General features: G+C 51.4%; 44 protein-coding genes (1 of these 44 only partly in view). 19 read left to right on the forward strand and 25 right to left on the reverse strand.

Annotated features, from left to right (window positions below; genetic code table 11):
• The 7 genes from ACO0LI_RS01930 to ACO0LI_RS01960 all read right to left on the reverse strand — a co-directional run.
• A protein-coding gene (locus ACO0LI_RS01930; protein ID WP_423030425.1) for a patatin-like phospholipase family protein crosses the window boundary here: on the reverse strand, positions 1-430 show its start. It extends 593 nt beyond the left edge of the window; only the first 430 of its 1,023 coding nucleotides appear in the window; it begins with the start codon at positions 428-430; the stop codon falls past the left edge of the window.
• Between the two features lie 286 nt (positions 431-716).
• Positions 717-1,349: a methyltransferase domain-containing protein gene (locus tag ACO0LI_RS01935; protein ID WP_423030427.1), complete on the reverse strand. Its 633-nt coding sequence runs from the start codon at positions 1,347-1,349 to the stop codon at positions 717-719.
• A gap of 23 nt (positions 1,350-1,372) precedes the next feature.
• The gene (gene ubiB, locus ACO0LI_RS01940) at positions 1,373-2,938 is read right to left on the reverse strand and encodes a ubiquinone biosynthesis regulatory protein kinase UbiB (RefSeq protein WP_423030429.1); all 1,566 of its coding nucleotides are present in this window, start codon (positions 2,936-2,938) and stop codon (positions 1,373-1,375) included.
• Complete coding sequence (locus ACO0LI_RS01945) at positions 2,935-3,516, reverse strand: ubiquinone biosynthesis accessory factor UbiJ (RefSeq protein ID WP_423030431.1); 582 nt, start codon at positions 3,514-3,516, stop codon at positions 2,935-2,937. The genes ubiB and ACO0LI_RS01945 overlap by 4 nt, the downstream gene beginning before the upstream one ends.
• Before the next feature lie 253 nt (positions 3,517-3,769).
• Positions 3,770-4,678 carry a Tim44 domain-containing protein gene (locus tag ACO0LI_RS01950; protein ID WP_423030433.1) on the reverse strand — a complete coding sequence of 303 codons (909 nt, stop codon included), beginning with the start codon at positions 4,676-4,678 and terminating at the stop codon, positions 3,770-3,772.
• 61 nt (positions 4,679-4,739) lie between these two features.
• A complete protein-coding gene (gene ubiE / locus ACO0LI_RS01955) occupies positions 4,740-5,474 on the reverse strand; it encodes a bifunctional demethylmenaquinone methyltransferase/2-methoxy-6-polyprenyl-1,4-benzoquinol methylase UbiE (protein ID WP_423030435.1) in 735 nt (244 codons plus the stop codon).
• A 143-nt stretch (positions 5,475-5,617) separates the two neighbouring features.
• The gene (locus ACO0LI_RS01960) at positions 5,618-6,529 is read right to left on the reverse strand and encodes a LysR family transcriptional regulator (RefSeq protein WP_423030437.1); all 912 of its coding nucleotides are present in this window, start codon (positions 6,527-6,529) and stop codon (positions 5,618-5,620) included.
• A gap of 96 nt (positions 6,530-6,625) precedes the next feature.
• On the opposite strand from ACO0LI_RS01960, the gene ACO0LI_RS01965 reads away from it, so the two are divergent.
• The 3 genes from ACO0LI_RS01965 to ACO0LI_RS01975 all read left to right on the forward strand — a co-directional run bounded on the left by ACO0LI_RS01965 (position 6,626) and on the right by ACO0LI_RS01975 (position 8,756).
• Positions 6,626-7,693, forward strand: coding sequence for an NADP-dependent oxidoreductase (locus ACO0LI_RS01965; protein WP_423030439.1), 1,068 nt, complete (start codon positions 6,626-6,628; stop codon positions 7,691-7,693).
• 4 nt (positions 7,694-7,697) lie between these two features.
• Complete coding sequence (locus ACO0LI_RS01970) at positions 7,698-8,393, forward strand: hypothetical protein (protein ID WP_423030441.1); 696 nt, start codon at positions 7,698-7,700, stop codon at positions 8,391-8,393.
• A 126-nt stretch (positions 8,394-8,519) separates the two neighbouring features.
• Complete coding sequence (locus tag ACO0LI_RS01975) at positions 8,520-8,756, forward strand: hypothetical protein (protein WP_423030443.1); 237 nt, start codon at positions 8,520-8,522, stop codon at positions 8,754-8,756.
• A gap of 272 nt (positions 8,757-9,028) precedes the next feature.
• On the opposite strand, the gene ACO0LI_RS01980 is transcribed toward ACO0LI_RS01975, so the two are convergent.
• From ACO0LI_RS01980 to ACO0LI_RS02015, 8 genes are all read right to left on the reverse strand, one after another.
• Complete coding sequence (locus ACO0LI_RS01980) at positions 9,029-9,448, reverse strand: gamma-butyrobetaine hydroxylase-like domain-containing protein (RefSeq protein WP_423030445.1); 420 nt, start codon at positions 9,446-9,448, stop codon at positions 9,029-9,031.
• Entirely contained in the window at positions 9,445-9,870 is a 426-nt protein-coding gene (locus ACO0LI_RS01985) for an HIT family protein (protein ID WP_423030447.1), read from the reverse strand. The genes ACO0LI_RS01980 and ACO0LI_RS01985 overlap by 4 nt, the downstream gene beginning before the upstream one ends.
• On the reverse strand, positions 9,870-13,841 hold the full coding sequence (locus ACO0LI_RS01990) for a DUF3683 domain-containing protein (RefSeq protein WP_423030449.1): 3,972 nt from the start codon (positions 13,839-13,841) through the stop codon (positions 9,870-9,872). The genes ACO0LI_RS01985 and ACO0LI_RS01990 overlap by 1 nt, the downstream gene beginning before the upstream one ends.
• A 291-nt stretch (positions 13,842-14,132) precedes the next feature.
• Complete coding sequence (locus tag ACO0LI_RS01995; RefSeq protein ID WP_423030451.1) at positions 14,133-14,444, reverse strand: helix-turn-helix domain-containing protein; 312 nt, start codon at positions 14,442-14,444, stop codon at positions 14,133-14,135.
• Positions 14,431-14,817 (reverse strand): type II toxin-antitoxin system RelE/ParE family toxin, encoded by a 387-nt coding sequence (locus ACO0LI_RS02000; protein ID WP_423030453.1) that lies wholly within the window; start codon positions 14,815-14,817, stop codon positions 14,431-14,433. The genes ACO0LI_RS01995 and ACO0LI_RS02000 overlap by 14 nt, the downstream gene beginning before the upstream one ends.
• Positions 14,818-14,973: 156 nt before the next feature.
• The gene (locus tag ACO0LI_RS02005) at positions 14,974-16,275 is read right to left on the reverse strand and encodes an HAD family hydrolase (protein WP_423030455.1); all 1,302 of its coding nucleotides are present in this window, start codon (positions 16,273-16,275) and stop codon (positions 14,974-14,976) included.
• Between the two features lie 224 nt (positions 16,276-16,499).
• Positions 16,500-17,399 carry a metallophosphoesterase gene (locus ACO0LI_RS02010; protein WP_423030457.1) on the reverse strand — a complete coding sequence of 300 codons (900 nt, stop codon included), beginning with the start codon at positions 17,397-17,399 and terminating at the stop codon, positions 16,500-16,502.
• Positions 17,400-17,405: 6 nt separating this feature from the next.
• On the reverse strand, positions 17,406-17,897 hold the full coding sequence (locus ACO0LI_RS02015) for a YqaA family protein (protein WP_423030459.1): 492 nt from the start codon (positions 17,895-17,897) through the stop codon (positions 17,406-17,408).
• A 103-nt stretch (positions 17,898-18,000) separates the two neighbouring features.
• On the opposite strand from ACO0LI_RS02015, the gene ilvA reads away from it, so the two are divergent.
• From ilvA to ACO0LI_RS02060, 9 genes are all read left to right on the forward strand, one after another.
• Positions 18,001-19,590 carry a threonine ammonia-lyase, biosynthetic gene (ilvA, locus tag ACO0LI_RS02020; protein ID WP_423030494.1) on the forward strand — a complete coding sequence of 530 codons (1,590 nt, stop codon included), beginning with the start codon at positions 18,001-18,003 and terminating at the stop codon, positions 19,588-19,590.
• Between the two features lie 60 nt (positions 19,591-19,650).
• Positions 19,651-20,496, forward strand: a complete 846-nt coding sequence (gene queF / locus ACO0LI_RS02025) for an NADPH-dependent 7-cyano-7-deazaguanine reductase QueF (RefSeq protein WP_423030461.1) — start codon at positions 19,651-19,653, stop codon at positions 20,494-20,496.
• 66 nt (positions 20,497-20,562) lie between these two features.
• Positions 20,563-21,156: a hypothetical protein gene (locus tag ACO0LI_RS02030; RefSeq protein ID WP_422954112.1), complete on the forward strand. Its 594-nt coding sequence runs from the start codon at positions 20,563-20,565 to the stop codon at positions 21,154-21,156.
• 164 nt (positions 21,157-21,320) lie between these two features.
• Positions 21,321-23,999, forward strand: a complete 2,679-nt coding sequence (locus tag ACO0LI_RS02035) for an EAL domain-containing protein (protein WP_423030463.1) — start codon at positions 21,321-21,323, stop codon at positions 23,997-23,999.
• Positions 24,000-24,101: 102 nt separating this feature from the next.
• Positions 24,102-24,575, forward strand: coding sequence for a PTS sugar transporter subunit IIA (locus tag ACO0LI_RS02040; protein ID WP_423030465.1), 474 nt, complete (start codon positions 24,102-24,104; stop codon positions 24,573-24,575).
• Positions 24,576-24,715: 140 nt separating this feature from the next.
• The gene (gene hprK, locus ACO0LI_RS02045) at positions 24,716-25,657 is read left to right on the forward strand and encodes an HPr(Ser) kinase/phosphatase (RefSeq protein ID WP_422954109.1); all 942 of its coding nucleotides are present in this window, start codon (positions 24,716-24,718) and stop codon (positions 25,655-25,657) included.
• Positions 25,658-25,677: 20 nt separating this feature from the next.
• Positions 25,678-26,541, forward strand: a complete 864-nt coding sequence (gene rapZ / locus ACO0LI_RS02050; protein ID WP_423030467.1) for an RNase adapter RapZ — start codon at positions 25,678-25,680, stop codon at positions 26,539-26,541.
• A gap of 202 nt (positions 26,542-26,743) precedes the next feature.
• A complete protein-coding gene (locus ACO0LI_RS02055) occupies positions 26,744-27,895 on the forward strand; it encodes a hypothetical protein (protein WP_423030469.1) in 1,152 nt (383 codons plus the stop codon).
• A gap of 118 nt (positions 27,896-28,013) precedes the next feature.
• The gene (locus ACO0LI_RS02060; protein ID WP_423030471.1) at positions 28,014-28,982 is read left to right on the forward strand and encodes a phosphotransferase; all 969 of its coding nucleotides are present in this window, start codon (positions 28,014-28,016) and stop codon (positions 28,980-28,982) included.
• Positions 28,983-29,080: 98 nt separating this feature from the next.
• Here the strand turns inward: ACO0LI_RS02060 and ACO0LI_RS02065 are convergent, their stop codons facing one another.
• From ACO0LI_RS02065 to purM, 8 genes are all read right to left on the reverse strand, one after another.
• The gene (locus ACO0LI_RS02065) at positions 29,081-29,674 is read right to left on the reverse strand and encodes a hypothetical protein (RefSeq protein ID WP_423030473.1); all 594 of its coding nucleotides are present in this window, start codon (positions 29,672-29,674) and stop codon (positions 29,081-29,083) included.
• 23 nt (positions 29,675-29,697) lie between these two features.
• Positions 29,698-30,201 carry a tetratricopeptide repeat protein gene (locus tag ACO0LI_RS02070; RefSeq protein ID WP_422954103.1) on the reverse strand — a complete coding sequence of 168 codons (504 nt, stop codon included), beginning with the start codon at positions 30,199-30,201 and terminating at the stop codon, positions 29,698-29,700.
• Between the two features lie 361 nt (positions 30,202-30,562).
• Positions 30,563-30,832 carry a lysozyme inhibitor LprI family protein gene (locus ACO0LI_RS02075; protein WP_422954102.1) on the reverse strand — a complete coding sequence of 90 codons (270 nt, stop codon included), beginning with the start codon at positions 30,830-30,832 and terminating at the stop codon, positions 30,563-30,565.
• Positions 30,833-31,007: 175 nt separating this feature from the next.
• Positions 31,008-32,120 carry an HAF repeat-containing protein gene (locus ACO0LI_RS02080; RefSeq protein WP_422954101.1) on the reverse strand — a complete coding sequence of 371 codons (1,113 nt, stop codon included), beginning with the start codon at positions 32,118-32,120 and terminating at the stop codon, positions 31,008-31,010.
• A 468-nt stretch (positions 32,121-32,588) separates the two neighbouring features.
• Positions 32,589-32,849 (reverse strand): hypothetical protein, encoded by a 261-nt coding sequence (locus tag ACO0LI_RS02085; RefSeq protein WP_423030474.1) that lies wholly within the window; start codon positions 32,847-32,849, stop codon positions 32,589-32,591.
• Between the two features lie 317 nt (positions 32,850-33,166).
• The gene (locus tag ACO0LI_RS02090) at positions 33,167-33,424 is read right to left on the reverse strand and encodes a BrnA antitoxin family protein (protein ID WP_422954503.1); all 258 of its coding nucleotides are present in this window, start codon (positions 33,422-33,424) and stop codon (positions 33,167-33,169) included.
• A complete protein-coding gene (locus tag ACO0LI_RS02095) occupies positions 33,408-33,680 on the reverse strand; it encodes a BrnT family toxin (protein ID WP_422954504.1) in 273 nt (90 codons plus the stop codon). Before ACO0LI_RS02095 ends, ACO0LI_RS02090 begins: the two co-directional genes overlap by 17 nt.
• A gap of 162 nt (positions 33,681-33,842) precedes the next feature.
• Positions 33,843-34,886: a phosphoribosylformylglycinamidine cyclo-ligase gene (gene purM, locus ACO0LI_RS02100; protein ID WP_423030476.1), complete on the reverse strand. Its 1,044-nt coding sequence runs from the start codon at positions 34,884-34,886 to the stop codon at positions 33,843-33,845.
• A 166-nt stretch (positions 34,887-35,052) separates the two neighbouring features.
• Between purM and ACO0LI_RS02105 the strand changes: the two genes are divergently transcribed.
• From ACO0LI_RS02105 to panB, 7 genes are all read left to right on the forward strand, one after another.
• Complete coding sequence (locus ACO0LI_RS02105) at positions 35,053-36,138, forward strand: AI-2E family transporter (RefSeq protein WP_423030478.1); 1,086 nt, start codon at positions 35,053-35,055, stop codon at positions 36,136-36,138.
• Positions 36,135-36,830, forward strand: a complete 696-nt coding sequence (hda, locus tag ACO0LI_RS02110; RefSeq protein ID WP_422954507.1) for a DnaA regulatory inactivator Hda — start codon at positions 36,135-36,137, stop codon at positions 36,828-36,830. Before ACO0LI_RS02105 ends, hda begins: the two co-directional genes overlap by 4 nt.
• 1 nt (position 36,831) lies before the next feature.
• A complete protein-coding gene (locus tag ACO0LI_RS02115; protein WP_423030480.1) occupies positions 36,832-37,521 on the forward strand; it encodes an HAD family hydrolase in 690 nt (229 codons plus the stop codon).
• Entirely contained in the window at positions 37,518-38,873 is a 1,356-nt protein-coding gene (pcnB, locus tag ACO0LI_RS02120; protein ID WP_422954509.1) for a polynucleotide adenylyltransferase PcnB, read from the forward strand. Before ACO0LI_RS02115 ends, pcnB begins: the two co-directional genes overlap by 4 nt.
• Positions 38,870-39,367, forward strand: coding sequence for a 2-amino-4-hydroxy-6-hydroxymethyldihydropteridine diphosphokinase (gene folK / locus ACO0LI_RS02125; protein ID WP_422954510.1), 498 nt, complete (start codon positions 38,870-38,872; stop codon positions 39,365-39,367). Before pcnB ends, folK begins: the two co-directional genes overlap by 4 nt.
• A gap of 29 nt (positions 39,368-39,396) precedes the next feature.
• Positions 39,397-39,744, forward strand: coding sequence for a DMT family protein (locus ACO0LI_RS02130; protein WP_422954511.1), 348 nt, complete (start codon positions 39,397-39,399; stop codon positions 39,742-39,744).
• A 144-nt stretch (positions 39,745-39,888) separates the two neighbouring features.
• Entirely contained in the window at positions 39,889-40,701 is an 813-nt protein-coding gene (gene panB, locus ACO0LI_RS02135; RefSeq protein WP_423030482.1) for a 3-methyl-2-oxobutanoate hydroxymethyltransferase, read from the forward strand.
• A gap of 320 nt (positions 40,702-41,021) precedes the next feature.
• Here panB and ACO0LI_RS02140 read toward each other — a convergent pair whose 3' ends face one another.
• Together ACO0LI_RS02140 and ACO0LI_RS02145 are read right to left on the reverse strand one after the other, a co-directional pair.
• Positions 41,022-41,564: a hypothetical protein gene (locus ACO0LI_RS02140; protein WP_422954513.1), complete on the reverse strand. Its 543-nt coding sequence runs from the start codon at positions 41,562-41,564 to the stop codon at positions 41,022-41,024.
• A 25-nt stretch (positions 41,565-41,589) separates the two neighbouring features.
• Positions 41,590-41,757, reverse strand: coding sequence for a hypothetical protein (locus ACO0LI_RS02145; protein WP_423030484.1), 168 nt, complete (start codon positions 41,755-41,757; stop codon positions 41,590-41,592).
• Between the last annotated feature and the right edge of the window lie 344 nt (positions 41,758-42,101).

Here is a 42,101-nt window from a genome sequence, read left to right on the forward strand (position 1 = left end):
TGCCCGGTTGCTCGCGCAATCGCTGGAAATCGATCTGCGCCGCCAAAATGTCGCGCAAGGGGTTGATGTCAAAAGGATTGAGCTGGCTGGGTGAAAAGAACCGTGTCCAGGCAAACAGATGTTTCATGGCGGCTGGCAGTTCAGACTGCGCTGCGATATCTGCCGTCAGTGCATGTTCGTCCAGAGGCGTGCTGAACGGAGAACTGCTGGCGACGCTATCCCAGAATTTTTTCAGCGCCTGCCTGGCACCATCAGCCCCGCCATCAAGATAACCGTGCGCAAGTGCTACGGCATTCATGGCACCGGCACTGGCACCACTGATCGCCTCTATGCTGACACGTCCATCTTCGAGCAAGCGATCAAGCACGCCCCAGGTCAGTGCGCCATGCGAACCACCACCTTGCAATGCCAGTGTGACTGTTTTATTCATTGATTCCCTTTCAAGAGGCAGATGCCATGAGGGAGAGTGAAGCATAGAGGTGACCGGCTTATGACGTGGTCAGTGTGAGGGAATGGCAAGCAAGGGGTGTGCCTGTAAGTATTGAGCGCGTTAACTTCGTAGGTTGGGCCGGGCCTCGCTAGGCTACGGGGTATCAGCCCAACACTCGGCATTTAAATCACGTAAACATTTGCAAAGGCCGAGTGTTGGGCTAATGAAGCGTAGCCCAACCTACACCCTAGCCCAACCTACGATTAACCCAACCGCGATTACGATATTACAAGCGCCGCCAAACCTGCCACTTTTCCTTACCTGCAAACACGGGTATGGAATCACTGACAGCCCGCTCTTCGAGCAAGTCAAAATACGGCGACATCAATTCACGAAATGCAGCACTGTGTACGGTAAACGGCGGCCCTTTGATGGATGCATCTGGCGCATCATCAAAGAAAAAATACCCGGCCAGTAAAGCGCCTGTCGGTAACAGTGCCGCCCAGCGTTTGACGATATCTGCCCGCATCGCAGGAGGTAGGGCGCAAAAGAAGGCGCGCTCATAAATCAGGCCCAGCGGTTGCGTAGGTGTGTAGACAAAAAAATCTGCCTCGATGACATGCTTGCCCCACTCACCTATTGCAGCCTGCGCGCTACGCACTGCAGCAGGGGAAAAATCGATAGCCACAACTGGCCAGCCTGCCTGTGCCAGGAATGCTGCTTCATAGCCGTTGCCGCAACCGGGAATGAGGGTGTTCAGTGTTTGCTGTGTGACTTGCGATGTTATCTGCAATCTTGCCTGCATGAAAGCCTTTAATTCCGCCGGGACATTGCCCTTATCCCAGGGAGTGAAGTTTTTTTCAAAACGTTCATCCCAGAATTGCGGATTGCGTGGATCACGATTCAGGAAATCAGCCATGCTTGCGTGTCACATAGTGTGGTTCAGATTTTGAAATAAAAATGAAGCAGCAATTGTGCCACCACAACGCCAGAGAACAAGCCTGCACCAAAATACACGATGGTGCGTAACAGGCGGTTAGTGCGTCTTTGCTCTGACAACAGCGCCATCAACATGTCATCGCTATGTCTGGGTTCAGCTGCGCGTGTCAGCGCCTGGTGCGCAAGGCGTGGCAATTGCGGGAAGATGTGGCTATAGCGGGGTGCTTCGGCCTTGAGTTTTTCTATCAAACCGCGCCAGCCTACCTGCTCGCTCATCCAGCGTTCCAGATAAGGTTTGGCGGTTTTCCATAAATCGAGATCAGGGTCCAGCTGACGGCCCAGGCCTTCGATATTCAGCAAGGTTTTTTGCAGCAGCACCAGTTGCGGTTGCACTTCCACATTAAAGCGACGTGAAGTCTGGAACAGACGCAGCAAGACCTGGCCAAAAGAAATGTCTTTCAATGGCCGGTCAAAGATGGGTTCGCAACAGGCGCGCACTGCCGCCTCAAGTTCATCCACGCGTGTCTCTTTGGGTGCCCAGCCTGATTCTATATGCGCCTCTGCCACACGCTTGTAATCACGCTGGAAGAAAGCCAAAAAGTTTTGCGACAGATAATCCTTGTCGAAATCATTGAGCGTACCGACGATACCAAAGTCCAGCGCGATATAACGGCCTAGCGTCGCTGGTGCGGTCGATACCAGGATATTGCCGGGGTGCATATCGGCATGAAAAAAACCATCACGAAACACCTGGGTAAAGAAAATGGTCACGCCATCGCGCGACAGTTTTTGCAAATCGACACCGGCTTCACGCAATTTATCCAGCTGCGAAATCGGTATGCCCTGCATGCGTTCCATGACGATGACCGAGGACGAGCAATAATCCCAATACATCTCTGGCACAAGCAGCAAATCCGAATCTGCAAAATTGCGGCGCAACTGGCTACCGTTGGCAGCTTCGCGCATGAGATCGAGCTCATCATGCAGATACTTGTCAAATTCGGCCACGACTTCTTTGGCTTTGAGGCGTTTGCCATCTGCCCACAGGGCTTCCAGCCAGCCTGCTGCAATTTGCATGAGCGCCACGTCATCATCAATGGCTTCTTTCATGCCGGGACGCAGCACCTTGACAGCAACTTCCCGGCCATCTTTCAGAGTGGCGAAATGCACCTGCGCGATGGAGGCCGAAGCGACCGGCACGCGCTCAAAACTGGCAAACAACTGGTCCGGATGCGAACCCAGGGATTTCTTGATTTGCGCTATCGCCAGATCAGGATCGAATGAGGGCACGCGATCTTGCAGGTGTGCCAGCTCATCGGCAATGTCTGGCGGCATGAGGTCGCGCCGGGTTGATAATACCTGGCCAAATTTGACGAATATGGGGCCTAGTTCTTCCAGCGCCTTGCGCAGGCGCTCACCACGTGGTGCCGAGATATCACGCCAGAATATGACAGTATCAATCAGGCGCGCAGTGCGTGGCACGGACAGACCAGAAATCGCGATTTCATCAATGCCATATTTGATGGCGATACGTATGATTTTCGCCAGCCTGAGAAACTTCAATATCATCCGCGCATCCTTTCCAGTTTTTCGATGCGCTTGATAAGACGCTCGACATCATCCCGCGTCTTGTTGACTTCGGCACTAAAGCCCTGCACGGCCTGGGGCCTGACCAGCATGGGGTTTTCTTCTAAAAAATATTCAGCCAGGTTTTCCTGGATTTTTTGATGGGTTTCCAGCGCAGTCTTATGCAGGGATTTGGCAAAGCCAACCATACGCACTGCTGCCACATCGCCAAACAACTTGCTCAAATCTTCCTCCGCTTCCCAGCGCAGGTTCTGGCTAAGGTTGGAGATGGTATTAGCAAAATCTGCATCACCTTCTATTTTGACATAGGAAAAGGCACGGTCACGGTTTTGTGCGATCAGCGGCAAATCGCTAAGTTTGACATAGATGGTGACTTGCGCCAGCTCGTCAGCAGCGGCATTTTCCAACAAACCATCTGGCGCGACTTTGAGGCGCAACTGCATGGTTTGCAAGTCTATACAGGCAATTTTACCGGCATGTGGCAAGAGCTTGTTTTTAGCCCAGCTTTCTTGTGCCAGCAGATGATTGATAAAAGTTACAAAAGGTGCGGAGGGGATCATGTTCAAATCAGGGCTGTTGCAAAATACCTGGCTGGCTCAGAAATGGCAACCAGATCTATCGTGCAAATAAAAAAACCGCCCAGCAATTGCAGGGCGGTTCCAGTTTAACAGCTTATCGCAATGGACATACCTGCGACGTATCAAACTTTAAGGACTCTCGCAAAATTGTTCCAGCAATGTTACAGCGACGACGACAGTACTTCGTACGGCTAGGCACTGTAACGCCGCTGGGGCGTTTTGCGTGAGTCCTTGATTACATTTGTTGGATACCGGCCAATACCCAACCACCCTGGCCATTAACTGGCTTGGACAAGTTCCATACTTCATTGAAGGCTTCTGCAGGCGCATTGGCAGCTTCCTTGATCATGCCTGTGAACTTGATACTGGCCAGATAATCAGCACCCACGGTTTCCACGCCCAGCATATCTGCATTCAAGGTCACAACATCGGTGACATTGGAAGATGCACCACGTTCCTGGATTTGCAGTTTCAGTTCAGCATACATTTCTGCTGTCGTGAATTCACGCAAATCATTGATGTCAGCCTTGTCCCATGCCGCTTGCAGGCGGATGAAATAGCTTTTTGCATTACGCAGGAAGCCCGGCACATCAAAGTCAGCCGGAATAGTCCAGTTGGCATTGGTATCAGCATTGCTGCCTGATGAAGCCGGCGCATTGTTTTGGAAAGCCATAGGCTGAGGCGTCACTGGTGACAATGGTGTCGCTCCGGCAAACGCTGGCTGATTAAAACTATTTCCCGTGTTTTGACCATTCTTGTTACGGAACAGACGGATCACGAAGAAAATCGCAAAGCCGATCAAGGCAAAGGTCAACAAGCTACCCAGCATGCTGGCAGCTGCGCCACCCAGGCCAAAATGCGACAAGGCTGCACCCAGCAAGGCACCACCGATCAAACCACCGGCAATACCCTTCCAGGGGATACCTGGTTTAGGTGGTGCCACTGCAGGCGCACCGGCAGCAGGCGCAGGTGCCGCTGCTGGCTTGGCCGCATTGGCTGGTGACGGCGGTGTAGCCTGGCGCGTCACATTGTTAGACTGACGACCTATAGAGCCGCCACCACCAAGACGCTTGGCTTCTGCGTCAGACACTGTCATTGCCATCGTACTTGCTACGACCAGCATGGCGATCAGAAACTTTTTCATCATTCGACTCCTGTTTGTTTCAAGGTTTACTTCAAGCTTATTTACTTCAGTACTTAAGTTGTCAGTACTTAATACCGGTGTGTAAAGCGGCCACACCTGCCGTCAAATTAAAATATTGCACGCTGTCGAGCCCTGCTGTTTCCATCATCGTTTTCAGGGTTTCCTGATCAGGATGCATACGTATGGATTCAGCCAGATACTTATAACTGTCAGCATCGCCAGCTATTTTTTGTCCCATCCAGGGCAAAACCTTGAAAGAATACAGGTCATAAGGTTTTTGCAGGATTTCCGGCACTTTAGAAAATTCCAGCACCAGCAATTTGCCACCTGGTTTCAGTACACGCTGCATTTCTGCCAGTGCCTGATCCTTGTGCGTCATATTGCGCAAACCAAACGCCACAGTCACTCTGTCAAAGTAATTATCCTGGAAAGGTAATTTTTCTGCGTCACATAGTAAAGTGGGGGTGATCAAGCCCTTATTCAAGAGGCGGTCACGCCCTACCCTGAGCATGGACTCGTTAATATCGGTATGCCAGACTTCACCGGTCTTGCCCGCCTGGCGCGTGAATTCCTTGGTCAAATCACCCGTACCACCTGCAATATCGAGCACCTTGAAACCAGGGCGCACACCCGCCTGGGCAACAGTGAATATCTTCCAGACCCTGTGCAAACCAGCCGACATCATGTCATTCATGACATCATATTTGGCGGCGACAGAATGAAAAACCTCGGCGACCTTATGGACTTTCTGGTCTTCTTCTACAGTGGTGTAACCAAAATGGGTGGTATTGCTCATGTTATCTGCCCTGTTTTCTTCAAGAATCCTGAATTATCACGGTTTTCTGACGACTGTAGAAATTTCCGTTGGCCGACATTCATCTTGTTATGTAACGGATTGTATCTCAACCACCGTAAATTTCCGCACCCGGCTGAAAAAAATCACGCCCCCTCTGTCAACACCCTGCTCACAGCCTGCTGCCACTGCGCTGCATTCCGGGTATTCCAGACCAGATGAACTTCTTCCACACATTGAAAACCGCAGTCTGTCACCTCAAGGCGAACCAGGCCAGCATCGTCGAGGGCAAAATCAGGCAGGTAGGCCAGCGCCTTGCCCGACCTGACCATGGCCAGCAGCAATTGCAAATCATCTATCCAGTAGGCGATGCGACGCGGAAACTGGTCATCTCGCCAGCCATCAGAATGCTTGCCACGTTGCTTGCCGCAAAACAATGATCGCGCCGGGCTGACAAAATCATGGACCAGCACCTGTGCGCTGGTAAAACTCTGCTCTTGCTGACCGCCAGCATCAGCCAGCAAGGGATGTTGCCTGCCCGCCAGCAGTTGCAGCCTTAACATACCCAGCGAGATACTGGCCCAGTCCGCCGACCAGTGCGCAGTGCGGCCATGTAAGACTTCGCTGGTGACCAGGGCATGACTCGCCTCACCCCTGGCTAATGCTGCGAGGGCATCTTCTTCATACATGCTGAGCAAATGCATGTCTGCCGCCGGGTAAGCTGCCATGGCTTGCGCCAGTTGATCGGCATGCCGCCACAGCAGTATGGCAGGGCCTGCCACGCGGCAACTGATGCTGGCATCGTCACCCCGTACATCGGCCTTGGCCTGGTCAGCCATGGACAGCATATTGCGGGCAAAGTCCAGCATGCGCTGGCCGCTGGCATTCAGGCTGAGCTGCTTGGCAGAGCGGTCAAACAACACCGTATCCAGATCGCCCTCCAGCCTGCGCAAGGCCTTGGAAATGGCAGAAGGAGTCAGGTGCAGTTCCAGCGCGGCAGCTCCCAGCGATGGCTGTCTTGCCACACAGGCAAAGATTTTGAGGTCTATGAGGTTCATCTTGCTTATGTTCCTTTAGGTTTCTCGTTTAAATTTCCAATTTGGACATTAAAAGTGAATTTATATTGCTTTACGAGACATTTTAACAGACCTACTATGTCAGCATCTTTTACTCATCTTGATCCCGCCATGACCAGCACTGAAAACCAGATACACCAGCAATGGATATACAGCCGCCATCCCACAGGCGTCGTCAGCGATGAACACTATGAATTGCGCAGTCAGCCACTCGATACCTCGCTGGACCGCGACGAAGTATTGATCGCCGCCCGCTATATCAGCGTAGACCCCTACATGCGCATCAACCAGTCATCCAAACCTACCTATAACCCGGAGCCTCACCCGCTCAATACCGTGCAAGCTGCTGGCGTAGTCGGCCAGGTGCTGGCGTCGAATGCCGCGAGCCTCAAGGAAGGTGACTGGGTATTTGGCATGACTGGCTGGCAAAGCCATGCGCGTGTGCATGTCAGCGCGCTGACAAAAATCGACCCGGCGATTGCTTCCGTATCCACGGCACTGGGCGTACTCGGCATGCCCGGCCGCACGGCCTGGTTTGGCCTGACCGAAGCAGGCAAGCCACATGCGGGTGAAGTGGTCGTGGTATCTGGCGCAGCCGGCGCAGTTGGCTCACTGGTCGTGCAATTCGCCAAACGCCATGGCGCAAAAGTGTTGGGTATCGCTGGTGGCGCAGAAAAATGCGCATGGCTGAAAGACAAGCTGGGTGCTGACTGGGCGCTTGATTACAAGGCATACAGCAGTGACGAAACACTGAGCCAGGAAATACTCAAGCTCACAGGCGGTGTCGATGTGTATTTCGACAATGTCGGTGGCATGGTCACCGATGCCATCCTCCCCATCATCAAACGTCGCGCCCGCATCATCATCTGCGGCCAGATCAGCCAGTACAACGGCGGCCTGGACGTGGCAGAAATGGGCCCACGCCTGCTGCAACACATGCTCTACCAGCGCGCCACTATCCAGGGCATACTGGCCCGCGATTACCTGCACCGCATGGATGAAATGCTGGCCATCGTCTCACCCTGGGTCAAAGCGGGTGAGCTGGTGTTTGAAGAAACCATCATCGATGGTTTTGAACAGTTGCCAAGCGCCCTGAATTCTTTATTCACCGGCGAACATCGCGGCAAATTGCTGGTAAAGGTATAAGCAGATGAAACGCTTGCTCTCTTTCTTCGTGCTCAGCTTTTGCTGCATCTTCAACGCCCACGCCGAAAACAAACACGGCCCCACCTGGGGCGTGCACGGCATGCTTTTGTTCGGCAACAGCGAAGGCATGTATGTGTCCCACCTGCCGATGTTCCATGCACCGCATGATTACCAGGTCGTACTGCAGATACACTGCCTTGATCAAAAGCTGGATGCGGCTATCAAAGCCAGGCTGGAACAAAAACTGGTCTTGTGGACCATGGAACCAGAACAATTCGAGATCGCCAGACTGGCCGCAGACAGCAAGCTGCCACTGAAACAGTTCAAGACCAATATCGTGCTTGGGCATTTTGAACAGGGTGGCAAAACCGAATACAAGGATGTGGCTGTCGTTGTAGAAAAAACCCTGATCTTCCGCCAGTTATCGCCGCAAATGCGTAACAACAATCAGGCTGTTTATCATCAGATAGGTAATGGCACGCAACGCTTTCTGTTGAAGAAAATTGATAGCCGCCCTGACTTTGATCATGTGATCGCGATCAGTGTGCCAGCGACTGCGGCGATGGCGGATGTGGTGGTGAAGAAGACGGGGTTGCAGGCTGTGAGTGATGTGGAGTTTTTGCAGGTTTTGCAGGCTAAGGTGGATAAGCGGTCTGGTGTTAAGGGGACGATTTATCTTGATAAGGCGGATTTGGAGTAAGTGACCAATCGCATAGAAATTACAACTCCACAAAAACAGCAATCGTATTGGCTGCGCTTTTGAAGTTGGGGTTGTCCTTGAATTTTGCAGTTCCCATGTGTCGATGCCTTTGCTGCAAGGCAGAAAATGGAAAAAGAAAGGCCGATGTTTGAGCCGCAGGCGAGTTTTCGGACTTTCCCATTTTTTGACTTGCAGCAAAGGGAACCCCCTTTAGGGGGCAGCGACGCCTGGGTCGCCTTTTTGGCATACCTTTTTGGCGAAGCAAAAAGGTATGTAGCCGCCGGTCTACCACCGGCCTGCAATCTTAAATCACTTGTGCAGGTAGTTAAAAAACGAATTCAGAAATATCGTTTCGTTTTTTAGGAATACGTTGATCTGAGGCCGAGTGTTGGGCTGGTGAAGCGTAGCCCAACCTACGGACCGCGATCTTAATAAGATGTGAAACCGTTTTAAAATCGACTCACAAAATCACACGATTCTGACATTAATAAACTACACGGCATACTACGAACGCCACTAGATTCCTGCCTGCGCAGGAATGACGTTAATGTGTGTACGGCTTATCAAAAGATGGCAGTGCTGGTCTACACCTGAGACGTGAAATCTGAGAATTGATATCTGAGATAGATGCTGACTCAATGCTTAGTACCACAACTCCCCCCACCCTTCACCGGCATAGGCGCATCCCGCCCAGTATCCCCCGCAAACCCCGCCGCCTGCAATTTCTCCAGATATTCCTGCCAGACCTGTGCCTGGTTTTCTCCCAGCCAATACAGATAATCCCAGGTAAAAATCCCCGAGCTATGCTGATCAGAAAAAATAGGCTTGATCGCATAATTGCCGACTGGCTCTATGCCCACAATGCCAACATCGCGCTTGCCGGTTTGCAGGGTCTCTTGCCCCGGCCCATGGCCACGCACTTCGGCAGAGGGTGAAGACACGCGCAGTAATTCAAACGGCAAAGAAAACTCCTTGCCATCATCAAAGGCGACTTCAAGCACACGCGATTGGGTGCGGGCATTCAAGGAAGTGGGTTGTGGATTGCCTATGCTCATGATGCGAAATTCGAAATAATGGTTTGCCTTAATTGCGGCAACAAGTTGCGACGTGCGTCCAGTGCAGCTTGGTCAGCATTGCCATGCGCAGCCGCCCAGATGGGGTTGGGGAAATGCGCATCATCGGTATAACGCGGGATCAGATGCCAGTGCAGATGCGGCACCATATTGCCAAGGCTGGCGACATTCATCTTGTGCGGCTGCATGACAGCACGTATGGCTGCTTCCAGCTTCCAGACAGCTTGCATGAAAACAGCCCTGTCAGCCTCGGACAAATCCGTCATCTCTTTGACATGCGCATTCCAGATGACGCGGCAAAAGCCGGGGTAGTTGGCGTCATCAACGAGGATGACGCGTAGCTGCTCGGTGCTGACGAGGATATCGCCAGCACGGACATCACATAATTCACACACAATGCTCATTACACCAGCACCCTTTCTATACCACCGTTATTGGCTTTGGCGACGTATTCCGGCATCCAGTTTGGCCCCAGGATATGCTTGGCCATTTCGACGACGATGTAGTCGGCAGTCGTGCCAGAGTCTTCATCGTAGCGCGTCAAGCCTTGCAGACAGGCCGGGCAGGATGTCAGGATTTTAACGTCACCAGTAAAACCGTCAGCGCGCAGTTTGTCTGCGCCCTTGTTCATTTCTTCTTCCTTGCGGAAGCGTATTTGCGTAGAGATATCAGGACGCGATACTGCCAGCGTACCGGCTTCACCGCAGCAACGATCATTCTTTTCTATCTTGACTGCATCAACCGTGGTGATCAGCGCATTGACTGTTTTCAGCGGGTCTTGCAATTTCATCGGTGTATGGCAAGGGTCATGATACATATAACGCGTGCCATTCACTGCGGCCAGCTTGACATCTTTTTCCAGCAAAAATTCATGGATGTCGATGATACGGCAGCCAGGGAAGATCTTGTCGAATTCATAGCCCTGTATCTGGTCATAGCAGGTGCCGCAAGAAACCACGACGGTCTTGATATCCAGATAGTTCAGGGTATTCGCCATGCGATGGAAGAGCACGCGATTATCGGTGATCATCTTCTCGGCCTTGTCGAACTGGCCGGCACTGCGTTGCGGGTAACCACAGCACAGGTAACCCGGCGGCAGCACGGTTTGCACGCCTACATTCCACAACATTGCCTGGGTTGCCAGGCCGACTTGTGAGAACAGTCGTTCTGAACCGCAGCCTGGGAAGTAAAACACGGCTTCCGTATCTGCTGTCGTGGTTTGTGGATTGCGGATGATGGGGACCATCTTGTCATCTTCAATATCCAGCAAGGCACGTGCGGTTTTCTTGGGCAGATTGCCCGGCATTTTCTTGTTGATGAAGTGGATTACCTGCTCGCGCATGACAGGCTTGCCCAGGCTCGCTGGTGGTGCCTTGGTCTGTTTTTTGGCGAGTTTTTTCAATACCGTATTACCGAGGCGTTGTGCCGCCACACCCCAGCCAAATATCACCTGACGCGCCGCCTTGATGGTGGCCGGGTCTTTGGCGTTCAAAAAGAACATGGCTGACGCCGTGCCGGGGTTGAAAGACTTCTTGTCCATCTTGCGCAAGAGATTGCGCATATTCATCGACACATCACCAAAGTCGATATCGACCGGACAGGGCGTTACGCATTTATGGCAGACCGTACAGTGGTCGGCCACGTCTTCAAATTCTTCCCAGTGCTTGATGGAGATGCCGCGGCGCGTCTGCTCTTCATACAAAAAGGCTTCGACCAGCAGTGAGGTCGCCAGGATTTTGTTACGTGGCGAATACAGCAAATTGGCGCGCGGCACATGGGTTGCGCAGACAGGTTTGCACTTGCCGCAGCGCAGGCAATCCTTGACGCTATTGGCGATTGCTCCAATATCGCTTTGCTGCATGATCAGCGATTCATGCCCCATCAGGCCAAATGAAGGCGTGTAGGCATTGCGCAAGTCGGCAGCAAAATCTGGCAGATTCAGCAGCTTACCCTTGTTGAAGCGGCCTTCAGGGTCTATGCGTAATTTATACGAGCGGAAATCCTTGATCTCATCTTCAGTCAAGAATTCCAGCTTGGTGATACCTATGCCATGCTCGCCAGAGATAACACCATTCAACGAACGGGCCAGGACCATGATGCGGGCAACGGCATGATGCGCCACTTGCAGCATTTCATAATCATCAGAATTGACAGGCAAGTTGGTGTGCACATTACCATCACCAGCATGCATGTGCAGGGCGACGAAGACGCGGCTGCGCAAGACTTTTTTATGCACGGCCACGCATTCATCAAGTATCAGCTTGAAGGCAGAGCCGCTGAAAATCTGGCGCAATTGTGCACGGATTTCTGTCTTCCAGGATACCCGCACTGTCCTGTCCTGGACGATGGAAAATACGGTCACATCAGGCTGTATTTTTAATCTTTCGTCGAAGACAAATTCCAGCTTGTCCAGACCCAGTTCCAGCAATTCCGCCTTGGCTGCACTGAGTGGCTTGTCGAGATTATTCAGCAGATAAGTCCAGCGTGCTTCTGCTGCCTGCAAGAGTGCATTGGCTTCATTGACACGGTCTTCCAGCAATTCTGATGCGGGGATATCATCACCGGCTGCATCTTCACTCTTACCCAGCGGCAGATTGCGCTTGGCAAAAAAACCTTTCAAGCCATCGAGCAAGGCCAGCTTGTTTTGTATCGATAATTCTATGTTGATGCGCTCTATGCCATCGGTGTATTCACCCATGCGGTTCAGCGGTATCACCACGTCTTCATTGATCTTAAAGGCATTGGTGTGTTTGGAAATCGCTGCGGTCTTGGCGCGGTCCAGCCAGAATTTTTTGCGGGCTTCAGGGCTGACGGCCACAAAGCCTTCTCCGACGCGGGTATTGGCAATACGTATGACTTCAGACGCAGCCTGGGCCACGGCGTTTTCATCATCACCGACGATGTCGCCAAACAGCGCCATCTTGGGCAAGACACCGCGCTTGGATTTGGTCGTATAACCGACAGCGCGCAGATAGCGTTCATCCAGATGTTCAAGACCTGCCAGAATAGCGCCGCCCTTGCGGGTTTCGTTATCGAGGTAATCTTTGATTTCTACTATGCTTGGTATGGCATCCCGTGCCTGGCCAAAAAATTCCAGGCAGACAGTGCGGGCAAACTTGGGCATCTTGTGCAAGATCCAGCGTGCCGATGTAATGAGACCATCGCAACCTTCTTTTTGCACGCCAGGCAAACCCGCGAGGAATTTGTCAGTCACGTCCTTGCCCAGGCCTTCTTTGCGGAAGACGCGGCCCTTGATATCAAGCTGCTCGGTCTTGAACGGCTGCTTCTCGCCAGGGTGTGTCCATTCAAGCTTGAACTTCGCCATTTCCACATCATGGATTTTGCCGAGGTTATGTTCAAGGCGTGTCACTTCCAGCCAGTCACCGTTAGGATCAACCATGCGCCATGAGGCCAGGTTGTCGAGCGCCGTGCCCCACAATACCGCCTTCTTGCCGCCCGCATTCATGGCGACGTTGCCACCTATGCATGAGGCTTCGGCCGAGGTTGGGTCAACTGCAAATACAAAACCGGCTTTTTCAGCCGCATCCGAGACGCGCTTGGTGACGACACCGGCACCGGAATAGATAACCGCATAATCGCGGTCTACGCCAGGCAGGCGTGTCATTTCGACTTCGCCCAGTTGTTCGAGTTTTTCTGTATTGATGACTGCCGACAAAGGCGTCAGCGGGATAGCGCCACCGGTATAACCCGTGCCACCGCCACGCGGGATGATGGTCAGGCCCAGTTCTATACAGCTTTTGACGAGACCAGCCATTTCATCTTCAGTGTCTGGCGTCAGCACAACAAAGGGATATTCCACGCGCCAGTCGGTTGCATCAGTGACATGCGATACGCGGCTCAGGCCATCGAACTTGATATTGTCTTTTGCAGTAAAACGCGCCAGCAACTTGTTGGCTTTCTTGCGCAAATCATAGGTGTCGCGGAAATCCTTGGAAAACGCTGCCACCGCCTTGCGGGCAGCCTGCACCAGCGTTTCCACGCTATTGCTACGTTCTGCATCATCGTTGACGGTGCTCAGGCGACGTTTTTCTACTTCAGCCAGCCTGTGGTTCAGCGCATCGATCAAATCCTGTCTACGCTTTGGGTTGTCCAGCATGTCGTCTTGCAGATAGGGATTGCGCTGCACTACCCAGATATCACCCAGCACTTCATACAGCATGCGCGCAGATCGCCCGGTCTGGCGTTTGCCGCGCAATTGATCCAGCAATTGCCAGGCATCTTCACCTAGCAGGCGGATAACGATTTCGCGGTCAGAAAACGACGTATAGTTATAGGGAATTTCCCGCACGCGGGTCGGTGTGGCGCCTTGGGGTGCATCTGCGAGCAAGGCCTGTATCTGGGCTGGAGCATTCATCAGTGACGTGGTTGGACGGATATATAAAAGTCCATTCTAACTTATTGCGATGCACCACGCGCCAACAGCCTTGAAGTTTATACGGTAATGAATGGTGATTGTGGCAATTTTCCGAATGGAATTTGGCAAAAACCGACAGAATTGTCGTAAAAGTGGATAAATTGCAAAATCATTACAAATAGTGCTGCACAAAAGTTGGGCAAGCGAATTTGATTTACATCGTTTGTCGTATTTTACACCTGTGTGCAGATCAGACAGTGATCGTTTGAGACAAAATAGAAAAGATGGAATTTAAGCCAGCACTTCCAAACCCTTGCGATCCACTAAATTCAGCAGCTTTAGTGACGGGCCGTTAGGATGTTTTTGCCCCTGCTCCCACTTTTGCACTGTCGAAGGACTGGTGTTGAGGTAAGCAGCAAAGACAGCCTGGCTAGCCTTGACGCGCAAGCGCAGATGTTTGATCTGTTCAGCCGTGTACTCTTGCACTGGTGGCAGGCAGAGAGCATCAAACTCGCGCATGGTAGTTGCATCCATAACCCCTGCAGCATGCAAACCTTGCGCTGTACCGTGCAGCACATCGAGTAATTTGTCATGTTTGCTCATTTTTTCCTTCTTTCAGCTCTATGAGTTCTTGCGCCTGTATCGCACTATCCAACGCCTTGCGATCATATTTCATCAATTCAGATGCCAACATTTTTAAGGCTTGTAGTTCCTTGTCGTCAATGTTGTCGCGCTGATTTTTGGCAAATCCGTACAGGAAAAAGGCCTTATCTTTCAGCTTAAAGCCCAGGATTGTCCGTACGCCACCACTTTTACCACGCCCATTTAAGGCGACCCGTTTCTTGATGACATATCCTCCAAGATAAGCATCAATTAAACCTTGTTCCATTTCAGCTACTGCGGCACACAATGCCTGCTCAGGCAAACCTTCTTTGATTGCCCAGCGGGCAAACCATTTCGTCAGGAAGATTTGCATAACGCAGGATATCGTATTAATGAAGACACAAATATAGCACCAAGTGCCATATATCGCAATAAATCAGGACATTCACCACATGGAAAATATTACATTTATTTCAATTACCAGATAAAAAAACGAGCAGCCTCAGCCGCCCGTTCTTCATGCAAAAAATCAACCCAGCAATGCAGCCGCAGTCTTGCCGTATTTCAGTGTAGTTTCTACGGGCAACCAGTTACCCGTGGACTCCTGGCGGCCTTGCAGCAGGAAGCGTGGGTTGGCTTCTTTGGCAGCATCAGCAGCGGCCTTGGACAATTCACCGATCTTGCCTTTTTTGAGGCGGTTCACGACCAGGCCGATTTCTGTTTCTTTGAAATCGCGCAGCATGTCGTAGTCACCATCGCTGTCACCGGCGACAAATACCGGGCCGTAGCCTTTTTTGGCGACCAGTTCACGTTTGATGACGACAGTCTTGCCCGGGCCCCAGTTCAAAGGCCAGTCTTTGCGGTAGGCGTTTTTATAGACGTCGCCGTTTTGTTCCAGACGCAGGCCCAGGACGTTTTCACGTTGTACGTGGTAGCCATATTTTGGATTGGTCGCAAATACGGCAACCACATCTTCCAGCGAGGCGGTGCTGACGTATACGTCAAAACCGTTCTGGCGGAAAGTGTTCATCAATGTCGCGACTTCTGTACACAGGCGTATGCCGTGGAAGTGGGCAGTGGAGATGACACCAGCCACACCAGGCAGGGATGAAGGACTGGTATATTTGGTCTTGGTCAGGCTCATGCCGAGGTTGGCGTCATTCGATGCTTCTGCGAGTGCGCTGACTTCAGCAACGGTCATATTGGCGAAGAAGTAGATGACCCATGGATAACCAACGTTCACGCCATGCGTGTCATTGACGGCTTCATACAGGAAGTAGAGCTTGGCGCGGAAGTCCTGGAACTGTGCTGTCTCCATGATTTCTTCGAGACTGCGGCTACCGGCCATGCCTTTGTAGTTGGCGTGCAGGTAAGCATAGTCGCTGTCGAGATCGGTACAAACGCTTTCCAGATCCAGTTGCTTGCCAGCGGCATTTTTGTAGTCAGCAGTGAAATTGCCAACTGGTACATTTTGACGGATAGTCGCAGAGAATTCTTGCGGGCTCAGCTTGAATGCGAGGTGATTGATCTGGTACATCAACAGCGCTTCTTCGCAGTCATTCATGATACTGGTGTTGTCCCAGTCAAACACGGCGTAAGGCTTGCGCTTGGCAGAATAGCTTTTGCTGGTATTGCCATGCTTGGCGATCAGGGCCGCTACCAGGTCACGGTTGCGCGGTGACCATTTGGCGGCATCGAGAAATACTGCCGGTGCTGCTGCAGCTGGTTTTGCCAGTGCAGGCGCTGCCAGAGTGGCACCAGCTGCAGTGGCAACCAGACCTTGCAAAAAGCCACGGCGTGGCTGTTGATTGGTTTTTTTAGTATCTTGCATTTAATTTCCTTGGTGAGCGCGTGGCATGCCGCATGCTGGGGCATGCTTCTTTATTAAAAAACTGAGTGAGTGTGCAAAACTTGCGTGGTGCTTGCTTTGTGTTTGCATTGATTCTTCGTACGGATCCCGCTTTTCCGACTACTTTCCGGCAAGCATTATAGTCAAACATTGTGACATCCCGACAAAAGGCACAAAATTTTTAAGCGAATTTGTCTATACATTAACTACCAGGTCTGCTGACCTGATTTGGCTTGGCTGCCATTCTGTTCTACTACATCCAGCGAAGAATACAAATGGCATAAATGCACTTCGGAAGGGGCAAACAGGCGTATCGGTAAATCGCTCATGCCTATGCCCTGGCTGGTCAGCAATTGCCGACCGTCTGGCAAGGCAAACAAACCCCTGGCATAACGGCGCTCACCTGAGCCGGGCGGCAAGACCAGTGGCTTGCCACCGGGCGCGGCGATTTGCCCGCCATGGGTATGGCCGCAAAAAGCAAGTTGAAAATCATGCCCAGCCACAAGCTTGAGACCTAGCGGCGAATGCATGAGCAACACACGCACCTCGCTTGCTCCGGCAAAAGTCTGGTCGGCGTCTGGCATACCGACGCCGGGTTCATCCAGGCCGCAAATCGAAATTGCATCAAAAGGGGCGGGCAAGCGTGCGTTTTGATTGACCAGGACCTGGACGCCTGCCGCCTTGAGGCAATTTGCAATATGCACATCATCCAGCCACAAGTCATGATTACCCATGACGGCAAACTTGGGGGTAGCTGGATTGAGCAAACCCAATGGTTTAATCAGATGTTGCATATGTCGGGCATGCAGCGAGACGAAATCGCCGCCAAACAGGATGACATCCGGCGCAAAAGCAGCAATGGCGACAAATGCCTGTTCCAGCAAACGCACATCTGTCAGCGGGCCCGCATGCAAATCTGAAATGAAGGCCAGCTTGCATTGAAAGCCCGCAGGCAGGGGCAGGTAAAAATCACGCCTGTCTATGTGCAAACCACCTTGCAGCTTGAGCGCATAGGCAATGTGTGCGGCCCAGTTTTCTTGATAGAAAGCGGCTTCCAGCCCCTCACCTGTGCGCCGCCACCAGCCATAGTATTTGCCTCTGCCCATGTCTGGTCAGAAGATGAAGTTGGCGATTTTGGACCAGACGCCTTCTGGCACTTTCAATAACAGCCAGGTGATGACGATGTAACGCAGGCACTTGCCCACTGCCATATAAAACACACTGGGCCAGAAAGGCATGCGCAACCAGCCTGCCAGGGTGCAGATGGGGTCACCAATGCCGGGCAACCAGGCCAGCAGCATGGTCTTGGGGCCAAAATGCTGTAGCCAGCGGTACCAGTAGCTTTCACGCTCACGGTCAAAGGCCTGCTTGGCGGCATAACCCATGCCGTAATCAACCACCCCACCGAGGGTATTGCCTATGGTTGCAACGATGATCACTTGCCAGAAAATCGCCGGGTTGGCCCTGATGACTGCAAACACAGCGGGTTCTGAGCCTAATGGCAACAAAGTGGCTGAAATAAAGCTGATCAGAAATACCGAACTCAAACCGACTTCAGGTACGGCCAGGACACTTAATAACCAATGGACTGCGTCTTCTATCATCGTGGTTTGATATGGCTGTAAAAGGCATACATTATAATGGCGGCTGCAATTTCTAATCAGCAAGTAATCAAAAAGTAAGCAACAAGTAAGTATTTAGACCTGAATTAGCTTTAGATCAGACCCAAATAAGCCATTTTTAACTAACAATAAGACATCCATGAGCACCGATTATCTGAAGAAGATCCTGACAGCGCGCGTCTATGACGTCGCATTTGAAACCCCGCTGGAATATGCCACCAGCCTGTCGGCTCGCATGGATAACCGAATTTATTTTAAACGCGAAGACATGCAAAGTGTGTTCAGCTTCAAGCTGCGCGGTGCTTATAACAAGATTGCCCACCTGACGCCAGCGCAACTCAAGCGAGGCGTCATCTGTGCCTCTGCCGGTAACCATGCCCAGGGCGTGGCCCTGAGTGCCAGCAAAAAGGGCTGCAAGGCAGTCATCGTCATGCCAACCACCACACCACCGGTCAAGATAGACGCGGTACGCACCCACGGTGGTGACCTGGTTGAAATCGTCCTGTTTGGTGATTCTTATACTGATGCTTACGGTCATGCACTGGAACTGGAAAAGAAACGCAAGCTGACCTTTGTCCACCCCTTTGATGACCCTGACGTTATCGCAGGCCAGGGTACGGTAGGCATGGAAATTTTGCGCCAGCATGCCGAGCCTATCCATGCAATCTTCGTCGCGATTGGCGGCGGTGGCCTGATCTCTGGCGTGGCTGCTTACGTCAAGGCAGTGCGCCCTGACATCAAGATCATCGGTGTGCAAACGACAGATTCTGACGCGATGGCACGTAGCCTCAAAGCGGGCAAGCGCGTGACTTTGAATGATGTTGGCCTGTTCTCTGACGGCACCGCCGTCAAGCTGGTAGGTGAAGAAACCTTCCGCCTTGCCAAGCTGTATGTCGACGAAGTGATTACGGTTGATACAGATGCCGTCTGCGCCGCCATCAAGGACGTGTTCCAGGACACCCGCAGCATACTGGAACCTGCCGGTGCCTTGGCAGTAGCCGGTTGCAAGGCCTATATAGAACGCGCCAAGGCCGACAAAAAACCACTGAAGAATGAAACCCTGGTGACCATCGCCTGCGGTGCCAACATGAATTTTGACCGCCTGCGTTTTGTTGCCGAGCGTGCCGAAGTCGGTGAAGCACGTGAAGCGGTTTTCGCTGTAACCATACCAGAAGAACGCGGCAGCTTCCGCCGCTTCTGTGAATTGGTCGGTGCACGCAATGTCACAGAATTCAATTACCGCATCAGCGATGAAAAAGCCGCACATATTTTTGTGGGCATTCAAACGCACGATAAGCTGGAATCTGGCAAAATTGCCAAGAATTTTGAAAAGCACGGCTTCCCTACCCTGGATTTGACACATGACGAGCTGGCGAAATTGCATATCCGCCATCTGGTGGGTGGCAAGAGCAGCCTGGCCAAGGATGAATTGCTGTATCGCTTTGAATTCCCTGAACGCCCTGGTGCGCTGATGCGCTTTTTGAACAGCATGGCACCGAACTGGAACATCAGTTTGTTCCACTATCGCAACCATGGGGCAGATTACGGCAGAACTTTAGTTGGTTTACAGGTTCCAAAGAAAGAAATGAAGGCTTTCCGCGAATTTTTGGCAACCCTGGGCTATCGTTACTGGGATGAAAGTAAGAATCCCGTTTATCAATTATTTTTGGGCTGATACAGCTCATAGCCTTAAGTAACGCAGATCTTAAGTAATACATTACGCAACGCAGACAACATGACAGATTCCGCACCAAATACGCCTGAACATTCTTTACTGGGCAAGCCCGCGACTTACAAGTCCGAATATGATGCCAGCCTGCTCTTCCCTATCTCCCGTTCCGGAAAAAGGGAAGAAATAGGCCTTGGCAGCAGCCTGCCTTTCTTTGGTGTGGATATCTGGAATGCCTATGAAATTTCGTGGCTAAACCTGCGTGGCAAACCGCAGGTGGCGATTGCTGCCATTACAGTACCAGCAGATTCGCCGAACATCATCGAATCAAAGTCTTTCAAGCTTTACCTGAATTCTTTCAACCAGACCCGCCTGGCGGGTACAGATGCGCTGGTCAGTCTGTTGCAGGCAGATTTATCTGCAGGTTTTGGTGCGGCAGTGCAGGTCAAACTGACTACGCCTGACCAGTTCGACAAATTAGCCATGCATGAACTGCAAGGCCAGTTGCTCGACAGGTTAGATATTGAAGTCGATAGCTATACCCCCAACCCATCGCTGCTGACCGCCAATGTTGATGAGTCACCGGTAGAAGAAACCCTGATCTCGCATTTGCTGAAGTCCAACTGCCTGGTAACTGGCCAGCCAGACTGGGGCAGCGTGCAAATTCACTATGTAGGCCCGCAAATCAACCAGGAAGGCCTGTTGCAGTATTTGATAGGCTTCCGCGACCATAATGAGTTCCACGAGCAATGTGTGGAACGCATCTTTGTCGATATCATGCGCCACTGCAAACCGCAGAAATTGTCAGTCTATGCACGTTATACACGTCGCGGTGGACTGGACATCAACCCATGGCGCAGCAATTTCAGTACGGGCCAGGGCCCGGACAATCGCCGGAATGCACGCCAGTAAGCGTACCAGTATGTGTGGCTGCATCCCTCTCACACTCATTTTTTGTATCCATTTGTAAGCAATATTATGTTGAAATTCAAATATTTCTCCTTGCGCGCTGTCTTGTGCGCCTCCGCTTTTTTGCTGTGCACAGCATCCCAGGCGCAAACAACTGGCGCCCCAGTCCAGGAAGATATGGGCTGGTGGGATAGCGCCAAAGCCAAAGCCAATAAAATCCTGGATGAAGGCGACTTGTCACTGATGCTGGCTGGCCATACCCACCATGGCCGCGGCACTTACACCAGGGAAAGAATTGCAGAGCTCAATGAAAACACCTGGGGTTTGGGCTTTAGCAAAGCCATACGCACCAAGGAAGACAATGAAGAATCCGTCTATGCCATGATGATTTCTGATTCACACTTTAAGCCACAACCTATGGCAGGCTATGTCTATCAATGGATGAAGCCGCTAGGTGACAAGATCGAAGTTGGTGGTGGCCTGACTGGCTCGTTAATTAGCCGCACCGATTACTTTGGTGGCATACCCTTTCCAGTCATTTTGCCAGTGGCGTCGATAGGCACACGCAATACCAAGCTGATGGCAACCTATGTCCCGCGCTTTTCAAAGAACAAGGGTAATGGCGACGTCTTGTTCATGTTCGTGCGTATCGATTTAAAATAAGCGCTTGAAATAAAGTCCGGCCAGGGAAGTACAATTTTGCAAGAGGTGTTTTTTTATCTACCGCAGGCTAATGTGTTTTTAATATGCTAGCTAATTACCATCATTGTCCTTAGAACTTGCTTGATGTAAAGTATCCAGACTTATTCGTTTTATAGATTGTCGTCGTGATAATTCCGGTCCCGTTTTCAAGTACTAGTACACGCGAGCCTGTCGCCAGTCAAGACTGGCATATGGCCTTGCTGGAACATAACCCGGATGCGATGTATGTGCTCATCGACGACAATCTCGTGTATGCCAATCCGGCAGGTGCAGAACTCATGCATGCCGGTGACCCGCAGCAGCTCATAGGCCTGAAGCCAGAAGCTTTTTTGCATGGGCGGCATCATGAAGGTGCCAAAACCATACTGCAAAAACTGCGGCAGGACGGGGCACAGAGCAAACACACTTGCCAGTGCATACGGCTTGATGGTCAATTGCTCGATATAGAAGTCCGCGCTACCCAATTCAATTTCAATGAACAAACCGCCATCTTGCTGACGGCGCGAGAAATCACTCCCCGCAGCAGTTCACGTTCCAGCGCTACCGTCACCGCCCTGCCCCTGATCGACCAAGTCCGTTATAAATCCAGCCGCGTCCATGAAGCCCTGCATCACGAGAAAGAAATTCTCGAGATGATTGCGCTCGACAAACCGCTGACCGATATTCTGGAAGACGTCTGCGATCGTATGGAACGCTTGCTCGACAATGGCGCCTTGTGCGCCATCACGCTATATGACGACAGCACCCAGCAACTGAGTTTTGGTGCCGGCCCTTCGCTGCCAGATGGTTTTTGCGCCTTGCTTGGTAATCTGCCAGTCGATACCAGTTCGGGCTCAGCCTCCGCCGCGATTTATTACCAGCGCACCACGATAGTCCAGGATATTGCAGTCAGCCCGCTGTGGAAAAATTTGCGTGAACCGGCGCTGCGCTACGGCTTGCGTTCATGCTGGTCTTTGCCGATTACCACGGCTTTCAACACCCTGCTGGGCACGGTCGATGTGTATCACCAGATGGTACACAGCCCGAATGAAGATGAGCAGGCCATGATGATGGATGCCTGTGACCTCATCGGTCTGGCCATCGATAAAAAGAACATGGAACAAAGCCTGGAGGAAAGCGAAGAACGCTATCGCTCCGTGGTCACCAATCTCAGTGAAGGTATCATGGTGATAGGCCCCAGCGGCCAGATCCTGACCTGCAATCCCAGCGCCCAGCGTATTCTTAAAATTGATGACATCAGCACCGTTGGCAGGCGTCACCGTTATTTCAAGAACATACTCGGTGACGAAGGACAAGCGATACGTATGGGGGATGATCCGGCTTCCGTGGTCTTCCGCAGTAAAACCCCGATATTGAATTTATCCATGGGAGTGGAGTTGCGTGATGGCTCCGTTGTCTGGCTCTTGGTGAATGTACTGCCTATCAATAAAAAAAGTAGCGCCACGGTATCTGCCGTATTGATTTCCTTCACCGATACCACAGAAGTGCGCGAGACGCAAAGGCAATTGCATTTCATGGCTTCTTACGATGCCCTGACTGGTTTGCCGAACCGTCATCAACTGAACCAGCGCCTGGTCAAAGCACTGGCCGGTGCCAAACGCACCCAGCACCGCCTGGCCTTGCTCTTTCTTGACCTCGACAGGTTCAAGAACGTCAATGACACTGCTGGCCATGCGGCTGGCGATACACTCCTGCGTGATGTATCGTCGCGCCTGAGTTCGTGCATACGCACGACGGACATGCTGGCCCGCCTCGGTGGTGATGAATTCGTCATCGTTGCCGAAGCCTTTGAAGATGCCATGCAACTCAAGGACCTGGCCGAGCGTGTACTGGCCCGCATGCGCGATCCTTTCGTCATTGAGGGCAATGAATATCACCTCGGTACCTCTATCGGCATCAGTGTTTATCCACATGATGGTGAAGACGGCCCTACGCTGCTGCGCTGCGCTGATTCGGCGATGTACCATGCCAAGGAACTGGGTCGCAACAACTACCAGTTCTTCACCACAGAACTGAATGTACGAGCCCAGCACCGCTATGCGCTGGAAACCAATCTGCGCCGCGCCCTGACTGACAATGAATTCCTGGTGTATTACCAGCCCAAGATCAGCCTCAGCACCTCGCAGATCGTTGGTGCAGAAGCGCTGATACGCTGGCAAATGCCAGACGTTGGCCTGGTACCGCCTAACGAATTTATCCCTATATCAGAAGAAATTGGCCTCATCCTGCCACTGGGCCGCTGGATCTTGCGCCAGGCATGTCTGCAAACCCAGCTATGGCGCGAGCAATATTCGCCGGACATGGTCATCAGCGTGAATATCTCGCCCAAGCAATTCCAGGACCCTGGCCTGCCCAAATATATAGAACAAATCCTGCAAGAAATCGGCTTGCCACCATCTGCACTGCAGTTGGAGATTACCGAAGGCTTGCTGATGGGTGATATAGACTTGCTGCTGCCGGTCTTTGATGCGATCAAAAAACTTGGCATCAGCATTTCCCTGGATGATTTTGGGACAGGCTTCTCTTCACTATCTTATTTGCAACGTTTCCCTATTGACAATCTCAAGATAGACCGTTCTTTCATCCGCGATATCCCGGGCAACCCCGATTCTGTTGTACTGACGCACGCCATCATTGCCATGGCCAATGCGCTGGGCATGAGTGTCACAGCCGAAGGGGTGGAAAAAGCCGACCAGATGTTCTTCTTGGCTGACTCTGGTTGTCAGGAGATGCAAGGCTTTTATTTCAGTCAACCCCTGCCTGTTGATAAATTTGAAAAATTACTGAGAGACAACGTTCGTTAAAAGTGTTGTCAAGTTTTGCGCAAATCGGCCAAAAGAAGCCTATAATTTGTCAAAACCTAATTTTGTGCATTGCACCATTTCGCTGTAAAACGATCTTGCACCATGACGAATATTGCAAAAATCCTGCCTCTGAACAACGTACTCCTGGATCTGGAAGTCTCCAGCAAAAAAAGAGCATTTGAACAGGCCGGGCTGTTATTCGAAAATAATTGCAGCATAGCGCGCTCGGTTGTCTCTGATAACCTGTTTGCGCGTGAACGCCTGGGCTCTACTGGCCTCGGCCATGGCGTCGCCATCCCGCACGGCCGCATCAAGGGCCTCAAGGCACCGATTGCCGCCCTGGTCAGGCTAAAGGAGGCTATTCCTTTTGAGTCGCCAGACAGCCAGCCAGTCAGCCTGCTGATTTTCTTGCTCATGCCTGACAATGTCACGCAACAACATCTGGAAATCTTGTCTGAAGTGGCAGAGATGCTGTCGAACGAAACTTTCCGCGATACGCTCAATACTGAAACCAGCGCTGCTGCGATATATGAAAAAATCATGGCCTGGCGCCCGAACCTGCCAGGCACAACATGACAGATTGTGACAGGGCTGCCCGCTGCGTATTTCGTCTGCGGCAGTCTGGTCAAGCTCAAGCTCCCTGCGTTTCCTGATACTTCAAGCAAGCAAAATACCCCCAGACAACCAAGACATCGTCAGATTCAACCCACATAGCCATGCCATCATTGACAGAACTCACGGTACAAAAAATCTACGACGATAACCGCGACACCATGCAACTGGGCTGGTTTGCGGGTTTTGCTGGTGCCGACAAGCAAATCACAGGCGATGCGGCGTCTTCTGCTGACCAGGTCGGGCATTTGAACCTGATCCACCCTGGCCGCATACAGGTACTGGGACATCAGGAACTATCGTATTACAACCGTCTGTCGAATGCCTCGCGCAATAACCTCATGCGTGAACTCGTCGCCGGTGCGCCGCCTGCCCTCATCGTGGCACAGGGTCTGGAGTCGCCACCAGCGTTTTTGACGACCTGCGACGACAATAATATCCCGCTGTTTTCTACGCCTTATCCATCTGCACAGGTCATTGATTATCTGCGCGTGTATCTGTCGAAAAAACTCGCGCAAAAAATCACCATGCATGGCGTTTTCATGGACGTGCTGGGTGTCGGCGTACTGATCACCGGTGAATCCGGTCTGGGCAAAAGTGAGCTCGGGCTGGAACTGATTTCACGCAGCCACGGCCTGGTGGCCGATGATGCCGTCGAATTTTCGCGCATTGCCCCGAACATGATAGAAGGCCGCTGCCACGAGCTACTGCAAAACCTGCTGGAAGTGCGCGGCCTTGGCCTGCTTGATATCAAGACCATCTTTGGTGAAACCGCAGTACGCCGCAAGATGCGCCTGAAACTCATTGTGCATCTGGTACGCCGCAGCACCCTCGAAGAAAATTACGAACGCCTGCCGATAGATTCGCAGACTGAAGAAGTGCTGGGCCTGCCCATCAGAAAAGTCGTGATCCCGGTTGCTGCAGGCCGCAATATCGCGGTACTTCTGGAAGCAGCTGTGCGCAATACCATCCTGCAATTACGTGGTATCAATACGCTGGAAGATTTCATGGAACGGCAACGCCGCGCCATGGAAAACGGTGACTAAATACCTGTTGAGTACATCCCATGGAAATCCTGCTTATCTCTGGTATATCCGGCTCCGGTAAATCGGTCGCCCTGAATGTGGTTGAAGATGCAGGCTACTATTGCGTCGATAACCTGCCGCCAAGTTTATTGGCTGATCTGGTCAATACGCTCATCAAAGAAGGCGTGCCGTCAGCGGCCATCGCCATCGACAGCCGCAGCGCGAATCAGCTCACGCATTTGCCAGACTCCATACGCACATTGCGTGCAGAAGGGCATGATGTCAAAGTCCTGTTCCTGACCGCCAGCACAGAATCCCTGGTCGCCCGTTTTTCAGAAACCCGCCGCAGCCACCCGCTGTCACACCGGCTTGGTCTCGACAAAGAACCCGGCGACAGGCTCAGCCTGACTGAATGCATACAAGAAGAACGCGAAATCCTCTCAGGCATACAACTGGTCGCCCACGTCATCGACACCAGCGACCTGTCCGCCAACAAACTGCGCGCCTGGGTCAAGGACGTCATAGAAATAGGCCACACCCCGCTGACCCTGATGTTCGAATCCTTCGCCTTCAAGATAGGCGTGCCGCTGGACGCCGACTTTGTCTTCGACGTCCGCATGCTGCCCAACCCCCACTACGATCCCATCATGCGCCCGCTGACAGGCCGCGATGAACCCGTGATCCAGTTCCTCAAAGAACAGCCTATGGTCGATGAGATGTTTACCGACATCGAGCAATTCATCACCAAATGGCTGCCAGCATTCAAACGCGACAACCGCAGCTACCTGACCGTCGCCATAGGCTGCACCGGCGGCCAGCATCGCTCAGTGTATATGGTCGAAAAACTCGCTGGTCATTTCAAGGCGCAGGAACAGGTGCTGGTCAGGCATAGAAGATTGAGTTAGGGTACGAAAGCCGTATCTCGCAAAACCAGATACAGCCGATACTATACTTTCGACTGGCGCCTGTCTGACAACAAGACAGTACAAGCACATCATCAGATAAGAAATACCTCTGCCAAACAATTCTCCAGGCACTAAATAGTTCAAGAAACTTCCATCGTCCAGACTAGTCCAAGCGTTTCTATCATTTCCATCAAAAATAAAAATGAAAACCAAACCACAAAGAATCTGGACGGCGACAACAACAACTATACTCAGCAGCCTGTTATGCATGGCCCTGACAGCATGTAGCACCACACCACAGGCCACCGCAACGCACTATCAATTGAGTGCAGATGCGGCATGGAGCAAACTCAATACTGTGGCCTACAAGGGCAAGCAGGATGACATCTATTTTGTTCAGCCAGACCTGGGCTGGTATATAAATGGCGGTGGCAAGATATACAAAACCACGGATGGTGGCCAGAACTGGCAAGAGCAATTATCCAAACCCGGCACTTTCTTCCGCACAGTGGGTTTTGTTGATGCCATGCATGGCTATGCCGGCAACATAGGCACTGATTACTTCCCTGGCGTTACCGATACCACGCCACTGTATGAAACCCGCGATGGTGGCGCCAACTGGCAAGTTGCCAAAGGTCTTGAGGGCATGCAGATCAAGGGCCTGTGTGCCATCGACATACTGCACAACAAATTCATCAACTCCGGTGTACTGGAAGAAAGAACCATCATCCATGCCGGTGGCCGTGTCGGTGGCCCGGCTACATTGCTGCGCTCGCTGGATGGCGGCAATAGCTGGAAGAGCATGGACATGACGCCTTATACAGGCATGATACTGGACGTCAAATTCTTTGATGCGATGACAGGTTTTGTATTTGGTGCATCTGACAGTGATACAGAAAAATCCCACGCCCGCATCATCATGACCAAAGATGGCGGTGCAAGCTGGAAGACAGTCTATGAATCCAGCCGCCCCTTTGAGCTGACCTGGAAAGCCAGTTTCCCTACCCGCGATACCGGCTATGTGACCATACAAAGCTATAACCCTGATCCGGCCACCAGCCAGCGCTATGTTGCCAAGACAGTAGATGGCGGCCTGAGCTGGAAAGAAATCCCTCTCATCAATGACATCAAGGTCAGGGAATTTGGTGTTGGCTTCATTGATGCCAACACCGGTTGGGTAGGTGCCATTGAAGGCGGCTACCAGACTACGGATGGCGGCCAGACCTGGAAGCATATCCCCATGGGCCGCGCCGTCAACAAGATACGGCTGCTGCCTACGGACACGGGCTTTGTTGGTTATGCGATAGGAACAGAAGTGTTCAAGTTAAAACAAGAGAATGCGCGCTTACCTTGATGCGCCCAATAACGCATTTTCTGTTTGAATCGTCCCAATACTCTTGATGTCTTGATGGTCTTTGCATTTTTAGTTTAAGCTCTTTGAACTTTCATCTTTACTGCTTACGCAAAGTTCAATGACCATCACCCTCAATTGCCTGCCACAAAATCTCGACAATGCCGCCTGCAACGACTTTATAGTGCACACCCCTCTAGCAGCCTGGATGCCGGTGCTGGAACACCTGCAACAGGCATTTGAGCTGCCAAATGACAGTTGGGAAAAAATCCCCCTGGGTGCGAATGCCTTGTTTGGGCTGGGCAAAGACGTGATAGTCAAACTCGTGCCGCCGAACTGGCGGCGGCAGGGTGACAAAGAAATTCTGGTGGCACCTTTGCTGGAAGGCAAACTGTCATTGCAGACACCCAGGCTCATCGCCAGCGGTGAAATCGATCACTGGGTATTTGTGATCTTCAGCCGCTTGCAAGGCACTTTGCTTGCAGACATCTGGCCATCGCTGGATATCGACCAGAAGCAATCGATCATGTTGCAGACTGGTCAGCTCGTGCGTGAACTTGGCAGCGTAAAGTTTAATGCAGATATCTCCATCAAGGTCGATTGGCCAAACTATATACAAAACCTGATTACCGATTGCTTGGCCAGGCACCAGCGCAGAAAAATGCCGGAAACATTGCTGGTACAGGTCATGCCCTATATCGAAGCTGCCGGAGACTTTGCCAAAGCAGGTGACTTGCGATTTATCCATATGGATATCCATCCATGGAACCTGATGGCAAAGCAGAAGCAGGGCCAATGGCAGCTCTCAGGACTGCTGGATTTTGGTGATGCCATCGTCGGCAATAGCGACAGGTTTGAACTCCTGACACCCATGATTTTCATGGCACAAGGCAATCCCTTGCTGCTTCAGGCGCTATTGCAGTCTTATGGTGAAATAACAGATATCAGCGCAGCAGAACTGCAACGCCAACTGACTGCGTATATGCTGATCAGGCCTGACTCTGATGTGACTTTTTGTATGCAGCAAGTGCCTGCTGACGGGCCGCGCAATAGTTGGGAACAAGTTGCTGCTCAGATGTTTCCGCTGTAAAACCCAGAGACGCGATGACAGTCAATTATTTGGCATTACAAATTAAGAAGGCAAACTCAGATTCGCGTCCTTACTGTCTCTTCGTTTGAGCTTGGTCCTTATTGCGCAGGCCTTCTTATGACTTCATCTTCTTGTGGTCTATATGGCCCCAATTCACCTTGCACAGAATGAAGAAATTTGCGAAACCTGGCTTCCATCAACGCATCATATTTTTTCGCATTGCCTTTCAAGTGAGGCCAGGCCAAACGTGCCGTCGCTGATATGTTTGTTGAATCTGCGACCTGGTCTCTTCGGGCATCGAGGATGGTATAGCGCGTCGCGCCTTGCAGGGCTTCTTGACGGAATATAGTCCATGCATCAACATTTTCTGTCTTGGGTGCGTTACTACTACCATACTGTTTTACCGGCACATCATAGGCAGTGCGCCCTGCGTCAGTATTGAGGTCATAAAATTTCAATATCAGATTGGTCGAGTCAGCCGTTTGCCTGTCTGCCGGATTGGGTAACTGGAAAACTGCGGCAGCCACTGGCAGTTTGGATTGCATGTTCAGTACAGCCCAGTCATCATCCACAGTAAAAGCCAGCGCCCCGGTTTGCGTGATGATTTTGAGTCTGGTATCGGCAAAGGCGGTGATGCAGACAGTGCCAAGTAGCAAGCTTGCGAGCAAGGTTTTTAGTTTTTTCGTCGGCATGTTATGTAAAAATTTCTCTGATATTAGGCAACGTCCGTATTTTTTGCCAGCCCCTGAGCATACCGCGCCAGCGAACGATTGTAGCGCGGCAAATATCCTGCCAGCGCTGTCAGGCTAAGCGCAAGTGCCTCACGTTCGCGTCCCAGATCAGCCAGCGCCAGGGCCAGAAAGCCGCGCACTGCACCGTCGAGTTCATCACTGCCTTGCTGCATTTCAACAAACAACAGGTCAGCCGCCGTTTGCGGATCACCCAGGTGACGGATGGAGCTGGCCATTTGTACATTCGCCCGGCGGCGTCGCAAACCTGTCAGGCCGTTTTCAAGAGCAGCTTTATACAGGGGAATCGCCAGTTCAGTAAAACCGCAAGAATCCCGTGCGCCGCCGCGTTCAAATAACCCTATGGCGGCATCAGGTGGCAACTCTGCAGCCAGTGCGTCAATGCGTGCAATGAAGGTCTGTGCTTCTGTCGCGTCAAACTCTGCCCACAGAGCTGCCAGTCTTTCCTCCCAATGTGTATTCATGCTCATCATTTCTTTTATCATTGAATCCAGCGATGATTATCCCATGTGAGCTTGTCTGTACATCCTGTTATCCGGTGACGCAGACAAGGTAAATCTCACATCAAGGATACTTAAATGATGCAGATTAATACCCATTGATTATCAGTTGTAACTCTGTTGATGCATGGACAGGGGCTAATCCAAACTACATAGCTGCATGCAGTCTTTAACTCTGCCTATTGGCAGGCGATTAAAACTGGGTAAGTGATTCCAGTTCTTCGGCTCTGTTTACCCTGGCCGTGACGGAGCATTCATTTGCACTCATTCTGGCAGAGGTACCGCCGTCGGGATCATAATAAAACTGGCAGTTGGCATCGCTAAATTTCAGTCATAGACGCTGTACTTCCTGCAGGTCTTTTTTTCGATCGGCTTTGAGCGTGCCCATCAACTTTTTATACGCATTGTTCAGGCGTTTGTCTGCACGGCTATATTCGGCAGAAATGCAATCCAGAATTGCCGGATCCACTGCTTCAGCTTTCTTTATACATTTGTCATATTCGGCACTACGCACTGGTCCCGCTCTGCCATAAGCCGGGAAAGAGAATGCCGCGCTCAATACTATGCTTAATACGAATGTCAGTTGATATTTGGTTTGCATGCGTAATCTATATTGTCATACTAAATAAAAAGCTGGCTCAAATTAATCGCCAGCCCAGGTGAAATCAGCTTGTTGGTTTGCTTTAACTGACACGAACAGACATTTTTTATACTCACCAGCTATGGGGCTTGCAGGCAGATAAGCCTTATCTGCTTGCTGCATGCCTGCTACAATCTCAAGCCCCAAAAAACAGCTTGTTCTCAAAGAACAAACCCTTGAGCCGTTTGCGGAAGATCGCGATAGTCAGGGCCACTAATAGCATGACTACATTAAAACCGAGGATTTTATTGCCGCCCATATCCACGAAAGGAACGGCATTCGAAGGCATAGTAGCGGCATACAGGCCACGGTCATAACTTGCGCCTATGACCTGGCCACCATCGTTGATGGCATTGGTCAGGTACAGGCTTTTGCCGGCCGCGTGCAGCGTCATCTTATTGTCGCGCCAGACAAAGGACAGGCGCAGGTCTGCAGTATCAACTACGCCAACCACATGGCCTTCGTTATTGATGCCGGTGGCAAAGCTGTCGCCAAAGCCGATTTTGGCACCGAGGTCTATCATCTGCTTGCCATCGTGCATGAAGGCATGCCAGCGGCGGTCTTTCATTTCCGAAGCCCCCACGACGATGCCATGGTCGTTGATAGCCGTTGCTGAACTGGTGCGGCCACCCAAAGTGCCCAGGTCTCTCATGCCGCTGGCAGCATCATAGAGGAATGCCCGGCGCGTGCCATCGGTGATCATGGAAGAACCAACTACCTGCCCCTGGTTATTGATGCCGCTCGCATAACTAACCCTGCCGCCCAGCGTACCCAAGTCTTTTAGCGCTTCACCGGGGGTATATAGAAAGGCATGCCAGTCACGTTCAGGCGTATCAGAGAACCCGGCAGCCTGGCCAGTCTGATTGAGTGCAGCACCATAACTATTGGGGCCACCCAGAGTGCCCAGGTCCTGGGTGCCATGATCGCGGGTGCGGATAAATGCGCGCCATATTTCCCCTTTTTTTGATGAACCGACGATCTCGCCCTTATCATTGATGCGCTTGGCTTCGCTCTCGGTTTCGCCCGGCAACTCCAGTTTGACAAGTTTACCCTTTTCAAAGAACACGGCGTGAGGCGTACCATCTTTTTCCTTGATGACGGCAGCAACCTGCCCTGCTGCATTCATGTCATAGGCAATCGACTCGCCATACTGCTTGCGCTCTATACCCAAAGAATGACTGGTCGAGGCAACAGCCTGGCCACCGATCAAAGCCAGCAGAAACAAAGAACTACGCAATGCATGGTGCATACAGGTATCCTTTCTGGAGGGAGGTCTTACGGGGAATTTGCAAGCAAATATACAGGATTATTATTTGGCAATAAAGATAAATGATTATTATTTGCCACCGTCGATTGAGACGTAGTGAGGATTTTTTGAAATTCACCAGAACCCGCGGCCCATGTCAGCTTGCCAGATGCAAGGGTGCCAAGTTACGCCCGTGAAGCCTTGCATAAGCAAATGGCAAAGAAGGTGCAAGCCCAGGCAATAAAGCGCATTAATTCGCCGTGAACGCTTAAATGAAGCAACGCTAAAGTATGCCTGGGCTGCCTGAGAATTCTAACAGTGAGTACTACGTGCGCGAAGCTGTTTTAACAAGCAAGGATATGAATGATATGACTATGCCTGTCCCGAGATGCTTACACCGAAACTGGTAGGTGAGGTTCTTACAACGCACCAGTTGTGATGGCAAAATGAGGGGACAGTAACATCGGTACGTTAAAACGTATTTTCTCTTTCGAATTCCACCCGATCTGCAACCCACACACTGAAGTTGTCGAATCGAGAGATATCTTTCGGCAATTGTTGGCCATCTATAAGCCGATACAAATCCGAGGAATCTGTCCATACAATCTCGTACTCATTATCTGGCTTGTTATCAGCAATGGCGAAAACAACTCCACCATCACTCCAATCATTAATTAGCAAGATATTGTGTGGTAACGATATATTTTTGCGACAATCCAATGTTTGCTTCACTGAATCTTCCAGATTTTCGATCCCGCAGGCCATAGAATAACCATACACCGATAAAAGTCATCTCATTGATGCAGGAAGAAGAAATCCAAGCTCGCTCTCGTATTTATCGAGATTCGAATCCAATTCTGGATGCACTCCCTGAAGGATATCCAGGTTTGACTTTACATATAGTTCAAATTCAGACTGTTTCATTTTTTTAATTTCTGACAGTTTCAAATGAAATATGACGCAGCTACTCATATTCGGTAGGCTAGAGCCTGCCTCGCTCAAATTTTATTTGATATTGCAACTTACCAGCCCACGCCTGACATAAAGGCTCAACGGGGCTTCTGCTGCTTGGCCTCCATGTACACGCGCAATAACTGATTGATGCGTGTCTGGTAACCCTGGCCTTGTTCCTTGAACCACTCCAGCACATCACTATCGAGGCGGATAGTCACAGCCTGCTTGGCGGGTGCGCGCAATTCTGCACGCTGGAAGAAGTCATCTCCTAACTCAGCAATATCGCTGGTATCAATCTCTTTATCTTTCATCCCAGCCAGGCGTTTCCAGTCTGTTTTAGATGCTTTGCTCATAGCGTTTCACCTCATTTTTTGTTGCCTTACGGGCAGAGATAATGCGAATAACATCTCCCTCCCTTTCCACATAAACCACAACGCCTATCATGCTGCGAATCCATCCCAGGGCAATCCAGCGATCTTCACCATAATCTTCACGACCATCGAAAAGCGTCAGCATGGGATGCTTGAAAATATCAGTCGCATCACTAAAGTCTATGCCGTGCTTGCGGATATTGATTTGATTTTTGTTTTCATCCCATTCAAAACGCATCATTCACCCGTAAATATAGTTGTGCTTATTTTGTATTTACATTTGTATTGACAGTTATTTCAACAGTATAGGACAAGATTACTAGGTTTGCCGAGTTTCGTCTTTTAGGTAAACAAAAACGGGGCCTTCACGGCCCCGTTATCAATACTTGCTATCACGCCATCAAACAACGATAGTCTGATGCTCATCACCTTCACGGGCACGGATTTCACCAATCTTATAGACAGACTCACCAGCAGCAGTCAGTTGTGCCAGGGCTGTATCAGCCAGCTCGGCCGCAACGATGACGACCATGCCTATGCCGCAGTTAAAGACGCGGTGCATTTCTGCATCAGCCACGCCGCCGTGTTGTTGCAGCCAGGTGAACAGGGGTGGCAATGTCCATGCGTCTTTATGCAGGACAGCAGTCAGTTTGTCGCCGAGTACACGCGGGAGGTTTTCTACCAGGCCGCCACCTGTGATGTGGGCCATGCCTTTGACTTCCAGGGATTCCATCAATGCCAGCAAAGGTTTGACGTAGATGCGGGTTGGTGCCATCAGGGCGTCACCAAGGCTGCGGCCATGGAAATCAGCATTCAGGTCTGGCTTGGCGACTTCAATGATCTTGCGCACCAGTGAAAAACCATTGGAGTGGATGCCGGAAGAGGCCAGGCCGAGAATGACGTCGCCCGGTTGTATCTTGCTGCCATCAATGATTTTGGATTTTTCTACCGCGCCGACTGCAAAACCAGCCAGATCGTATTCACCGTCAGGGTACATGGATGGCATTTCAGCGGTTTCGCCGCCGATTAATGCGCAACCAGCCTGTTCGCAACCAAAGGCCACGCCCTTGATGACATCAGTTGCCGTAGCAACATCCAGCTTGCCGCAGGCAAAATAGTCGAGGAAGAACAAAGGCTCTGCACCTTGTACCAGGATGTCATTGACACTCATCGCCACTAGGTCGATACCGACGGTGTCGTGTTTGTTGAGGTGGAAAGCCAGTTTCAGCTTGGTGCCGACGCCGTCAGTACCGGAAACCAATACTGGTTCCTTGTATTTTTTACTGACTTCAAACATGGCGCCAAAACCGCCTATGCCAGCCATGACACCTTCACGCATGGTGCGTTTGGCAAAGGGTTTGATGGCATCAACCAGCGCATCGCCGGCAACCATATCGACACCAGCGTCGGCGTAAGAGAGAGAAACAGGGGTAGAAGTGCTCATGATATTCGGCAATAGGGGCAGGAGGCGGTAAAATAGAGGAATTGCCAGAAAAGTCCGGCAAAAACGCTATTTTAACAAATTGACCGCGTATATTGACCGCAAATACGCTGTATTTTGGGCCAGGCAGCAAATTCGATAACTTCTTGACTACTATTTAGCCAAAAACATGCCATTTTCTTTTACATCGGAGCAAAAACAATCCATGCTGTGGCTGGCCGTGGCAATTGGGCTACTGAGCTTGCTGTCGCTGCTGGGCCCGGTGCTGATGCCTTTTATCGTCGCTGGTATATTGGCTTATGTACTGACACCCTGGGTAGATAAGCTGTGCGCCCTGCGTATCAAGCGATTTGGCCTGCCGCGCTCAGTTGCTGCCACTCTGATCATTGTGATTTTGATAGCGTCAGTGCTGGCGATGTTACTGATCATGATCCCCATTTTGCAAAAAGAATTGCCGCAATTGCAAGATCAGATCCCGCGCTTCTTTAATAAGCTCGATGAAATGCTGTCGCCCCTGCTCAATGAATTTGGCATCAAAGTACGTCTCGACAGCAATGGCATCAAGTCTTTGCTGACGGAGCAAATATCGACCAGTGGCGAAGCCATAGGCAAGGCCGTGCTCAATTCTGTACGTGTCGGTGGTACTGCCGTTCTGGGCATGGTTGCCAATTTGTTGCTAATCCCTATCGTCTTGTTTTATCTATTGATGGACTGGCATTCACTGATCAAGCGCCTGAGCCACTTTATCCCGCGCCGCTTCGTCAATAACGTGGCCCATGCTGTTGAAGAAGTCGATGATATCCTGGCGCAATATCTGCGCGGGCAAATCCTGGTGATGATCGTGCTGGCTGTGTATTACTCGGTGGCACTAAGCATTGCCCGCTTTGACCTGGCTTTGCCAGTGGGCATTATCACTGGCTTTTTGGTGTTCATTCCTTATCTGGGTTTTGGATTGGGACTGGTATTGGCAGTGATTGGTGCTATTCTGCAATTTGATGGATTTAGTGGCCTGATGTCGGTTGCCATCATCTATGGCATAGGCCAGGTTGTAGAATCGTTTTACCTTACACCACGCCTGGTGGGCGAGCGTATAGGCCTGCACCCGCTGACGGTGATTTTTGCCTTGATGGCATTCGGGGAGTTGTTTGGTTTTATCGGCATCCTGATTGCGCTGCCAGCATCCGCCGTTATCTCGGTCGCCGTCAAACATATACGCACGTCTTACCTGAACAGTCCTTTTTATAGCCAGACATGAGGCAATTATTACTTGACCTGGACGCGCAAAAGCTGCCGTCCCTCGCCACCTTTGTGGTGGGGCAAAATGCTGAACTGGCGCAATTGCTGGGCATGTTTGACCAGCGCATTACCAGTCAGTATGGCGAGCGCTCTGTGTATATCTGGGGTGAGCCAGGGGCTGGCAAGACGCATTTACTGCATGCACTGGCAGCAGACGCCACTGCCCGCTATATCCCGGCTGATGCGCCAGAATCTGCCTTTGACTTTACTGAGGGAGTCAGCCTCTACCTGCTTGACGATTGCGACCAGTTGTCGCCACTGAACCAGATTGCCGCCTTTAATCTGTTCAATGAAGCACGTGCCCGTGGTGGTTTTTTGATCGGTGCAGGCAACCGCCCACCGATGATTTTGAATGTACGTGACGACTTGCGCACCCGTTTTGGCTGGGGCCTGATCTACCAAGTGCATGGCCTGACTGACGAAGACAAGATAGCCGCCCTGGAAAAAGCGGCCCAGGCGCGCGGCATACAGATATCCCCCGGCGTGTTACCCTATCTGATTACCCATTACCGCCGCGACATGAGTACGCTGAGCAATATCCTCGACCAGCTGGACCATTACTCACTGGTCACCAAACGCCCTATCACCCTGCCTCTGCTGCGCGAACTGATGTTGCAGCAACAGCAGGACCCTGACAATACGACAGAATAGCATGCGCAATATCGCCTTATTTGATCTTGACCACACCCTGATCCCCATCGATTCTGATTTTGAATGGGGCCAGTTCCTGTGCCGCGTTGGTGCTGTTGATGCTGACGAATTTGCCCGTCGCAATGCAGAGTTTTTTGCCCAGTACCAGGCTGGCACGCTGGATCCGGTTGAGTACCTGGAATTTGCCCTTGGTACACTGGCGCAATTCCCTCGTACCAAACTGGATGACTTGCATCAGCAATTCATGCAGGAAGTCATACAGCCGGCCCTGCTGCCAGTGGCCTATGATTTAATCAAGAAGCATCAGGATCAGGGCGACCTGATCGCCATCATCACTGCCACCAACCGTTTTGTCACTGCCCCCATCGCAGTGGCGCTGGGCGTAGAACATTTGATGGCGGCAGAACCTGAGCTTGATGCCAATGGCAATATCACCGGCAAGCTGCTGGGCGTGCCCAGTTCAGGCGCGGGCAAGGTAGTGCATCTGCAAGACTGGCTGGTAAAGCAAGAAGTTACACAACTAAGGCAACTCAGCGACTTTACCCATAGTTATTTTTACAGCGATTCGCAAAACGATATACCGCTGCTGGAACGCGTCAGCCATCCTGTCGCAACCAATCCCAATGCCAAATTAAGTGCCCATGCACTGGCAAAAGGTTGGCCTCAACTTCACCTGTTTGACAAGCAATGATCAAGAAATTTATTCGCAAAATACTGGGCGTAAAAAACAAGAGCGATGTCGCCAGCGCCAACCAAAAGCCAACTGTGCTGGGTCCTAAAGACCACGGCATAGACCCGCAACTGGTGTCTGCGAATGCCGTACGCATCACCCAGACCCTGCAAGAGAATGGCTTTAAAGCCTTCGTGGTTGGCGGCGCCGTGCGCGACTTGCTGACTGGTGTCAAACCCAAGGACTTTGACATTGCCACCAATGCCACGCCTGAACAAGTCAAGCGCCTGTTCCGCCGCGCCTTTATCATAGGCCGCCGCTTCCAGATAGTGCACGTGATGTTTGGCCAGGATTTGCTGGAAGTCACTACCTTCCGCGGTGCCGCCACCGATGGCGCACCCAAGGACGAACATGGTCGTGTCTTGCGCGACAATACCTTTGGTGAACAGCATGAAGATGCCGCCCGTCGCGACTTCACCGTGAATGCCATGTATTACGACCCTGCCACACAAACCGTGCTCGATTATCACGGCGGCATGAAAGACATCAAAAAGAAAACCCTGCGCATCATAGGCGTGCCAGAAGCCCGTTACCGCGAAGACCCGGTGCGCATGCTGCGCGTGGTGCGCTTTGCTGCAAAACTGAACTTCACGATAGACGCCTCCACCCGCGCCCCTATCGCCGTGATGGCTCCGCTAATCAACAATGTGCCCGCCGCGCGCGTCTTTGATGAAACACTGAAACTGCTGACCAGCGGCCATGCCATGGCATGCCTGCAGCAATTGCGCAAAGAAGGCCTGCACCATGGCCTGATGCCCCTGCTGGACGTAGTGCTGGAACAACCACTCGGTGAAAAATTCGTCACCCTGGCGCTGGCCAATACTGATGAACGCGTGCAACAGGGCAAAGGCGTCTCACCGGGCTTCTTGTTCGCCTCACTGCTGTGGCACCAGGTCGTCGAGAAATGGGAAGCCTATAAGGCCGCCGGTGAATTCCCCATCCCTGCCCTGCACCTCGCTGCCGATGATGTATTGAACACCCAGACTGACGCCCTGGCAATACAGCGCAAGATAGGCTCGGACATGCGCGATATCTGGGCCATGCAGCCACGTTTTGACAAGCGCGTAGGCAAGACCCCGTACAAGATGCTGGAGCACCCGCGCCTGCGAGCTGGTTACGACTTCTTGCTGCTGCGTTGTGCCTCCGGTGAAATCGATGAAGAGATCGGTGAATGGTGGACAGATTTCATGGAAGGCGACAGCGTAGAACGTGACCGCCTGATAAACACAAAACCCAAAGCAGCCGAAGCTGGCCCCAAAAAACGCAAACCCCGCCGCCGCGCCCCACGCAAGGCAGCCGCAGCAGCCGAATGAGTGTACGAGTGAATTTGCAGGTTTTCATAGGCATAGGTGCCAATCTTGGTGATGCCAGGGCCAGCGTCAGCAAAGCCATAGATGCGCTGGCAAAATTGCCAGACACCACACTCGTGGCGCGGTCTGCCCTGTTTGGCAGTGCGCCCATCGATTCTAGCGGTGACGATTATGTCAATGCAGTCGCAGAACTCTCGACCAGCCTGAGTGCCACCGACGTTCTGCAACACCTGCAAGCCATAGAACTCGCGCATGGCCGCGAGCGCCCCTACCGCAATGCCCCACGCACTCTGGACCTGGATTTGCTCTTGTATGGCGATGAAGAAATCAATACCGCAGACCTGCAAGTCCCCCATCCACGCATGACAGAACGCGCCTTTGTGCTGCTGCCCCTGCTGCAACTGTCTGCCGATATCAGCATCCCCGGCAAAGGCCGCGCGCAAGATTATGTCGCTGCGGTGGCTGAGCAACGCATACAAGAATTACCCATTACCTGAGCGCCTGACCAGGCGATAAGCGAGGCTCCATGCAAATCCCCATCATTGTGCAAACCACAGGTTTGCTGATACTCTCCAACGTCTTCATGACGGTAGCCTGGTATGGTCATCTGAAAAGTCTGTCCAGCAAAGCCTGGTGGGTAGCCGCCTTTATCAGCTGGGGCATCGCCCTGTTCGAATACCTGTTGCAGGTGCCCGCCAACAGAATAGGCTACACTGCGTACAGCCTGGCACAGCTGAAGATATTACAGGAAGCCCTGACCCTGATTGTCTTCGTGCCCTTCGCCATGCTTTACATGGGGCAACCGTTCAAGCTTGATTATGTATGGGCGGGCTTGTGTTTAGTGGGTGCGGTTTATTTCATCTTTAGAAGTTAGTAAGCGCTGCCTAAGCTACTGCCACAAATAAATCAAACACAAGACAAGCTTAAGAATACAAAAAAATAAAGTTGAGGATGTAGGTGGAGACAAAATCGCTGTCAAACTAAAAACCAATGACAGCATCACCTCTGGAGAAAAAGAATGGCTGAATATTTGCAAGACCGTAAAGCAGTAAGCATTCCTGGCTTGATCGCACTGCGTGAGAAAGGTGAAAAAATCACCATGCTCACCGCCTACGATGCCAGCTTCGCTTCCCTGATGGACCGTTGCGGCGTAGAGATTTTGCTCATCGGTGATTCCCTGGGCATGGTATGCCAGGGACATGACTCCACCCTGCCAGTGACATTGCAAGATGTGGCCTATCACACTGCGGCAGTAGCACGCGGCAACCAAAAGGCCCTGGTCGTGGCCGACATGCCCTTTGGCACGTATGCGACACCGGAAGCAGCATTCAACAACGCTGTGCAACTGATGCAGGCGGGCGCACAGATGGTCAAGCTAGAAGGCGGCCACTGGCTGGCACCGACCATCAAGTTCCTGACCGAACGCGCGATACCTGTCTGCGCCCATCTGGGCCTGACACCGCAATCCGTGCATCAACTGGGCGGTTACAAGGTACAAGGCAAGACCGATGCCTCCGCCAATCTGCTCAAAGCCGAAGCGCTGGCCGTACAGGAAGCCGGTGCAACGCTGCTGGTGCTGGAAGCCATACCCGCCAGCCTCGGCAAAGAAGCCACAGATTCCCTGCACATCCCCACCATAGGCATAGGCGCAGGCGTCGATTGCTCAGGCCAGGTACTCGTCATGCACGATTTGCTGGGCGTATTCCCGGGCCGCAAAGCCCGCTTCGTGAAAAACTTCATGGAAGGTCAGACCAGCATCGATGCTGCAGTACAGGCGTATGTCGCTGCAGTGAAAGATCAATCTTTCCCGGCGCTTGAGCACAGTTTCTAGATATTGTTTTTCCGTTGCTCCTCCCACCAAAAGGGAGGGTCAATGAGCGATCTTCCAACATTCGCGCTGTCACAGTCTATCTTGATGCTGCGCACTGCATTGCAATTTGTAGGGTGCGTTTTAACGCACCGTTTTTTCTTTGCGCACCGCTGATCGCAATCAAGACGTAAGATCAGAAATGGCAAAAGCTTGGGCCTAAACCGCAATCTCAAGAATCTGAGTAAAATCCCGCCGCCATGTCAAACAGATGTCTTGGAAAAACTGATTATTCTGCTCAGAATATCATTCAAAAAATAATCATCTAAAACTAGATTCAAACATCATTCCTTCAAAAACGAGGGAGCAGGATTATATGAATCCGTCACCCCGGTCGCTCGGTAAAATCGTTGCACCTCAGCCAGTGGATATTGTGAAAACCGTGCGCTTGCCAGACCTTTGCAATGCCCAATCTCCACCAGGGATTTATCTGCAGTACAGACTCCAAATAATTCAAGATGCCGTAGGAATGATAACTTCGCGATTGGGTGCAGTGATTCAATCAGCGAAAATTTCCGCGCTGCATCCCAGCCAGGCGACGTAGCTAAAGACAGGCATTCAATGCGTTCAAGTCCGGCCAGATCTTCAATACTAGATATCTTCGGCAGATGCAAAATACTTAAATACCGGAGTTTGGGTAATGACTTCAAAACACTCAGGGAATGATCAGGAAATGATGCAATCGCCAATTCTTCGAGATTCTGAAATTCAGCCAAGGATTCAAGTGTCGAGTATTTGCAGTGCCATATTCTTAGTGTGGTAATTTCCAGCTTACGGTCTGTTACTGGAAATTTTTTTGCCGGGTCTCTCATTAAATCAAGATGCATTTTTCCTCTTCATTTTTACCTGTATTTATTTGTTCATGATACGACCAGCTTCGCTTCCGCTAAATATCACATTCGGGTTTTCTTCATAAGCAATAAGAAATTCTTCCAGCCCATCAAATATTTTAATCGGTGATGGGGCATGATTGAAATAATCGATATAAACAGATGAACGGGCATCTGTTTCGTATTTCAAACGATATGCCCAACCATCAATGAAATGATCTGAAAATAATATCCCGTAAGGGGAAGTTTCGGTATTTCTCTCAAGAATTTCAGTTAAGGAACATCTGATTAAGTTCTAATTTCCATCAATTACAAAATCATGTTCCAGTCAAAGCATAAAACGTGCTGCTGAACATGATTTTCATCAAGAATTGGGGAGTTGTATCCCCAACTTCTTCAGTTCTCGAGCGATTTCTCGCCCATTGGGCACACTATGCCCCTTGCATGCGCATCAAGCGCCTGCGAACCATGAACAAGTTCGCCAGCGCACAAGTAACGAACAAGCGGTGCGCGTTCTTCTGCATCCCACGATAT

The sequence above is a fragment of the Undibacterium sp. Tian12W genome (assembly GCF_049339405.1).
GTDB lineage: Bacteria > Pseudomonadota > Gammaproteobacteria > Burkholderiales > Burkholderiaceae_D > Undibacterium.

Coding starts and splice junctions, on each gene's coding strand:
- queF (WP_423030461.1), top strand. CDS start 19,651: ATGACAGATTCCGCACCAAATACGCCTGAACATTCTTTACTGGGCAAG.
- ACO0LI_RS02000 (WP_423030453.1), bottom strand. CDS start 14,817: ATGCAAATCTTCCTGACGAAATGGTTTGCCCGCTGGGCAATCAAAGAA.
- ACO0LI_RS02115 (WP_423030480.1), top strand. CDS start 36,832: ATGCGCAATATCGCCTTATTTGATCTTGACCACACCCTGATCCCCATC.
- pcnB (WP_422954509.1), top strand. CDS start 37,518: ATGATCAAGAAATTTATTCGCAAAATACTGGGCGTAAAAAACAAGAGC.
- ACO0LI_RS02040 (WP_423030465.1), top strand. CDS start 24,102: ATGACGAATATTGCAAAAATCCTGCCTCTGAACAACGTACTCCTGGAT.
- ACO0LI_RS01980 (WP_423030445.1), bottom strand. CDS start 9,448: ATGAGCATAGGCAATCCACAACCCACTTCCTTGAATGCCCGCACCCAA.
- ACO0LI_RS02030 (WP_422954112.1), top strand. CDS start 20,563: ATGTTGAAATTCAAATATTTCTCCTTGCGCGCTGTCTTGTGCGCCTCC.
- ACO0LI_RS01950 (WP_423030433.1), bottom strand. CDS start 4,678: ATGAAAAAGTTTCTGATCGCCATGCTGGTCGTAGCAAGTACGATGGCA.
- ACO0LI_RS02095 (WP_422954504.1), bottom strand. CDS start 33,680: ATGCGTTTTGAATGGGATGAAAACAAAAATCAAATCAATATCCGCAAG.
- ACO0LI_RS02080 (WP_422954101.1), bottom strand. CDS start 32,120: ATGCACCATGCATTGCGTAGTTCTTTGTTTCTGCTGGCTTTGATCGGT.
- rapZ (WP_423030467.1), top strand. CDS start 25,678: ATGGAAATCCTGCTTATCTCTGGTATATCCGGCTCCGGTAAATCGGTC.
- ACO0LI_RS02055 (WP_423030469.1), top strand. CDS start 26,744: ATGAAAACCAAACCACAAAGAATCTGGACGGCGACAACAACAACTATA.
- ACO0LI_RS01965 (WP_423030439.1), top strand. CDS start 6,626: ATGTCAGCATCTTTTACTCATCTTGATCCCGCCATGACCAGCACTGAA.
- ACO0LI_RS02005 (WP_423030455.1), bottom strand. CDS start 16,275: ATGCAAGATACTAAAAAAACCAATCAACAGCCACGCCGTGGCTTTTTG.
- ACO0LI_RS01945 (WP_423030431.1), bottom strand. CDS start 3,516: ATGATCCCCTCCGCACCTTTTGTAACTTTTATCAATCATCTGCTGGCA.
- hprK (WP_422954109.1), top strand. CDS start 24,716: ATGCCATCATTGACAGAACTCACGGTACAAAAAATCTACGACGATAAC.
- ACO0LI_RS01960 (WP_423030437.1), bottom strand. CDS start 6,529: ATGAACCTCATAGACCTCAAAATCTTTGCCTGTGTGGCAAGACAGCCA.
- ACO0LI_RS01935 (WP_423030427.1), bottom strand. CDS start 1,349: ATGGCTGATTTCCTGAATCGTGATCCACGCAATCCGCAATTCTGGGAT.
- ACO0LI_RS01985 (WP_423030447.1), bottom strand. CDS start 9,870: ATGAGCATTGTGTGTGAATTATGTGATGTCCGTGCTGGCGATATCCTC.
- panB (WP_423030482.1), top strand. CDS start 39,889: ATGGCTGAATATTTGCAAGACCGTAAAGCAGTAAGCATTCCTGGCTTG.
- ACO0LI_RS02140 (WP_422954513.1), bottom strand. CDS start 41,564: ATGCATCTTGATTTAATGAGAGACCCGGCAAAAAAATTTCCAGTAACA.
- ACO0LI_RS02090 (WP_422954503.1), bottom strand. CDS start 33,424: ATGAGCAAAGCATCTAAAACAGACTGGAAACGCCTGGCTGGGATGAAA.
- ACO0LI_RS02130 (WP_422954511.1), top strand. CDS start 39,397: ATGCAAATCCCCATCATTGTGCAAACCACAGGTTTGCTGATACTCTCC.
- ACO0LI_RS01975 (WP_423030443.1), top strand. CDS start 8,520: ATGGAAAAAGAAAGGCCGATGTTTGAGCCGCAGGCGAGTTTTCGGACT.
- ACO0LI_RS02105 (WP_423030478.1), top strand. CDS start 35,053: ATGCCATTTTCTTTTACATCGGAGCAAAAACAATCCATGCTGTGGCTG.
- ACO0LI_RS01970 (WP_423030441.1), top strand. CDS start 7,698: ATGAAACGCTTGCTCTCTTTCTTCGTGCTCAGCTTTTGCTGCATCTTC.
- ACO0LI_RS01990 (WP_423030449.1), bottom strand. CDS start 13,841: ATGAATGCTCCAGCCCAGATACAGGCCTTGCTCGCAGATGCACCCCAA.
- folK (WP_422954510.1), top strand. CDS start 38,870: ATGAGTGTACGAGTGAATTTGCAGGTTTTCATAGGCATAGGTGCCAAT.
- ACO0LI_RS02060 (WP_423030471.1), top strand. CDS start 28,014: ATGACCATCACCCTCAATTGCCTGCCACAAAATCTCGACAATGCCGCC.
- ACO0LI_RS02070 (WP_422954103.1), bottom strand. CDS start 30,201: ATGAGCATGAATACACATTGGGAGGAAAGACTGGCAGCTCTGTGGGCA.
- ACO0LI_RS02010 (WP_423030457.1), bottom strand. CDS start 17,399: ATGGGCAGAGGCAAATACTATGGCTGGTGGCGGCGCACAGGTGAGGGG.
- purM (WP_423030476.1), bottom strand. CDS start 34,886: ATGAGCACTTCTACCCCTGTTTCTCTCTCTTACGCCGACGCTGGTGTC.
- ACO0LI_RS02065 (WP_423030473.1), bottom strand. CDS start 29,674: ATGCCGACGAAAAAACTAAAAACCTTGCTCGCAAGCTTGCTACTTGGC.
- ACO0LI_RS02075 (WP_422954102.1), bottom strand. CDS start 30,832: ATGCAAACCAAATATCAACTGACATTCGTATTAAGCATAGTATTGAGC.
- ACO0LI_RS01995 (WP_423030451.1), bottom strand. CDS start 14,444: ATGAGCAAACATGACAAATTACTCGATGTGCTGCACGGTACAGCGCAA.
- ubiE (WP_423030435.1), bottom strand. CDS start 5,474: ATGAGCAATACCACCCATTTTGGTTACACCACTGTAGAAGAAGACCAG.
- hda (WP_422954507.1), top strand. CDS start 36,135: ATGAGGCAATTATTACTTGACCTGGACGCGCAAAAGCTGCCGTCCCTC.
- ubiB (WP_423030429.1), bottom strand. CDS start 2,938: ATGATATTGAAGTTTCTCAGGCTGGCGAAAATCATACGTATCGCCATC.
- ACO0LI_RS02015 (WP_423030459.1), bottom strand. CDS start 17,897: ATGATAGAAGACGCAGTCCATTGGTTATTAAGTGTCCTGGCCGTACCT.